We start from the raw sequence: 55,582 nt of genomic DNA, 5'->3' as shown, positions 1-55,582 counted from the left end.
ATGGTGACTGGCGCCGCCTGGACGTGCTGCTTGACGAGCTTTGGCAGGCGGGCGCTCCAGAACAGGCAATCCTTGAAATGCTGAGCGTCTTTGAGCGCTATCCCGAGGACGACGGATACGGAGTGATGTGGAGCCTCGTTCACGGGTTGGAAAAGCTTCCGAACTACGAGTCCGCGCTTCTTTCTTCCTTGGCACGCCAGCCGAGTGAACTCGGGATAGTCATGGTCGGTCGCATGTTGAACTCTGGCGTCACAGCGGTAGATGGCGTTTCGCTGCTATTCACACTGCAGGAAATCGCTGGCGCTGCGACATCTGCGCATATCAAGGAAATAGCGCGCAGCGTGGCATCACGGCCACGTTGATATTCGCGCCGCCTCATCCCCCTCACAACGTCGGTGCGACAGGCTACAGTCGGCCAAGACCGGACATTCGTCACGACCCGAAGAACTCAATGAAGAGCACTGTGGCTCGTTACGCCGCCGCAACTAGAGTCACGTCTAATGAGCTATAGAACCTTGAAGAACCTCGCGGTCATTGCGACGCTGTCGGCTGTTACTGGCTGTACATCGACACCTCAGAACGAACTTGGAAGCGGTCGCTATCTCGTCGTCGCCGAAGAAGGAATTGCGTACGTGCAGATCGCCACCTCGTCTGCGGAAACCTGTGCGCAGTTCAAGAGTTCTCTTCGCGGAAGCATTCAAGGAGGAGTGTCGAAGAAAATCGATTGTTTGGCCGATGACCAAAGCAAGAACTTGCCTTACAGCCTTTTGGTCAGAGACAAGTCGGGCGAGTACCGCGTGGCCACGTTCAATCAGTCCCAGTGTCGCGGTTGGGCCTCTTACGTTGGAGGCACTCCGGGTGCTGTGATCGCGGAGGGTTCATGCGTAGAAACCCCTCTTCGCACTGGCGGAAGGCGCTATTTCCAAGTCAGCGTCGAAGATGGGACTGTGTTTGTACAGACGGACTTCGGTACCGAGGAAAACTGCCTAAAGGTCGCTCAGGCAAGTAAGGCGCCAGCGAACGCGAAAGTTGGATGCTCCAGCGAGACGAAGGCCGGTGAAATGCACTATTCAGCGATTCTTGTGGCCGAGGGGCGACCGCCTTTTCTCGGCATAGATGTACGCGATAAAAACACTTGTGAAATGTTGCTCAAAGGCATGTCGCGCGAAAACCCAAACTACCGTCCCGCCTGTCGGCACAACTGGTAGACGTAGCTATTCCAACGGACAGCAAGCGGCCAACACCGGACCTTCCCGACCGCCCGCCAATTCCCGTCAATGCCTTAGCATGACCATCGAAGCTGACCTCAACATCGCCGAGATTCCCTACGAGTCAGGAGCCATCAAGTTCCGCTATGCGAGGGTGATGGCACCCGACAAGACCCGATGGATTCGGCACGGCCTCTTCGTTGCTTACCACGAGCATGGCACGGTGGCATCCGAAGGGCAGTATGTCGATGGCAAGGAGGATGGGCTTTGGCGCGACTTGCATCCGAACGGGCAGCCTGCGGCCGAGGGCCGCTACCGCGCGGGCCAGGAAGTCGGAGTCTGGCGATTCTGGAAGCCTGACGGAACTGAAGAGCCGAGCACAGACTACGGCGACTGACGGCGGCGGATTCAACCGGTCGATGCAACACATTCGCTACATAAGGAGATCTCGTGTCCTGGGATGTCGGTCTTTTTAAATTCAGCCGTCGCTACACCGATGTCTCAGAGATGCCCCGCGATGAACAACCCAATCCGCTCGGCGCGTTAAGCGTTGTTCAGCAAACCGTAACGGCCGTCTTTCCTGGGACAGACTGGACCGATCCTTCATGGGGAATATTCGGAAGTGAGCTTGGCTCCATCGAATTCAACGTCGGAAAGGACGATCCGGTTACGTCTGTGGCGCTACACGTGCGTGCTGGCGATGCCATCGTAGAAGGCATCTTGCTTCTCTGCGAGAAACTTGACTGTCAAGCGATTGACTACAGCGACGGTGGCTTCCTTGAGCAGTCCGCCCATCCCGCACAGAATCTGCAGAAGTGGCGAAAGTATCGGAATCAAATTGTCGCTGGCGAAAACTGATGCTCGGAGCCGCATCACATACGCCAGGATTCGGCCAAGAGCGGCCGCTCAGGCGAGCGAGGAAACTCGTGCCATCGCCTGTTGAAGCCGCTTTAACATTTCTACAGTCTGGAGGTCAATCGACTCCATTTCGCCTGGCACATGCAGTTCCAACCGAGCTCTCTTGAGAACGTCGTTGAGACTGTTCATCAGTCCAACTTGGCGTGGAGCCAGCCACGCTACATAACCCTTGGTAAGCATCGCGTTCTCGTTCACGATTTCTTGGCGGAGCCTGCGGCCTTGCGATACTGCCTCGCCAGAACGAGTGACTTTGCCGATCAACAAGTCCTTCTGAGCGTTGTGCTCGAGCGTGTTCGGAAGCACGCCAGCCTCCCTTTGCTGGAAGGCCGACAACGCTGCACTGTTTTCCTTCTTCTCTTCCAAGTAGGTCTTGATCTTCTCTTCGTGTTCCTCGATACCGCGAAGGTTGCGGTAGATGGGCATGCAGTGCTCCATACCCAGCAAGAACGTCTCCATAACGTCGGCCAAGAGCTCGCGCGTTTCCAACACAGTCTGCGTGCCGGCGAAAAGCCAGACCTTGTTCACGCTCGCAGTGAGATCTGCTACTGGATCGGACAACTTCTTGTCCTTGGCCGGGTTAGCCTGCGCCAATGCACCAATCACGAGCATCGCCTTCTTGTATGACTCAATCAGTTCCGTGAAGACCTTGGTTCGCTCCTGAGCCAGACGAGCATCGATTTCCTTCAAGCGGGCATGCTCTCTCTCTTCCTGCGCATCTTTGCGAGCCTCTGCAATCTGATTCGCTGCCTGTGCGCGCGCCGCTTCCAGTTGGGCTTGGGTGTTTGTCCACTGCGCATTGATCTGTTTTTCGGCGGCAACCCGCGTGGCCTCTAACTGGCTGTTGAGGTTCCGCTTTGCGTAGTGCAGTTGCAAGAACGTGGCGATGACACTACCCAAAATCGCCAGAGCGGGTACCACAGCCGTGGGGTCTGTCCATCCACCCTGCTTGTCCGCGGGCTTCAACTCCACCTGAATGGCGCTGTAGCCAGCCTGAACCGGCACCGGCCTGCTGGAAGCAGTGGTGGCAGGCGCCACAGGTGAGGAAGCCGACTGTGCTGGCGCAGAGGCGGCGGGAAGAGGTTGTGCTGCAGCAGTCGAGATCATGGCTCCGGCATTGTGCCGTCAGGTCTTCAAATTGCAGGTGGCCGTCATTATTGGGACGCCTCAATGACCACGTCCGCTTTGAAGCAGACAGAACGGCCCCAAAGGGCCCTGTGGAGGCAGCCGCCCTTCGGCTACAGTCGGCCAGAAGCGGAACTACTGACGCATGACAAAGCTCCTTGAAATCGACCTCCGCCGCAGCGTGCCGGGACCGGAGGCGCGGCCACATCAAGCGGATCTGAACCGGCTGTTCGATGACCCTGCATACGGCCTCTGCCGTGGGCAGTCGCAAGAGTCACTTTGGGGGAGGGTTCGGGTTACCTTGGTCGATGACCGCGAAAGTCCTCCGGGATTGACAGACTTCATGATGACCGTCCCGTTCTACGTCGTCTCGCGACGTTTCGTCGAACTCCTTGTGTCACACAACTGCGACTGCGAATACCTGCCGCTAGAGGCAACGTACAAGCGAAAGGTGCTCCTGGGAGAATTCTTTGCGCTAAACGTCTTGAACATCGAGAAGTCGGCTGCCGACCTTGACCACTCGATATTCGACCGGCGACTTCTCGAATTCGGCCTGATGAGGGATGTCGAAAAGTTGGTGCTGAAAGATGATCCGATGGGTAGAGCGCCTATCGCGTACTTCGAGGAGGTGGGCCGAATCGCGGTGAACGAAGCCCTCGCAGAAGACCTTGCCTTGCTTACCGGTGTACGGCTCGTCGAGCCGAAGGCGTTCACTAGCTAGCACTGCTCAAAGCAGCGCGTGCAACGACCGCTTTGTGCAAGCGCGTACGGCAGCTTCGGGCCCAAAGCCGAAGTTCGCTTCGCTCCAAAGCGGACCCAAAACAACCTGCCCGGCTAAGCCGGATGTGCTTGCAGCGCAGCTTTTATTTCTCGGACAAGAACGATGAAGTCTCGGATGAGTGATCGCAATGCCTCAGGGCTAGCCGCATCCGGCCGAGGATAGGGTACAGGTCCCGAAAAGGGGCTTCTAGAGAACGTTGGGTCCTCAAGAACCTTCGCGTCATAGGCAAGCACCGCGAAGTTCGAGCCGATAGTGCCGCTCGACCCGACGGCCGACATCATTAGCTCGGGACCGGAGCGTTGCATCACAAAAAGCGCGCTCCACTCCAGACCCGAAATGACCTCTGCCTCCACCTCGTATGACCGGTCTCGACTGTCGTAGCGCGGGTTGGCATCGACTTCTTGAAAGGCCGACAGGACCTCTGTTTTTTGACCAGGATAGCTCGCTTGGGGATTCCGGGGGTAGCGGTCACAAAGCGCCCAGTACTTCATTGGGAAGTCGATGGACAGCAAAAGTCGAAGAAAGTCCGGTTGGGTCATGTCGTTATTGGGCGACGTTGAAGGTCTGGTTCTGGCCGTCAGCAGGCTTGCCGCTAGATGCACATAAAGAGAAGAAGGCTCTTGCCCTGGCCTATCGCCTGCCGAGCGAATACGCTCATCGCCTCTACGACCGGCTCGATTCCAGGGCCGTCAGCGCCCATGTGTGCCAACTCTTCATGCTTGGCCCAGGACATTGCGACTTCCGCGGTGGCGTCAGACTGCAATGCAGCAAGCCTATGCACGAAATCCTGCGGAAATTCAAAGACCCATCGCTCCTGCGTGTGCGCAAGGAGGTGCTTCTCACCCCTCAAAATCTGCCTCGGTAGTCCCGCCGAGAGCGGACCAAAGTCCGGCTAGCGCCATGTTGTCCAAAGAGTTGAACTGCAAACGAGGCCAGCCACCTGAAGCAGCGGAAAGAATTTCGGGCGCATCGCCAGTCGAGGCAATCAGGATGTCTGTGAGCATGCTTGATAGATCTTGAGCGTTGAAATCGTATGACTGCTCGTGGCCGAGATCGGTAATCGTAGCGACGGCACTTGTGCTCGAAGCGGACCGGCGCATGTTCGTCGACTCCCCTCAGAACGTACCCATTTCAATATGAGTCAGTCCCATCTGATCCAGGGCTTTCAGGAGGTCAACCACTGCCTCCGAGGGAGCAGTACCTAAGTCAATTTCCGTTTGCCATCGGCCTTTCTCCACCGACGGGTAGACCACTGAATGAATGACGGTCTGTTCCTTGCCGGTGGCGACAGCGTTCGCATCGCCAAGGTCGATCCAACGAATGGCCCATGCCGTCAGCGGCTCAATTTGCTTCGGGACGCCGTTCGCTCTGATCTGCACACGATCCCAGACGAAGGGGTGTAAGGCAATTCGCATTCGGTCTGAGAATTTCACTTCGTGGGGCTTGAAGCGACTCGCGGGGGCGGGTTGGTGAAAACGCCCGATTTCAGCCTTTCCATTGAGGTTGGACATGAAGTCCACACGCAATTGATCGTACGGTGGCGGGACAGACATGCTGTTCGGTCGGACAAGCACCTCCGAAGCACATGACTGCTTCTTGCTCATGCACCAACTCTTCAGCGCGCCTTCGAAGCCAGCGATGAAGGCAGTCCGCTCGGCCTTGGCAATCGCAAGAACCTCTCGCTCCTCTTTGCTGCCCGCGTGCGACAAAAGATTCGAACCAAGAGTGAGGACAGCGATCACCAATCCACGGCCGATTAGGAGATGGGGGCGCAACTTCAACATGAGGTAAAGGGAGGGTTGGCTTGGCTTCCAGATGTCCGCTTTGGGCCGCATTGTGCCGGCTCGGCGAACGGCCGGTTCTGGCCGAATCCTGCTACGGGACCGAGACGGATAGTGCGCAAAGCGGCCATCGAGGTCGTCCTAGCAGCGGTAGTTCGCAGTCTCATACGACGGGGGCGTTTGGAAAGCGCCGCCTGTACTTCTCGATCCATTCCAGTGTCGGCTTGTCTTCACGGTTTGTCCCGGTCTCGATCACCGCGCCATCGGGGTCGAAGATGGTCCACTCCAGAGCGCGCCCAAACTCACTCAGACGTTTCTTCACAACGCCCCCATCTTCGTTCCATGTCGTCCCCCAGCCGTGCCCCATACCTGCAAACGCAGTCCATTCTTGACTGAGTTGCCCGTTGTCATGCCACCACTGACAGTGGCCATGCGGAAATCCGTTTAGGCAAGGACGCCGCGATTCAACCTGCCCGTTGCCGTAGTAGGAGATCGCTACCCCGCTGAAAGGCTCGCCTCGGTAGACAAACCCGTAGTCGTCGTCGTCCAACTCGGCGAGATCGACTATGAAATCCGGCGCGGCTTTGTTCCAGTCAAAATCGTCTGCGTCAATCATGAAGGTTCCGGCAATCAATGACCGCTCTGGCGCCGAATTCTGCCTTGCAGCCGAAGGTCTGATAGTGGCCGCGTGCCGCCCTACAAGGAAGCGCCGCCATTCACAATTGTGTTCCTCGCGGGCAATCGACTGTGCGCCTCGTCGACAAGCCATGTCAGGACCTCCACTGGCAACGATGGTTCGAACATCGTCACGGTGAACTCGTGCGTCAAATCGCTGTAGAAAACCTCAGCGCAGTCTTTGCCGCCTATCTCTCGGAGTTCCAGAAACATGCCGTCTCGCTGCACATCCGAACCCATGACCGTTTCGAAATCTCGACCGTGAAAGTTCATCTTTTTTCCCATTCGTGCTTGGACGAATTCTGCTGGCTCTTGAACGGCCATACGCATACCTGACTCGCCGGGGGCTGAACGGCTCCATCGAAGGAGACTGGACAGCCTAGTCGAAAGTCCGGTCCTGGCCGATAGTACCCATTCGCGCGAGGCCGAGGGATGTCGGCAAACGCTGCGTAGGCGCCCTTCGGATACACCCGCTTCAGGCTGGTTGCGGTCGCTCAGATGCAGGGCCCAAGTGGCTGCGTTATGCAACAGGATTGCCACTGGGATCGAGGACCAAGTTCTTGAATCCCAGAATGTCCAGATGCCGGACAAACTTGCCGGACGAATGAGGTCTAGTCATCGAAATGAGGCAGAACAGCCCTGTCCTGACTGACTCGAACGTTGGTGGCGAGGTCAACTGACTTCTAAAGGGCGCAAAAGTCCTGCGGCTTTGCGCCGTATGCGCTGGCGAAGTGTTCTATCACCCAAGCCTCAATTTCCTCCTGCGCTTTTCCGTCGGCCAGCCAAGAGTAGTCGAAAACAAAATCCCCGTCCTTGAGCACCCATTGATGCGTCAGGTCGTGCACGACGCTGTGCGCATAGAACGCATTGAAAGTATCTGCGACGCCGGCGGGATCCTTGCCGCCCAGCTCCCTCGCGAACACCGCCTGACTGTCTTCCTTGTCAGCGAACAAAGTAAGGTGGTTCATGAGCAGTGAGAGGTTATCGTCCCGCACGCGCCGGCCACTCATGTGAATTCCCGGCCAGCAGAAGAATTCCGGCCGTTCAAGTTTGTCTATCGAAAACGAAATGAGTTCCGCAAACAGCAGTCGGATCGGAAGATTGGGCAGTGAGAAGCGAAACGTCTTCCATTCCTCCATGAGCTCAGACACCTTGGGCACCCGCTGCACCCAGCTGGTGACCTCCTGGAGCGCGGCGAGGGGATGGTCATAGCCGCAGGCCTCTGTGAGGGCTTCGGATACCGCGATGTACTCTTCCTGCGAATAGTCCACAACTCCTTCAGCGATGTCAGGCGTCTCCTGGATCGCGAGGCACATGCGGGCAAACCGAATCCCCGGGTCGACATCATCGATGAAGTCCTCAGGGTCTCGCAGCGAGCACGGAAAGCCTGCGGTTGGATTGAGCGCGAGATCGCAAACGAGCAAGAACACGCCGACCGCCGAATCTTCGACGGTTCTGGGCACGGGCAGCCCCGTCAACCGCAAAAACAAGCGAAACGCATCGCCGTACACGCCCTTGAAGTAGCCCAAAGCCTCGAGCACATTCCACTTGCCGTCCAGGACGCCGGCACCCACCAAGAAGTGCAGCTGAGAAAGTCTTGCTTGCCCCTCAAAGATCTCGAGAAGACCCAGCGGCGGCAATCCCACGGGAGATCCACGATAGAACCCTTCCTCCTCACGTTGGGTGAGCTCCGTAAATTTCTGCTCCCAGTCGCGCGTGGCGGGCAAGATGCCGGTACCTCCGTCAAACATCGACCAGATCACATCCAGGGCGTGGTGATAGGCCATGTGATAGCTGTGACCAACGCTGTGAAAGTAGTCGTCGTTGACCAGCTTCGCGAACGTCTTCGGGAAGGCGACCCTGAGCTTGTAAAACTCCACGTCCACCAGGTTGTTGACGATGGCATGCGCATTCCGCAGCGGCGCGTCGTCTCGTCCGCGCTTCTGCTCTTCGAGCGACCATGTTTTGATCGATTTGACCGTTCCTACTTCCCGCACGAATTCGCGGAGGAGGCCGAAGTTCGCGTGGGTCTGCGCAGGGTACGCCATGGAATAAACAAACCCCGCGAACGAACCTTTGTGCTGCCACCAGTGAATGGTCTCGTGGAGGTAGGTGCCATACGCCTTCAGCACCTCAGGACCAAGAGCCCCGCCGCCAAAAACGCCAGCAGGAACATGTTCTAGCAGCTGGTGAATGCGCGGGCTCAATCGCATGACGAACTGCTTGGTGCTGTAGAGGCCGTGCGCATTCAGGCAGGCAGCGAAATCCGACGGAGGCGCGCCAAGCACGGGCGGCGTGTCGAAGAACACGTCGTCATCGGGTGGAATCTGCATGCGTTGACTACTCCTTGCGTCGGCGAGAGGCGAGCTATGTCGCAGCTTCGAGCTTTCCTCCCGTGGCCGAAAACCGGACCATGCCAGCCAGTCTACCGCCGAGTCTCGGCGCCTCGGCGCCACGGCCACGGATCGACCAGCTGCGAGGTCGTCCAGCAGGTCCGCTCAGGCTTGCGCCATCTCGCGCCGCTGGCTCCAGCCCCAAAAGCCGCTCTCAGGTCAGCCTCAACGTTGAGCGACTGCTTTTAGACTTCGATTTCAGCAAATTGAGGGGACTGCGCCCGCTGCGAAGAAGTCGATCAAGCATTGGGCGGAGGGCTGCGTGAATCCGTCACGTAACAGACCGGCTGGCGATTTTCTCGCTCTTCTTCGTGACCTTTGTCGCGATGAATTGAGCCCAGGCATCCATCATTTCGCGGCGCCGTTCAATGGCGTCTCCTCGTCGGTACGCCCCTTCAGTCTTGCTCTCGATGATGTGCGCGAGCGCCATCTCGGCCAAGTCTCGAGGATAGGAGGTTCGATCTCCCACCCAGTCTCGAAATGTCGAGCGAAACCCGTGCGGCACGGCGTCGGCACTCATGCGACGCATCACGGCAGTCAGACTCATGTCTGACAGCGCCTTGTCCTTGGTGCCTGGAAACACAAGCTCCGTTGGAGCTCCCTTGGGCAGTTCCTCGAGCAGACTCATTGCTGCCTTGCACAGCGGGATGCGATGCTCGCGACCAGCTTTCATCCGCTCAGCGGGGATCGTCCAGATCTTCGCCTCCAGATCCAGCTCGCCCCAAGTAGCACCTCGTATTTCTCCGGAGCGCGCTGCGGTCAGAATGGTGAACTCCAGAGCACGCGCCGCCACGCCGGCACGCTGCCGTAGATCAGTCATGAAGGACCACATCCCGTCGATCGGCACCGCGCGGTGATGCTGTACCTTCTGGATTTTCATCGGCGCAGCCAGTACCTTGTCCAAGTGGCCCTTCCAACGCGCCGGATTCTCCCCGGCGCGGTACTTGCGCACCGTGGCCCAGTCAAGCACCGATTCAATGCGCCCGCGCAAGCGGGAAGCCGTCTCATTCTTGGTCTTCCAGATCGGCTCTAGGCAAAGCAACACGTGCTGCAGATCGATGTCTTGTACAAGCAGGTGTCCGAGGTGCGGCGAGGCGTACGCCTTGAGAGTGTTCTCCCACTGCTGACGATGCTTGGGGTTCTTCCATTCGTCCGACTTCGACTTGATGAACTCTGTCGTACACCAGTCGAAGTTTTTTTCGGCAGCTTGGCGGGCCAGCAACGCACCACGCTGCGCGCGCTTGGTGATCAGCGGATCGAGTCCCTGGCCGACGAGCTTGTGCATCTCCCGGGCCTTCTCGCGAGCTTCGGCCAAGCCGACCTCGGGGAAGGGGCCCAAGCCGAAATCCCGGCGCTGCTCACCGACCATGATGCGCAGGACCCAGCCACGGTGTCCAGCCGAAATGCGTAGGTGGAGCCCAGGGGCACCGCCTACGGCATGGCGACCTTCGGACTTGATGGCGGCCACCGCGCGGGCAGAGAGTTCAGGGGCGAGCTTGGGCATGGGACTGATTCCGTCGAACTATTTTGTCCCACATTGTGCCCACATAAAACATCGGCCGTCACCAGATTTGATCGGACTTCGTCGGATCGTTCGGCAAATAAGATTGTTTAAAATCAATAAGTTATGAATCTTATCGGATTTCGTCGGACAAGGGTTCTACGGACACACTCTCCGCCAGAATCAATCTGAGCAACTTTCAAAAAGTCCCGCGCAGTTCATGTGACGGGACTTTTTCATTGGGAGATGCATCCGTTTTGGTCTAGCGGGAGCTGTCGCAGACTGCCACTAGCCAAGCGCCAAACATGGCATCAATCATGGTATTTTCTAGCCGATACCATGACCCTCACTGTTGAGGAAGGTCTGATCAAGAGCACGTTTCTTGCATGAAGGCCTGAACCCTGCACAGGAGCACGAGCGGTGAGCCAGATCAGTTTTGCGGATGCGGAGCAAGCGGGCAAGAGGAAGAAGACGAGGCGCGAAGTCTTCCTTGCCGAGATGGAACTGGTGGTGCCATGGAAGGCGCTGCTCAAGGTCATCGAGCCCCACTATCCAGTGGCAGGCCGAGGCCGTCGGCCCTACCCGCTGCAAGCCATGCTGCGCGTGCACTTGACGCAGAACTGGTTCGCCCTGAGCGACCCGGCGATGGAAGAAGCCCTGTATGAGATCGCCTCGCTGCGCACGTTCGCCGGACTCGGTCTGGAGACGATGCCCGACGAGACGACCATCCTGAACTTCCGCCACCTGCTGGAGGCCAACGATCCGGCCGAGGACATCTTCAAGCAGGTCAACGCCCACCTGACCAGGAAGGGGCTGCTGCTGAAGCGCGGCTCCATCGTGGACGCAACCATCATCGCCGCGCCCAGTTCCACCAAGAACAGCACGGGCGAGCGAGACCCCGAGATGCACCAGACGAAGAAGGGCAACCAATGGCACTTCGGCATGAAGGCGCATATCGCGGTGGATGCCGAGTCGGGACTGGTGCATACCGTGACGGCGACGGCCGCCAACGAAGCGGACGTGGAACAGGTGACTGACTTGCTGCACGGCAAGGAAGAGCAGGTGTGGGCCGACTTGGGCTATCGGGGCGCGCAGGCGCGGGTGACGCGCGATGTGCAGTGGCACATTGCGGGCCGGCCCGGTGACATGGCGAAGATGCCAGAGGGCCGGGTGCGTCCGCACGCGGCCTGAGGGGCGCTACAGGAGCCCTCAAACACATCGAATGCCAGTGCAACGGGCCTGCGAGCGCAGCTGCACAACACCCAGGCTTGTCATCAAATCAATTTACGACTTGATCGACGTTCCTTAATGGGCCCTAAGCGAAGTCACGGTACAACGCGTTCCGTGTCGGTCAGAAATTTCTCGCGTCGTGTGCGCTTCTTCTTCATCGCCTGCTCGGCGGGGCAAAGCTGCGTTGGTTCATCTCGATGGTGCTGTGATTTGCGGTACCTTCGCACATGCACATGCACATGCACATGCACATGCACATGCACATGCACGGGCCGTGCCCGCCGCGATCTATTGATCAGCATTTCTTTGGACTTCCATGCCCATGCTCGACGCAACGTCTACCGCCGTCACCCTGCTGTTGCTGGACGACCACCCTCTATACCGGACCGGTTTCGCTTTCGGCTTGCGCGCGCTGCGACCCGAGGTTCGGGTTCTGTGCGCCGGCACCCTGGACGAGGCCTTGGCACTCGCCGACGCGCAGCAGGTGCAGGGCGTGCTGATCGACATGCATCTCGGTGACCCGCAGGCTGGAGGTCTGGCCGCATTGGACGCCTTTGCCGGTCGTCACCCTCGCGTCGCGCGCATCGTCATCACGGGCGATACGCGGCCGCATCTGCCGCAGACCTGCCGCCAGCACGGCGCCCACGGCTTCCTGCGCAAGAGCGAGGATGCCCGGTCGATGTGGACGGCCATCGACGCGGCGCTCGATGGCCAGGCCCGCTGGCCGGCGCCGGAGGTGTCGGTGCAGGCGCAGGTGGCGCGGTCGGTGCGCCTCACGCCACGCCAGGCCCAGGTGTTGCAGCACCTGAGCGAAGGCATGAGCAACAAGGCCATCGCCGCCACGATCGGGCTGACCGAGCGGGCCATCAAGATGCACATGACCAACATGCTGCAGCTCAGCGGCGCGGCCAACCGCGTCGAGCTATTGCGTGTGGCGCGCGAGGTGGGATGGCTGGCCGGGTGAAGCAAAAGGCCGGCTCCGTTCGACGGAAAGAACCGCGCGAAGGGAGCCGGACCGAGGCACCTTTGAAAGGACGGGCGCAGCCCGGGCTGCGCGTTTTTTTATTTGGGCGTGTATGTCATGTTCACGGATTCGTTGGTCGCCAGCAGCGCTCCCTTGCTGTCACGCGTCTCGCCCTTGAGGACTTGGCCGCGATAGGGACCTTCGGCCGCCATCCAACTGATCGCGGTGCCTTGATCGGTCGTGGTTCCGCTGCTTGTCAAGTACATATGGGCGCTCACCTTGCAGGCGACAAAGGTGCCGAGCGCGGTCTGTACGCTCTCCTGGCCCAGGTAGGTGACCTCGTCCTTCATGGTGCCCTGGTCGACCACCGATGTGCCGCTCGAACCCGTGATCGTCATCTTCGTGTCCCAGGTGCGGACCATCGCCTGGCCCTGGGGCATGTCCATCGGCCAGGCCGATGGCGGATCGTAGACGCCGGTGTTGGTTTGCGTGGCCGTCTTGGCCTCGAAGCCATATTGGATGACGTTGCCACCCGCAAGATCGGTGTACGTCGTGGACACGTCGCCGTTCGGCAGCGGGGTAATCCAGGGGACGGGGTTGGTACCGGCGAAGGATTGACGTGCGCCGGTCGTGCGCACGGTGGTCTCGGAGGTCGTGGTCTGGCCGGAGGCCAGGGTGACGCGAATCTGCTGCGACAGCGTGGTGCCTTCATGCCAGTCGGCCTCGTTGACGCATGCCGCGTAGCCAGATGCAGCAGGCGTGGGTGTTGGTGCCGGCGAAGGCGCTGGCGCCGGGCTCGGCGAGGGTGAAGGATCGGGTGGGGCCGCGGGCGACGGTGCAGGTGCCGGCAGGCCGCCAATCAGGGGCATGCCGCCACCCCCACCCCCGCCCCCACCGCCGCAGGCCGCGAGCGCCGCAGTGGCCAGGAGAGTGACAAGGTGCTTGTATCGTTGGGGCTGGGACATGGTTCCTCCACTTCAATGCTGTCCGGGATCGGTGTGTTGTCCGGACGGCAGGCGTCCGGCGAACGGATCTGCAAGTTAGCCAATGGCAGTGGATCGCACCATGTACCAAAGTACATGCGCTCGAAGTTGGAGACGAAGCGGTGCGGCATATTGCACGCACAGCGGGGTGAGGTTGCGGCGAAATGAATGTGGCCGTGCCCTAGGCGTGCATCCACGCCAGCAACGCGCGGTGCAACGCGTCGGGCTCCACCGGCTTGTGCAGCACGAGGCAGCCGAAGTCGTCGGCCTCGCCGATCTCCGGCGCCGACAGATCGGCACTGATGAGCAGGCAACCCGCGTCGGGGCAACGGGCTGCGAGAGACTGCAGCAGTTGCCAGCCGTTGTCGCCGCCGCGCAGACGCAGGTCGCAGACCAGTGCCTGCGGCCTGAAGCCCTCGTCCAGGTGGCGGTGCGCCATGTCGACGCCGTCGGCGAACCGCGCGGTCGTTCCCCATGCCTCGAACAGCATGCGCCAGGCGCGCACGACGTGGGGTTCGTCGTCGACGACCAGGCAATGCCCGGGCAGGTGGCGCGCTTCGGCCGGGGCACGCTGAGGTGGTCGTGCCGGCGCGGCAGGCGCCTCCGCCAACGGTAGCTGCAGCCAGAAGCATGAGCCGCGGCCGGGCCTCGAGCGCACGCCATACACGGCCCCCATCAGCATGGCGCTGCGCGCCACCACGGCCAGCCCCAGCCCGTGGGCGGCGCCCTGGCCGGGCGCTGCGGTGGCGGGCCCGCGTTCGAACGGCGCAAAGAGGCTGGCCTGCTCCGGGGCGGCGATGCCGACGCCCGTGTCCCACACCTGCAGTTGCAGCGCCGTCCCTCTTCTGCGCGCGGCGACCAGTACACCGCCCCGGGGCGTGTATCGGATGGCGTTCTGCACCAGGTTGAAGAGTGCCTGGCGCAGCAGCGCCGGATCGGTGCGCACATGGAGCGTTTCACGGCGCGGCGCGCGCAGGCGCAGAGCGAGCCCGTTCGCGCGAGCCGGTGCCGAGAACAGCACCGGGACATCGGCCATCAGCGCGTCGACGGACAGTGTCTGTGGCTGCGCCGTGTGGTGGCCGGATTCCGCGCGGGCCAGATCGAGCAGCGACTCGAGCATGAAATGGATGCTCTGTCCGCATTGCTCCAGGTGCTCGAGCAGAGGGATCAGACGAGCGTCCTGTCCGTGTAGCTGCAGGCCGGCTTCCACGGCCATGCGCATCGCGTGGACCGGCTGGCGGAGGTCGTGGCTGGCGGCATTGAGGAAGTGGTTCTTTTCCAGCAAGGCCTGAGCGGCCCTTTCGCTCATCTCCCGGTAGCCCTCTTCCAGCGCGAGCTGCCGCTCGATGAAACGTCGATTCTGCCGCGCATGTCGCACGGTGACGCCCAAGAACAGCAGGAGCGCGGCGACCATAAACGGCCAGTCTTGCGGAAAGATCCAATAGGCACCGGCCAGGGCCACGGCCATCACGCTGCCGGAAAAGCACAGAAACATGGCGGGCAGCAAGCTCAGGTACATCGCGCCCGAAGAGGTGACCGCGCACAGCGACGCGTACAGCACCAGATGGAACAGCGGTAGGCGCTCGTGCAACGTGATGGGCACCGGTGCCGCCCAGCCCAGTCCAACCAGCACGGCCAGCAGCATCAGCCCGGCGCGCCAACGCCGATCGGCCTTGTCGGTGCTGGGCGGATCGACGCGCAGGTGGTGCAGCACGAGCAGCATCGCGCCCGCCAGCAACCACATCAGGGGAACCCACGCATCCATGAGCGGCGCGCCGCTGTAATGCCTATGCAGCCACCACAGCAGGGTCGGCAGGGTCAGCATCGCGAGCACCGATATCGGCGCATGGCTGGCTGCGTCCGCCAGGAGGCGACGCTGCCGTCGGGTGGCCGGGAGCAAGGATGGGGACGTCATGGGCAGAGACCTGTTTCCGAGACGACGTCATTTTCCACAAGCGCACCGGGGCTTTCGCCTTCTGCGCGGTAGCTGCCAGCAAGAACTCGCCTCGGGCGCTGCTGAGGCTCCATAGCCGTACGGCGGTCGAGCTTCATGGCGGCGGCGTGGGCATGGGCTACTCGCAGCACTCGGGCGTGGTGATTGTGTGCGACGGCTCCGACGCGGCCGCCAAGCGCATCGAGCGCGTGCTGTTCAACGACCCGGCCACCGGCGTGATGCGCCACGCCGACGCGGGCTACGACATCGCGGTCGCCACCGCGAAGAAGCAGGGGCTCAAGCTGCCGATGATTTGCAGAACGCCTTGATCGTGAATCTGTGCGCAGTAAGGAATCGCGCTGCATCAATACGCTGATTGTGTACATGAGCTAGCCCCATGAATGACAAGACACGGTCTATCGCCTATCTTTAAAGATAGGAGCAAAACAGTGAGTGCGACTGGGTATACAGATACCGTCGAAGTGATCCCTTGCAGAGAAACTGGCATGAGCGTGCATCGAACACCGCGTCGCGCGCGCTTTGCTCCACGATGCGGCCGTGCTCCATCACGATCACGCGGCCGCCGATCTGCTCGACGGCCGCGAGGTCATGCTGATGAAGAGGCAAGCCAAGTCGCGGTGCGCCTGCAGGTTCTGGAACAGGCGCAGCATGCTCGGAGCGAGCGAGGCGAATGGGTCCTGGTACTTTGCGGCACGAAGCGTGTCAAATCTCACGATCCACCTGAGTCGCCAACTGCGTTCTGTATGTCCCCGCACAGTCCTTGGCGTTCTTGATCTCAGACTGCGCTCTCGTTGGGAATTGTCCCGCGAGGATTGCCTGTCGAAATGAAACCCAAGGAGATCTAACAATGAAGACTCGACACGCTATGTATCGCATCCTGGTTGCCACCGCCATGGCCTTCGCAATTGCTCCTACGATGGCGCAAGGGGTGGCACCAGCGGCAAAGACAGATATGCCTCCTATTTCTGGCAACGTACAGTTGCCAGCTGGACAACAAAATCAGACTGGCGGTCCCATGGGCGAAACCGGTACGACGCTGCAATCCGGAACACCTGCCGCACGCGCGCAACCACCTGTTCGCGCGGTTGCCCCGGCAGCCGCACCGGCTCGTGTCGTGACGGCAGCGCCGGCCCCTGAGCCCGCACCCGCACCGCGTGTACGCCGCGCTCGCGCCGATCGAGGCTGATCACCTGCAGTCCTCAAACGCGGTCGCCACGTCCGCATAGGGCGGCTGCGCATTTTTCTCTTTTCGTTGCTGACTCATCCAGTCGACCTAGCGTTCTCGCCAGACGGTTCCGGCTGCCTATGAAAAATTCGCTGCTCCTGTCCTTCGTCCTGGCTTGTGCTGCGAGCTTCGCTCAAATAGCCGATGCTGGGGAGCCCGCTGGAGGCGTTGCGGTGCCGGTCGAGGTTCGGCGGCTGGCTCGAGCGGCAATCGATGCACGCGATAGCCAGGGTCTTCCTTTTGCGATTGTTGATAAGAAGAGAGCACGCGTTTTCATCTATGGCGTTGAGGGAGGTCTGCGAGGCGCTTCGCCGGTGTTGCTGGGACTCGCGCATGGCGATGAATCGGTGCCGGGGATCGGGGAGCGAAAGATGTCTGAAATACGGCCTGAAGAGCGCACCACACCGGCCGGGCGTTTCGTCTCGGAACCCGGGGTCAACTTGCAGGGCGAAGACGTCGTTTGGGTCGACTACGACGCAGCAGTGTCCATGCATCGAGTGCGGACAAGCAACAAGGCCGAGCGGCGATTGGAGCGACTTGCATCGACGAACGCAGAAGATCACCGTATCTCCTATGGATGCATCAATGTTCCAGCGCTTTTCTACGACACGCATGTGAAGCCGCTGTTTGGCAATGCGCATGGTGTGATTTACGTTTTGCCAGAGCGAAGGCCGATGCGCGAGTACTTCAAGTTCCTGCCGGATGGCGATAGATGACGCGTCGACCCCGGAGCCTGCCTGGCCGCGCTCAACGATCATCTCTCCAGGTCGAGCAACGCGCGCAGTTCCTTTCGGGCGGCGGCGAAATCGCGTTGATACGCGGGATTCTGCTGAATCAGGACGGCGATCATCGTCGCCAGGCGACGACCCGCTTCGGTATCGCTAGGGTAGTGAACGCCACCGAGGACGCGGTTTTCGCCGAACTCGCTGGCACGCTCAAAGATTCGCGTACGCTTTTCCGGAACCATGTCGGCCAGCACAATCCCGGCGAGGTAGGCAAAGGTCGAGTGACCACTCGGGTAGGAGCCGCTGGAAGAATACCGTGCCACCGGTTGAATGCGCTGATCGAACAGCGGAGGCCGCGTGCGCTGCCATTTTTCCTTTCCCTGCTTGTTGAGACTGCTTTCGGTTCTGTACAGGGTCTCGAACAGCTGGGCGGTCCGCGGCAGGTCTTCCTTCCTGAACCGCTCGCCCATCACATCGGAAAAACGAAAAATACTTTGTTCTAGGTCGGCGATGGATCGTTCCGCCTGCGCCGGCGTGCGCAGCTGCTGCAGCACGAGCATCTGCTCAATTTCGCGTCGAGTGAACGTTTCATCGGGAGGTGGTGCCAGGAAGCGCGTGGTGTCTATCTGCGCTGGATCGAGGTAGGTTTCGTCCTTGACCGGCGAGGCGACGGTCTTCTCGTAGACCCGCGGCACGCCGGCCGGCGGCGGCACTTGCGTCGTGCAGCCGGTGAACAAGAAGGCGACAAGGGATAGCCAGCAAAGCTTGCGGGTGATGATGCGCATTGAGTATCTCCGTTCGTTGTGCGGAGCGACCGCGGATCGGGCGTCCGGCATGGGCAGGACGATCGGGTTCACGGTGCGCGCCCGGTGTGATAGCCCTCGTCAACCGTGGTTGGGGCGGCAGGCGACGCAAAAATAGCAGAGCAGGTGGCATCCTTCCAATCACGTCTTCTGATGACGGCCATAAGGCCATCGCGCTCGGTGCGCTCGGGTCGAGATCAAAGACGCATTGGGGGCGCGAATCCGAGACGAAAAGCTAGGCCGCGAATTGCCGGCACCGAGCCAATTCGATTCCGAGCGTGATGTCGGTACCGACAGCCTGGCGCGATGCGCCGCGATGATGCGGCTCGTCCACCAGCACGGCGTGATCGCCTATTCGCACCCGGTAGCGGATGGCCCTGCCCAGGAATTCGACGTTCTCCACCGTGCCTGCGAGCCATGTGTAGCGGGCGTCGTGCACGTCGTCCTGATGGCCGACTTTCACGGCATGCGGGCGGAAGCCGATGGAGAGCCGCGAGGTGGCGGGTGTGTCCGATCGCAGCGGCACGCGCAGTTCGCCGACACCTTCAACGTCGAGCAGCAGCACGCCACCTTGCCGCGAGCGCACCGAGCCGATGAACAGGTTCCATTGACCAACGGCACGGGCAACGGTCGTGTTGGCCGGGTAGTCGTACAGGCTGGTGGGGCTGCCGACCTGCTGGACGGCGCCGTTGTCCAGCACGGCAATTCGATCTGCCGAGCCGAGTGCCTCTTCCTGATCGTGCGTGACGAGCACGGTCGTGATGCCAAGGTGTTGCTGCAATGTGCGCAGCTGTTGCCGCAGTCCCAGTCTCAGCGTCTTGTCCACGTTGGAGAACGGTTCGTCCAACAACAGCAGTCGGGGCTCGGCGGCAAGGGCCCGTGCCCATGCGACACGTTGCTGCTGCCCCCCCGAAAGCTGGTTCGGTTCACGATCTCCTTGGCCTTGCAGGCCGATGGCACTCAGCCACCGGGAGACCGCGATGCGAACGATGGGCGGTTCGACCCGGCGTTCAATCAGGCCGAAGGCGATGTTCTCTGCCACGGACATATGAGGCCAGAGGGCGTGATTCTGGAACACCATGGCGACCTGCCGGGCCCAGGCGGGCTCCTCGGACACGTCGCGGCCGTCCAGAAGCACGCGGCCCAGGTCAGGCGCCTCGAGCCCGGCGATGACCCGCATCAACGTCGATTTTCCTGAGCCCGACGGCCCCAGCAAGGCAAAGAATTCACCCGGTGCGATGTCGAGGCTGACGTCGTTCAATGCCTTTGCCGGGCCGTGAGAGAAGTGAATGTGACGACATTCCACGCGTACCTTCTTCATGAAGATGTCATTTGGCATGAAAGAGTGGTCCGACGGCGAGTGAAGGGCGGTGCGGTTTCGAGGGCCGATGGTGAAGCGGGAAAGAGGGGAGTATGCAAGGCAATGACGGCAAGGGGCCAGATGGTGGCGACCTGTCGCAGCCACTTGCACGGGCAAACCCGAGTGAGGCTCCCGGCAATGCCTCGAATCAAAAACTGTGATTGGAATGCGTTCCGCCTCGGCCATAAGCTCGGGCCCACTATCACCAAGACAACGGAGACTTCCATGCGCATTGACTTTCGGCCCTTGCTGACGCTGGCCGCCCTCGCTGGTTGCGCAGCGCTGCACGCCGGCACCGTGTCGGTCGTGACATCGTTTCCCAAGGAGCTGACACAAGCGTACAAGACGGCGTTCGAGAAAGCCAACCCCTCGATCAAGCTTGAAATCCTGAACAAGAGCACCACCGCAGGCGTCGCCTATGTCCGCGAAATGCCGGCAGGACAGCGCCCCGACGTCTTCTGGGCTTCGGCACCCGATGCCTTCGAGGTCCTGGTCAACGGGAAACTGCTGGAGCCCATTGCGGCGCTGGCGAATCCGTCCGTCCCCAAGACCGTGGGCAGCTACCCCCTCAACGAGGCCTCGGGGATGTACCTCGGCCAGGCGCTCGGCGGGTACGGACTGATGTGGAACACGCGGTACCTGTCGGCCAACAAGCTTCCTGCGCCCGCGGAATGGAGCGACCTCACCAAACCAATCTATTTCAGCCACGTGGCGCTGAGCTCGCCCTCGCGTTCCGGCACGACTCACCTGACCGTGGAGACAATTCTTCAGGGAGAGGGGTGGGACAAGGGATGGTCGGAACTGCTTCAGATCACGGGCAACAGCGCGGCCATCACGGAGCGCAGTTTCGGCGTTCCCGACGGTGTCAACAACGGGCAGTTCGGCATCGGCATGGTGATCGATTTCTTCGGCCTCGCAGGCAAGTACTCGGGCTTTCCGGTGGAGTTCGCCTACCCGAGCGTCACGGCCATGGTGCCAGCCAACATTGCATTGATCGCCGGTGCCAAAAACGCCGAGGAAGCCAGGAAGTTCATTGTGTTCTCGCTGTCGAAGGAAGGGCAACAACTGCTCGTTGCTCCGCAGATCTCCCGTCTTCCGGTGTTGCCACCCGAGCAACTGAAAATGCCAGCCGGCTTTCCGAACGCCTATGAGGTTGCCAGGCGCACCAAGGTCAAATTCGACGCGGATCTCTCCGCCACGCGCTACAACGTCGTCTCGTCTCTCTTCGACCAGACCATCACCTTTCGGCACAAGGAGCTGAAGGCCGCGACCAAGGCCATTCATGGGGCCGAGGCGGCGCTGGCCCGCAAACCTCATGCGGAGGCGGCCGCGCTGATCAAAAGGGCTCGCAGCCTCGCGTTCACGCCGTTGGTGAGTGCGTCGATGGTTGCCGACAAGGCCTTCTTGACGATGTTTGCGGCCAACAAGAAGGATGCCGAGGCGAACAAGCGGATCACCGGCCTCGAGGGCGACTGGAGCGGCAAGGCGCTGGAAAACTACAACCAGGCGCGGAGCCTGGCCGAGCAGGCCGAGGCCCTCCTCAAGTAACCACAATGTCGTGCAGCGCGGCAATGCCGGGCTGCCATGGAGATCTTCATGCTCGGTCTTTTTCCATCGGATGTGCGGTCAGGCGCGTGGTGCGCTGCAGGTCTGGTTGCCGTCTTCCTGTTGCTGTTCCTCGTCATGCCCGTGGCGTGGGTTTTCTACACCGCGTTCGTGAATGCAGACGGGAGTCCGACGATCGGGCACTTCGTCGCATTCTTTTCCCAGCCGCTGATGCAGGAGGCGTTCTTCAACAGCCTCTATGTGGCCGTGATGTCGACCGTGTTCGCTTCGCTGATCGCGGTGCCGCTGGCCTATTTCACGGTTCGCTTCCAGTTCCGCGGCGCCGCCCTGATCCAGACGCTCGGCGTCCTCCCGCTGATCATGCCGCCCTTCGTCGGTGCGGTGGCGCTGCAACTGATCTTCGGGCGCTCGGGCAGCATCAACCTGCTGCTCAACGAGTACCTCGGGTTCTCGATTCCTCTGATGGATGGGCTGAGCGGCGTGATCTTCGTCGAGTCCATCCACTACTTTCCCTTCGTGCTGATGAACCTCACGCTCGCGCTGCGCAACATAGACGGGGCGATGGAGGAGGCTGCAATGAACCTCGGCTGCCGCGGCTGGCGTCTCTTCTGGCGCGTTATTTTCCCGCTGGCGCTGCCGGGGTTCGTGGCGGGGGCGTCGCTGGTGTTCGTCAAGGTCTTCGACGACCTGGGCACACCGTTGGTGCTGGGCACGACCAACATGCTCGCCCCGCAGGCCTACCTGCGCATCACCCAGGTGGGGCTGGAAGATCCGCTAGGCTACGTGACCAGCGTGATCATGATCGCGTTTTCCATCGCCGCCATGTCGCTGTCTGCACGGATGCTCAAGGGCAAGGACTTCTCGACGATCCAGAAGGGTGGCGGGGCCATTCAGCGGCGCGTGCTGTCACCCGCCGGATCGCTTCTGGCCTATGGGTGGATCGGGCTGGTCATGCTGCTGGTTCTGTCGCCCCACATCGGCGTGCTGCTGCTATCGTTCGGGAACGTGTGGAGCTTCTCTCCCTTGCCGGACGCCTACACCCTCGCGCACTACGCGACGGTATTCCAGGATGCCGGCAGCATGATTGGCAACACGATGCTGTACTGCGGGCTCGCCGCCGGCCTCGACGTGGTGCTCGGCACGACCATCGCCTACCTGCTGCTGCGCACGCGGCTGCCGGTACGCCATTGGCTGGACGTGATAGCAACGGCGTCGCTGGCTGTCCCCGGCCTGGTCCTTGCCATCGGCTATCTGCGCTTTTTCAAGGGTGTGTTGGTCCCTGGTACGGAGGTGCTTCTCACCAGCACCTGGGTCATGATCATGCTGGCTTACGCCGTGCGACGCCTGCCGTATGCGCTGCGGTCGTGCGTGGCGGCATTGCAGCAGATTCACGTCTCGCTCGAGGAGGCTGCCGAAAGCGTGGGGGCGACCAAGGCACGAACCATCCGGCGCGTCGTGGTGCCGTTGATGGCGGGAGGGATTCTGGCGGGCTTCGTCACCAGTTTCATCACGGCTGCCGTCGAGCTGTCTGCCACCATCATGCTGACCACCAGCCAGTCGCAGGCGCCGATGAGCTATGGCATCTACCTGTACATGCAGAGTGTCGCGGGCCGCGGCCCCGGTGCGGCCCTGGGCGTGCTGGCCATCGTCGTTGTTGCGCTGGGTACCTACATATCGCACGTTGTCGTCGAGCGAACCAGCAGCCGGTTCGTCGCGCGACCTGTGGAAGAGGAAGCACCGCTGCCGTTCGGGGCGGTTCCCGCGAAGATCTGAGGAGACATCATGAAAAAAGTAAGTGTCGAGTGCCGCAATCTCCGGCTCGCGTACGGAGCGACGGAAGTCCTGCGGGACGTCAACCTGCTCATCGAGCCTGGCGAGTTCTTTGCGCTGTTGGGACCTTCGGGGTCCGGAAAATCCACTTTGCTGCGGCTCATCGCCGGCTTCAACCAGCATCAGCACGGCGAGCTTCTCGTGGATGGCAAGGACGTCAGCGGCATGCCCCCATGGAAACGCAACATCGGCATGGTGTTCCAGAGCTATGCGCTGTGGCCCCATCTGAACGTGTGGGACAACGTTGCATTCGGACTGGTGGAACGCCGGGTCGGACGGTCGGAAATCAAGCGCAAGGTGGCGGCCGCGCTCGAGACCGTGGACCTGCTGCGCTATGCCAAGCGCAAGCCGAGCCAGCTCTCCGGCGGCCAGCAGCAGCGTGTTGCGCTGGCGCGCACCATCGTCATCGAGCCACAGGTGCTCTTGCTGGACGAGCCGCTCTCCAATCTGGACAAGTCGCTGCGCGTACAGATGCGCCAGGAGCTCCTGGCGTTGCAGAGGCGGCTCGGCATTACCACCATTTTCGTCACTCATGACCAGGAAGAGGCCATGACGACGGCAGACCGCATGGCAATCCTGGATCGCGGCGTGCTGCAGCAAGTAGGCAGTCCCGCGATGCTCTACGACTATCCCGTCAACCCGTTCGTGGCGAATTTCGTGGGGACGATGAACTGCCTCGCCGGCCGCGTCAGCAGCCGCCAGGGCAACACCGTGACGCTCGACATCGACGGCGTGGGAGGTCTGCCGTTCCAGCTCCCGTCGGACGCTCCGGCCTCTGACCGCGTACTGGCAACGTTCAGGCCGCATTCGCTGCGAGTGGATGTCGTCGACGCGGCGCGCGATGCGCGCTTCGTATGGATGCCGGGAACGGTGGAAGCGAGCGAGTTCCTCGGGGAGTTTTCCCGCTATCGCGTGCGGGTCGGAAACCAGGCCGTCGAAGTGGATCAACCGCACTACGCGGGTCTTTCCAAGTTCCCCGCCGGATGCGCGGTGAGTCTCGGGTTAGAGCCCTCCCAAGTGCGTCTTTTCGCAGCCTGACGCGCTTGTTCGTGAACCATGGAGCTCTACCAGATCCGTGCATTCGTCTCTGTGGCCCGGCTGGGCAACGTGACCAAGGCGGCTGATGCACTCCACGTCACCCAGCCGGCCGTGACGGCGCAGATCAAAGGGCTGGAACAGGACCTCGGCATCGCCCTGTTCGTTCGCGCCGGCGGCCGGCTGAGCCTGACCCGGGCGGGGGAGCGCCTGCTTCCCTGTGCGGAGGCCCTGCTGCAGTCCTCGGCCGAGATGCAAGCAACGGCGCAGCGCCTGAAGGGTGAACTCTCAGGGAGCATCGAGTTGGGGGTGCCGGGCGAGACGCCCGAGTTTCTTCGGCTCGGCGCGTTGCTGGGAGGCATGCAGCAGGGGCTGCCTCTGGTAGAGCTTCGTACGCGCAGCCTGCCTTTGCTGCACCTTCTGGATCAGGTGCGGGGCGGTGGATTGTCCTGCGCACTCATCGTGGCACCGAATCCGCCACGCGACGTGCAGTGGCATCCTCTGCGATCGCTCAGCTATCGCGTGGCGATTCCCAATCGGCTGAAGCCCGAGATGCACAGCTGGGGCTGGCGCTTTCTGGCGAGCCTTCCATGGATCGACGGCGCGATCGAATCACATGTCCATCAGATGCTGCGCTCCTTGTTCGAGCAGCAGGGGCTCGATCCCAATGTGGTCCTGCGAAGCGAGGACACCAGCGGACTGGATGATTTTGTTCGCTCAGGCAGCGGCTGCGCGCTCTTGCGGGAGGAGGTTGCCGTGCTGGGTGCCGAGCGGGAAGACTGGATGGTCTGGAGCGCGGCCAGGATCGACGCGCAGTTGTTCTTTGTCACTTCGGCTGAGCGTGCGAGCGATCCGCTGATCGTGGCGATGTCTTCGGTGATCCAGGCAGTCTGGGCTCAATGAAGACGGCGGCCCACCAATATGCACGTGGAGAAGTATGCGCCACTACCTCTGGATGCTCGTTGTCGGAATCAACGTCGCCGCGATCGCACGGCTCTTCATGCCGGGCTCTGAGCACATTGGCAATTTGACGATCGGGACGCTGGGGATCGCTGGATCCCTTGTCGGAGGCGTCATTGCCAATCTGTTCAGCAGGCCTGCCGACGGGGGCCTGGTTCATCCGGAGAATCTGCTCTTTTCAGCGATCGCGCATTGATCTTTCTGTTCGCCTGGAATCACGTCATCCGCTGACCATGCGCAGGGCACTTCGGCTCTTCGTCCGGCACCGGTGGCCGACGGACCCTCTGCATGTGACGAGCCGTTGCATGCGAGACCGGCACTGCGGTGGTGTGGCGTACGGTCGAGCGGCCGATGCGGCGCTGCTAGGCGTGATGCGTGACAAGAGGGTGAAGACCACGATCGGAGGGGCGAGAGCACCATGCCCGCTGGATCGGGTCAACCGGCAGTTCTGAGCGCAGCGCCAAAAACCAGCTGTCGGACAGGGACTTAACCTGAGTGTCCACGTGGCGGGGCTGGTTGTACTTGGCCATCGCGATCGATGTGTGCGCCCGGTGCTTCGTGGGCTGGCTCATCGTCTGAGTAGTCGCACGCTGTTCTTTAAGGTGAAACGCCGGCCCAGCTGTACCAAGGTACCACCTATTATGTTTGCGCGCATCGGAGGTACAAGTGAGCTGAACAGAACAGTGCATGGGAGTGCAGACATGTGAGCCCTGAGTTTCTAGCTCGGCTGGCGCTTGGACCATGGCGCTCCCCGTGCGGCCGGCGCTATGTGGCCATGAAGGAAGGCGATCCCCGAATTTTCTTACTGCTTCAGCCAGGCCCAGCACTGCCTCAATCCGCCGCCACAGGTTGCGCAGAGACAGCATATCCAGCAATTCGTGAGTTTGTTTAGCGATTGCCTGATCTCGTCTAAAGGATTAGTTGCATTAGCCGACCCCGTACGAATCGGCAGCCTTACGCTGACGTCCTGGCACGACGTTGAAATCAGGTCCACGGTGCGAACTTAGCGAGATCCCCACACGCCGAAATGTCGCGGCGCTGCGACAGTGACGCGTTCTTTTTTTCGTGATCGTACGGACTGTCGTGATAAGAATTAATTAAATAGTGCTCAATAACTGATGTGCATCTTTTACTTAAGTGCACAGTCGAGAAATAGCCTGGAAACATTTGTTCTTCCTTGTAAGCCGAAGGTGTATCCTTCGCGTAGGAGAAGGACTACGAAGCTTTTCGCGTCAAACGCGGGTTTCGCCGGATAGTTGACAAGCCATCACGCTTTTGATCGGCAAGATCTCTGCAAAACAGCAGCCCTCCCAAGTTTCATGTAGCAAAAATTCAGAAGTGTTTCGGGCGAGGCCACGCCGGAACAAGGCTGCGATCAAGCGATTGCGGTCCAGCGGAGAGACTGAGATGCATGCGGATTTAGCGTTGAAGATGATGTCGGACCTGTTTTGGACCGGCCTGCTCATATGCGTGCCGCTGCTCGGCTTAACAATGCTCGTCGGCGTCCTAATCAGCGTGGTCCAGGTGGTTACGCAAGTGCAGGAAATGTCGCTGACATTCGTGCCGAAGCTTTTCACGGCAGCCGCGGTGATGATCGTGGCGGGCCCGTGGATGCTGCGCAAGCTGACCCAATTCACTGTGCAGCTGTGGAGCGGAATTCCCGCTCTGTTCTGAACACCGCGGCGGCCGTGAACATCGCAACATTGCCCGGGGGCATCGATCCCTCGTGGATCATTCTTGTCGGGCTGCTCGCGCTGCGTGTGGCGGCGACTTTCGTCATGACGCCTGTGCTTTATGCCGTGCCGCTCCCTGCAACGGTGCGAATGCTCTTGGTCGTGGGCCTCTCCGTGGCCCTGGCATCTGGCATCGCAGCGCCAACCAAGTTGCCATCGGAATGGAGCGCACTCCTGCCGGCCGCCTTGAGTGAGCTTGCTCTGGGCGCTGTGCTGGGGTTGGGCATCTTGCTCGCCTTCGGCGCCTTTTCAGTCGCCGGACAAGTACTCGACGCTCAGCTTGGATACAGCATGGCGCAGATCGTCGACCCGGTCACCCGCAGGCCTGTGCCGATCCTCACGACCGCCTTCGCCTATATCTCGGTTGTGGTGTTCTTTCTGGTCAATGGACATCACGCGTTGTTGCGCGGCATCGCGTACAGCGTGGATCGTTTCCCGGTCGGTGCGCCGTGGTCGATTGCGCACGCTGTAGCGCCTGTGCTCAAGCAGGCGGCCGGGTTGTTCAGCCTGGGATTTGCTCTCGCCGCTCCCGTGGTGTTCTGCATCCTGCTGGTGGAGTTCGCTCTGGGGGTGATCGGGCGGAACCTTCCGCAAATGAACATGTTTGCGATGGGCATCCCCGTCAAGATCATCGTTGGACTTGTGGCGCTGTCGCTCTGGTTTACGGGTGTTGGTAGCGTGATGACGCGGGTGTACGCCAGCATCGCAACGAGCTGGGACGAGATCTTCACCTCGGCGCCACAGCGGGGAGTACGTTGATGGCCGAACAGGATTTGGATCGCAACGAGGCGGCAACGCCTTATAAGCTTCAGCGCGCACGTGAGCGTGGGCAGGCGGCGAAGAGCGCTGATGTTGTCAGCGCGCTGGTCTTTGCCGTAGCTGCTGTGTATCTGACATGGCGCGGGTTGGGCTCCGTCACAGCGCAGTTTCGATTTGATCAAGCTGTGTTGATTCAGGCGGGGCGCATGGACCCTTCGGGCGCAGGGCTGTGGCCCCTGATTGAGCGCGCCCTGCGTGCGGCCGTCGTGCTGTCTGCACCATTCTTTGCTGCAATGATGTTGGCCGCAGTCGTCGCCAACATGATGCAGACCGGGCCAATCATGTCTTTCGACCCCGTCAAGATCGACTTCGACCGCATCAATCCCGTCAACGGATTGAAAAAGCTGTTCTCAATGCGCGTGCTGTTTGACGCTGCTCGCGCGCTGATCAAGCTCTTCCTCTTGGGCTTCGTGGCTATCTTGGCTCTCAAAGCGCTCTTGGGGCAGTTTTACGCGCTGGCGTCTCTTTCCCCCGTGGGCTATCTGCGCACGCTGCTGGACGATCTGTCGAGTGTGGCGCTGAAGATGGCCCTTGTGCTTGGGCTGATCGCGCTGCTGGACCTGATATACACGCGACGCGAGTTCGCCAAGAAGATGCGCATGAGCCAGCGCGAGAGAAAAGAAGAGGTAAAGCAGCGCGAAGGCGATCCTCGCATTCGCGCCCGCTTGCGCGAGCTTCGCCGAGAAACCTTCAAGCGCAGCATGGCGCTGAGGCAGACGCGCAATGCAGATGTCGTGATCACAAACCCGACTCACATCGCTGTGGCGCTCAAGTACGAACACGGCCGCATGGTGTCTCCGCAGCTGCTCGCCAAGGGCGCCGGCCACATGGCGGCGGCAATGCGCGAGATCGCTGCGCGTCATCAGATTCCTGTCGTTCAGAACCCGCCGCTGGCGCGACGGCTTTACAAGGAGCTGGCCGTAGATCATGTGGTGCCGCCCGATCTGTACGCCCAAGTGGCCCGAATCATCGTCTGGGTTTTTGCCATGCGCGAGCAGCGGCAAGGACGCAGTGTCAACGCAACGGTGAGGAGCGCGTCGTGAACGCCATCGGCCGCGTGCTGGGAAAGCACAGCGATATTGGGCTCGTCGTGCTCGTCCTTGGCGTGCTCGTCGTGTTGTTCGCGCCCATCCCTAGCGGGCTGCTCGACTTCCTGATTCTGAGCAATTTTGGATTTGCGTTCCTGGTGTTGCTGCTGACGTTTTACATGGCGCGGCCCGTGGAGTTCTCGACCTTCCCGTCGCTGTTGCTGATCGCGACATTGTTCCGTCTGTCCCTCAACGTTGCTGCCACTCGACTGATCCTCTCGGACGGCGACGCAGGCCGGGTCATCGGTGCCATCGGTGCCTTCGTGGTGGGCGGAAACTACGTCATCGGCCTCATCGTCTTCTTGATCCTCATCGTGGTGCAGTACGTGGTCGTGACCAGCGGTGCACAGCGCGTGTCGGAAGTTGCGGCGCGGTTCACGCTCGACAGCATGCCTGGTCAGCAGATGAGCATCGATGCGGATCTCAACATGGGCTTCATCGATCAGGCAGAGGCTCAGCGACGTCGCAAAAACATCGAGAAGGAAGCTGGCTTCTATGGCGCGATGGACGGCGCCAGCAAGTTCGTCAAGGGAGACGCGATTGCCGGCATCATCATCTTGCTGATCAACATCATCGGCGGACTGGTGATCGGTGTGATGCAGCATGGCCTTCCCTGGGCTCAGGCGCTGCAGACCTATACCTTGCTGACCATTGGCGACGGCATCGTCACCCAGGTGCCCGCTCTGGTGATCGCGGTGGGCACCGGCATCATCGTCACGCGCTCATCATCGGATGTCAATTTGAGCCGTGAAGCACTGCGTCAGGTGAGCTCGTTTCCGAAGACTTTGCTTCTGGTCGCCATGGCATTGGGCGGGCTGATCCTGTTGCCAGGCATCCCAGCCGTGCCCACGCTTGTGCTGTCTCTGTGCTTCTTGTTTGCCGCGATCATGCTCTACCGCAGCGCGCGTCTGAAGGCCTCTGAAAGCGAGCCGACCTCAGATGTCGATGGCGAGATCGCATCTGAAGGAATTGATGGAGTCGCGAACGTCAAGGGCGACGACCCGTACGCCCAACTGCACGTCGAGCCGATCGAAGTCCACCTAGGCAGCAACTGGGTGCCCGTGGTCAACCAGCCGGGCAGTGTCTTCATGGAGCGGGTTTCTACCTTCCGTAAGCAGCATGCTCAGGAATTCGGCCTTGTACTGCCGCGTGTGCGTTTCAAGGACTCCGCGCGCTTGTCCTTCGACCGATACGAGATCCATCTGGATGGCGTCATGGTGGGCAAAGGAGAGGCGCGCGCGGACAGGCTGCTCGCAATTCATCCGTCCGGCGATACCAAGTCCGTGCCCGGAGAACCAACGCGAGATCCCACGTATGGCCTGCCAGCGCTGTGGATCGAGGAGAACCAACGGGAAGCGGCGACCCTGGCGCGCTACACGCTCGTGGACGCCCCCACGGTCTTTATGACGCACCTCACCGAGATGCTGCGTCGGGAATCCGCCACGCTGCTCACCCGCGCGGAGGTTGACCGACTCCTTGCGCGCGTGCGTCAAAGCCAGCCCGGTTTGGTTGAGGAACTGATTCCAACAGTCCTGTCATCAAGCGATGTGCAAAAGGTCCTGCAGAACCTGCTGCGTGAAAAAGTGTCGATCCGCCACATCGATGCAATCCTTGAAACGCTTGCAGACGCCGGTCGTACCACGCGCGAGGCGGGGCATTTGACGGAGATTGTCCGCCAGCGGCTTGGGCACGCGATTTGTCAAGGCCTGCTGGGCGAGGCTACTGCGCTGCAGGTCTTGACGCTCGACCCCTCTATCGAAAGCCAGTTCTTGCAGAGCATTCATGTCGCCACCGCTGATGGCGGGGCACAACCGTTCGTGCTTGATCCACGTATGTCGGAGCAGCTCATGAAGCGTCTGGTGCAGCAAGCCGAACGCATGATGAAAAGCAACCTCTTGCCGGTGCTGCTTTGCGCGCCCGAGTTGCGACGGCATGTCCGGGCCCTCGCTGAACGCGTGATGCCGCACCTCAGGGTGCTCTCGATGGCCGAAGTGCCCCACACAGTCGAGCTGAAGTCGTTCGGCATCGTTCAACTTTAAAGATTATGAGAGACAAGCGATGAGCGACGTACTCGCGATCACTCTGAACGGAATGCAACAGGACATGGCGCGCGTGGAGCGTGTCAGCATGAACATGGCCAACGCCACAACGCCGGGCTACAAGCGTGAGGTCGCTAGCAGCCTGCCTGTGGGTGCTACAGCGTTCGCCGACGCAATGCGCGGTGTCGATGCTGCACGAGGTGCCGCGCGCTCGACATCCCCGGGGTTGCCGTCTGCGAGCTTGGCTGCAGCTGGCAGCTTGCTGATCCAGACGGATGATCGGGCGGGTACGCTGAAGACCACAGGCCAGAACTTGGACGTCGCGCTGGCCACACCGGGCTTCTTCGAAGTCTCCACCGACGCGGGTTTGGGATACACACGGCTCGGTAGTTGGCAGCTCGACGGGCGCGGCAGGCTCGTTACTGCGCAAGGTAACCCTGTGATGGGCATCGGCGGCGAAATCGTGCTGACCCGACCCAATCCGGTGATCGACGCGTCGGGGCAAGTTTTCGAAAGCAAGCCCGGCGGCGGGACCGAAGCGACGCCGGTCGGGCAACTGAAGGTGGTTCGCTTTGACAAGGGCTCGAACCTCGAACACCTCGGCAACGGCCTATTGCGCACCGACGCAGCGCCGCTGCAGCTGACTGACGCTGAGATTCAGCTGCGCCAGGGGTTCATCGAAAACTCGAACGTCAACTCCATGCAGGAGATGACGCAGTTGATCCAGTCCATGCGCCACTTCGAGTCGATGCAGCGCGTTGCACTCGGCTACGACGAAATGATTGGTGGTGCGGTGCGCAAGCTCGGCGATCTCTCATGAACTGCTGCCCGACAAACGTCCAATCTCTAAAGGCTTTTTCTCATGTTTGATGCTCTCTACATCAGTGCGACTGGCATGCAGGCGCAGCAACTCAACGTCGACACCATCGCGAACAATCTGGCCAACGTCAACACAGCAGGGTTCAAGAAGGGCAAAGTGGGTTTTTCAGACCTGATGGTTCGTGAAGCCGGCCGGCTGCTTCCCTCCCAGGAAGATGCCGGCATCCTGGCTGCAGAGAACCGATTGGGTGCGGGCGTTGGGATTGCAGCTGTCTCCAAGCTCTTCGACATGGGCGAGTTGAAGAAGACCGAGTCTGCCTATGACCTGGCGATCCAGGGTGAAGGTTTTCTCGAGGTGACCATGCCTGATGGATCCAGTGCCTATACCCGGGGTGGCACCTTCAAGATCAACAAAGATGGATTACTGGCCACGTCCGGCGGTTTCCCGCTGAAGGCCAACGTGGCCGTTCCCGACAACGCGCAGAACCTGCAGATTGATGGCGATGGGCGTGTGCGCGTCCAGGTGGCGGGGCAGAGCGCACCCGTGGAGGTGGGGCAGCTCGATCTGGTGCGGTTCACGAGCCCTTCGGCGCTGTCGCCTCAGGGCGATGGTCTTTACCGGTCAAGTACCGGATCGGGCGATGCAATTGCCGGCAAGGCGAGCGAGGATGGCATGGGCAGCTTCGCGCAAGGCTTTCTCGAGGGGTCGAACGTCAAGCTCAACGAAGAGATGGTCAATCTCATGGTGGCTCAGCGTGTGTACGAGGCCAACGTGAAAGTCATGCAGGCGTCGGATGAAATGCTCGGGATGATCAATGGCCTGCGCAAGTAGTCTGCGGCGAATCTGCGGAGGCCTCCTCGGCATGGCGACGGTCACAGTGGTCGCCGCTGCCGGCGCACCGTCTGTCCCTGCCTCATCGATCCGCGATGTGCCGGTGTCGATTGAACTACGGCCGCGGGTCCAGGTAGAGGGGGCCAGCGTCCGGCTCGGAGATATTGCGTTCCTTACAACGCGGGATCTTGGCACTCTGCGCAAGCTCATGGCAGTCCCTATTGGCGCGGCCCCACGTGCGGGCGCGCCCATTGCCGTAGATCGCAATACTGTCATGCGCTGGGTGGAATCTCGGAGCGCCGTCCAAGCGGGAGATGCAGTCTCGTCGCTCCGTTGGAGCGGCGCCGGCGAAACATTGATCGAAACCGCCGCGCAGGATTTGGCGGGCGAAACCGTGGTTGATGCTGCGCGCTCAGCACTGTTGAAGTGGCTGCAGCTGCGCAGCTTGCATGCGGACGTGCAATCGGTTTCAACGGTTCGTGACCTTGTCCTCCCGGCGGGTCAACCGGTGCTGCGCGTTCGTCCTATTGCTGACCAGGCTCAGCCTGCGCGGCGGATGCTGGTCTGGGTCGATGCCTGGGTGGGCGACAGATTCGTTCGCACGACGGCTGTGGCGTTCGAAGTCAACGCCTGGGCACAAGCCACGGTCGCGACGTCGCCGATGACCGCCGGTGCTCAAGTGGACGGTGTGGTACTCCGTGGCGCAACTGAAACCCGCGAAGTGGACCTGACGGCGCTTCCAAGCGGACGCCCAGCTCGCCTCGAAATCGCCGACGGCGGCTCACAACGGCTTCGCAAGCCGCTTAAGCCTGGTGAGGTGCTTACCGACGCGCATCTTCAATCGACCCCGTCGGTGACTCGTGGAAACTGGGCGCAGCTTCTGGCCCGCAGTGGTGACGTGTCAGTGGAGAGCCGCGTGGAGGTGCTCCAGGACGGGCGTCCTGGGCAGTTCGTGCGCGTGAAGGTGCCGGGTTCAAGTGGTGAAGTGCTGGCACGGGTGACGGGTCCTGGGCAAGTCGAGGTGCAACCATGAAGTTGTCGCCACTGCTTCGGCGATCGCAATGCACGCTTCTTGCCGTGCTTTGCATCGCCAGCGCATGTGCTGCGGTGCCGGCATTCGCTGAGAGCTTGTACCAAGAGGGCAGCTTCAGGCCCCTGACGGCGGACAACAAGGCCTTCCGCGTCGGCGATTCACTGACCATTCAGGTCTTTGAGAACTCGTCAGCCACCACCAGCGCAAATACCGGAACGCGCCGTGCGAATGACATCGCAGGTTCGGTCACGCAGACGGGAAACCGCATCGTCGGCCAGCTCGGTATTGGCGTGAGCGGCGATTTCGATGGAGGAGGGCGCACGCAGCGAACCAACAAGTTGCTCGCGACGCTGACGGTGACTGTGAAGGACGTGCTCCCGAACGGTGAGCTGCGTGTGGCCGGAGAGCAGTTGCTCACGGTCAATGACGAACTGCAGAAGGTGAACCTGGAGGGACGCGTGCGGCCTCAGGACATCTCTGACGGGAACGTCGTGCTTTCCACAAGGCTGGCGGACGCGCACATCACCTATGTGGGTGAGGGCGACGTCTCCGACCGCGCACGCCGCAGCGCGTGGCGAAAGATTTTCGATTGGCTGGGACTGTGATGCATCGTTCAACTTCCTGGTTCCCAGCGCGTTTGCTGTGCGGCCTATTTGCAGTTGCACTTGGCCTTGGCCCTGCGGTAGCGCAGGCCGCAGCACCCGACACGGTCCGGGTGAAGGACCTGGGCAAGCTCAAGGGGTGGCGCGACAACGCGCTCTTCGGCACCGGCATCGTGACGGGCTTGGCGGGTACGGGAGATTCGCCATCGAACCGGACGACCCGCCAGTCGCTGGCCAATGTGTTGTCGCAGTTCAACCTGACCATCGCGCCGGAGGCCGTCCAAAGCCGCAACGTCGCAGTCGTCATGGTGAGTGCTTCGCTGCCGACATTTGCACGCGAAGGTGACACGCTCGATGTCACCGTGAGCTCGGCTGGCGACGCGCGAAGCCTCGTTGGTGGCACCTTGCTAGTGACGGCACTGAAGGGTGCGAACGGACGTGTCTACGCGTTGGCGCAAGGCGGCCTGTCGGTCGGCGGCTACCGTTACGACGCCAACGGCAATGTCGTTCAGAAGAACCACCCGACCAGTGGAGCGATTCCCAACGGTGCAACCGTGGAGGTCGGCGTGAACGCTTCGATGCTCGATGAGCGCCAGAACGTGACTTTTGTGCTCTCCGAGCCGGACTACACCACGGCAAGTCGCGTGGCGGATGCGATCAACAGGCAGCTGGGCACCGGCATGGCGAAGGCCCGCGACGCCTCCGGCATCGAGATCGCTGTGCCGCCCGCACAGCGTGACGAGCTCGTGACCTTGTTCACGCGCATCGAGAACGTCACGGTCGAGCCGGATCGACGCGCCAAGGTGGTCATCAACGAGCGCACAGGAACGGTTGTCTCAGGCGGCGATGTGCGCATCTCGCGCGTCGCGATCTCGCACGGTGACATCAAGATCGCGATCTCGAGCCAGAACTCGGCCTCTCAGCCCTACAACGTGATCAACGGCGGGCCGGACATTCGAACGGCCATCGTGACCAACACGCGGGTCGATGTCGACGAATCCAACGGCACAGGGTTCGTGACCGGAAGCAACACCGTGTCCGATCTTGTTCGGTCGTTGGCTCGGATGAAGACGAGCACACGGGATGTGATCTCGATTCTGCGTGCTGTCAAAGCGGCGGGTGCCTTGCACGGCGAGCTCGTCGTGCAGTAGCCGCGACAACGCCAGATCCTGCTTAGACGTTCAACGCATTTTCCAAGCATGTGGAGAAAAGAATGACGGATGGAATTGAGGCCGTGACCCGATCGGCGCTGGCCCTGGCGCTCGATGCAGCCAGCATGCGCCAGCAAGCGATCGCGGCGAACATTGCCAACGCAAACGTCGTGGGCTATGTGCCCCAGAGAATCAGCTTCGAGGCCCAGATGGTCGAGGTGCAGCGCAGCATGGAGCAGTCCGGACGCATCGACGCATTTGCACTCGCGCAAGTGCGTCCAAATATCGAGCCGGCGGTTGACGATGCTGGCGTGCCCAGACAGGTTCAGCTCGACGTCGAGGCTGCCGACATGGCACGCAACGCCGTGCACTACCAAGCCCTGGTCAAGGGCCTCTCGCGTCATTTTTCACTACTCTCAATGGCTGCCAGCGACGGCAGGAAATAAGGCCATGGACTATTCCCGATCCTTTGCCATCAGCGCCATCGGCATGAACATCGAGCGCACCCGCGTCGACGTGGCGGCGTTGAACTTGGCCAACGCCAACACCGTACAGGGTGTTGGTGGAGTGAACTACCAACCGCTGCGCGTCATCGCCGAGTCACGTGCCGCTTCAGCCGCTGCGACAGGCTCGCGTGACAGCGCGGCCTTTGGCGCGCTGGTCTCCCAGGGACTTGGCGTGCAGGACCTGGCAGCCAGTGGTGCGCCTTTTGTGCAGGTCGTGCCAACCAACGCACCACCGCGGCTGGTCTACGAGCCCGGTCACCCGCTGGCGAACGACAAAGGCTATGTTTCGTATGTCGCCGTTGATACCGCAACCGAGATGGTCAGCATGATGAGCGCGACGCGAGCCTACGAGGCCAACGTGTCGGCGATGAATACGACGCGCATGCTGGCTCTGCGCGCGCTTGATATCGGGAGCAATGCATGAGCGCGTTTCTGCCGGTTGAAGCCCTTTCGGCACTGTCACCGCAGGCGCAATCCATGGTCGCCATTGCGCAAGCCGGCTCGTCCATGCAAGCCGCGGGCGCGACCGACCCTGCGCATTTGGCGAACGCGGCGGACGTATCCGCGACGGGATCTTTTGGAAACATGGTCTCCGAAGGACTCTCGCAGATCAACAGCAAGCTGGTGGACAGCGAAGTCGGACTGCAGAAACTTGCGATCGGGGACGCGCAGAACCTGCACCAACTCATGATCAACCTTGAGGAAAGTCGCTTGTCCTTCCAGGTGATGATGCAAGTGCGCAGCCGGCTGCTTGAGGCCTATCAAGACATCATGAAGATGCCGATATGAAATTTTGGCAAGGATTGACACAGCGCGCCCGCGCCGGATTGATTGGTGGCGTTCTGATCATTGTGTTGGGCGTCGCGCTGGCTGCATGGTGGGTGTTCCGCACTGAGTACCAGGTTCTCTTTTCGGAGCTCAAGCCGCAGGACGCGCAAGCGATGACGACCGAGCTGGAGCGTCTGAAGATTCCTTACCGTCTCGGCGACAACGGCACCGCGATTCTGGTGGACAAGACCACCGTGCACGCGACGCGCATCAAACTGATGGGCAAGGAGTTGCCGCTGCAGGGCGCGGTGGGTCTGGAGCTGTTCAACAACACGGACTTCGGCATGACCGAGTTCGCTCAGAAGATCAACTACCAGCGCGCGCTTCAAGGCGAGCTTACGCGCACCATTCAGTCGCTGGCAGAAGTGCGCGAGGTCCGTGTGCTGCTGGCATTGCCCGAGCAGGGGTTGTTTAAGCAGGCGACTGCGAAAGCGAAAGCCTCGATCACATTGACGATGCGCCAAGGGCAAATGCTGCGCCCGGAGCAGGTGGCCGGCGTTCAGCGCCTGGTCGCTGCGGCGGTACCGGGCATGGCGACGCAGGACGTCACCATCGTGGATGGTCACGGCGTCGCACTCACACGCGCGGATGCAGGCAACGGCGACGTCGACGCCAATGCTGCGCGGCTGGATCTGAAACGCGACACCGAGGCATATCTGGTGCGTAAGGTGTCGGCAGTACTGGATCGCAGCTTCGGCCAAGGACAGGCGCTTGCCAGCGTTGATGTAACGCTAAACATGGATCAGATACGCACGACAACGGAGGATGTGCTGCCTGCGGCCTCACGCTCAGGCCTGCAGGCAACGGGTGTGGTCGTGCGCGAGCGCGAGGTGCTTCGTGATGGCGGCGGCGCCGACACGCGTGCGATCGATACTGCCGCACCGCGCGCAGGCAGCGCGCAGCGCGACGTGGAGTACGCGGTGGGTCGGCGCGTCGAGCAGGTGGTCAGCCAGCCGGGCTCCATTCGTCGTGTGCAAGTCGTCGCGGTGGTCCGAAAAGCATTGGACGTCGCGCAGGAAGAACAACTGCGAAAGGTGCTCGCGGCGGCCGTTGGAGCTTCGATAGAGCGCGGCGACACCGTGGTCGTCCAATCGCTTTCGTCGCAGGCGATCGCGCTACCGGAGTCTGGCGTGCCCGCAGCTGGTGGCAACCCCGAATCGCCGGCAACGGAGGGAGCGAGTACGGCCACAACCGTCTCACAAGCGCCGGATACAGGCGAGCTGGGCTGGCTTCGGTGGCTTCTGGCCGTTGCGTTGGCCGTTGCGGCAATCGCCTGGATTGTGCGCGCTGCGTGGCGCGACCGGCTGCATGTTGCCGTTGGTGGAGCAGGAGCACCGAGTGCGGCGCTCAGCGACGCCGAACGTGCTGCAGCATTGAGCCGCGTGCGTGATTGGCTGAATGAACCAAGTCCTGCATCCGCCAGCACTGCGGGCAACACGCGAAGGAACGGCTGATGGCTTCGCTGGTTGGTGGCTCGGTCGTTGGAGCGGATATGCCTGCCGGGATATCGGGCTATGGGGCCGCTATGGCGTCGTTGCCTCAGGAAACCGGCGGCGCGCGCCATGCGGCGCTGCTGCTGCACGCGATGACGCCCTTGGACCGCGGATGGATGTTGAATGCGCTTCCGGTTGGCGAGCGCGAAGAAATGCGCAGGCTGCTCGCGGAATTGGAGGCGTTGGGCATCGAGCGGGACGCTACGCTTATCGCGGAGGCCACAGCGCACGTACAGGCAGGCTCTGCCGTGTCTGACGAATCCATGCTCATGACGCTCGACGAGTCGGGGGTTCAACGTGCCGTCGAGTATCTTCGCGCAGAGCCCGTGGGGCTCATTGCCCATTGGCTGCAGATAGCAGCCTGGCCTTGGCGCGATGCGCTTCTGTTCGCAATGGAGCCTGTTCAGCGCCGACGCTTGGAGGGCGCAATGGCGGAACAGTCGTCTGCAGTGGACGGTTTTGCAGTTCCGTCGGGCTTGCGAGCGGCGCTGATCGAGGGCGTGGCCCAGCATGTCCGTTCAGCACCAGCGGCTGCAAAGTTGCCCCCAGCGCCGTGGAAAAGAATCAGACAGTCGTTCTCGCGCCTTTGGGGCCACGGCGCGTCCGCAAGGAGCACTCGGAAATGACGGCAGTACTACCTCAGCGGGAGGGACTGCCAAGCGGCAGCGAAGAGCTGTCGTCAGTGCGAGTCCTTCGCGATGTTGTATTGCAGGGCCAGGTCTCGCCGGGGCGCCCACGCCCTGCCATCACGCAACCACCTCGCGCGACTACGGAGGCTCCGGTGCGTTTGGCCGCACAGCGAGCACCAGTTGCCGGCGAGGCGGCAGCGTCCGTCCCTGTGTCGGTCTCAGTCGCCGCTAACGCAGTGCCCGCGAGAGACCAAGAGGCCGGATACCGGCGTGGTCACGAAGAAGGGCTCGCCAAGGGGCTGGCCGAAGGAAGAGAGCGAGCGGCAGACGAGGCCCGACAAGCCGGTGAATTGGCCACTCGCAAGGCACAGCGCGAATTGGCCGAGCGCACTGAAAGCCTCAACCGGGAGCTCACGCAGCAAGCACAGGTCGCTTATCAGGCGCGGGTCAAGGTCCTCGCCCAACTGATCGAGGCGCTGCCTCAGCAAGTCGAGGCACGGCTCGCGGCCGCCGAGGAAGACATGCTTGCGTTGTCCTTCGAGGCAGTCTGTCGGGTGCTCGGCGACCACGTCGTCACAGCCAACGGTCTTCGCGCGCAACTGTTGCAGTCGGTGCGCGCGATGCGCGGGCGCCGGCTGGTGGCTGTGCACCTTCATCCCGACGACTTGGCGACCTTGGAAAGAGAACCCGATGCGGCAGCTGACCTCCTGGCGAACGAGGCCATCGAATGGGTGGCGGATGCAGAGATGACGCTGGGTGGGTGCATCGTGCGCTCTCCGGAAGGCGGCCTTGACGCGCGCCTTGACACGCAGCTGGGCGCTCTGCGCGATCTGTTGCTGCGGTCAAGGGCCGCACCGCCTAGCACTCCTTCGAGCGGGACGGCCTGACATGGATGCACTTGCTGCCAGTCGCCTAGCGCTTCGGGACGCCGATCTGCGTCGTCGGGTCGGCTGGGTGCGTGAGATGCAGGGTCTGGCCATCGATGCGCTGGGTCCGGACGCGTCCGTTGGCGAGCTTTGCCGCATCATGGTCAGGCCGAGCGGGCAAGACCGGATGAATGGTACGCCCGGGCGTGACAGCACCACGGCGCCCAGTGTGCTGGCCGAAGTTGTCGGCTTGAAGCCGGGTCGCGTGACGCTGATGCCTTACGGTTCTGTGGAGGGAATCGCCGCAGGGTGCGAGGTTCATGCGCTCGGCGCCGATTCGCAAATCGGTGTCGGCGACGCGCTGCTCGGGCGCGTAATCGACGGATTTGGCGAGCCGTTCGATGGCAGGCCCAAGCCGGTGGTTGCCGCCCGCCGGTCGTTGAAGGCCTCGCCGATCAATCCGATGCGCCGTCCGCCCATCAATCGGGTGCTGGAGACGGGCATCCGCAGTATCGACGGCCTTCTCACGCTGGGCCTTGGTCAGCGCGTGGGAATATTCGCGGGCAGCGGCGTTGGAAAAAGCACGTTGCTCGGCCTGCTGGCTTGCCATGTCAAGGCACAGGGTGACGCAGAGCAGGGCGGTATCAACGTGATCGCCTTGATCGGCGAACGCGGGCGCGAAGTTCGCGAGTTCATTGAAAAGCAACTTGGACCCGAAGGCCTTGCAAGGTCGGTGGTCGTCGTGGCCACCTCGGATCAGCCGGCATTGGCAAGGTTGCGCGCAGCCTACGCTGCGCTGTCGATCGCAGAACACTTCAGGGATGAAGGTCGTCATGTCCTGCTGACGATGGATTCGATCACGCGCTTTGCGATGGCGCGTCGCGAAGTTGGTCTTTCTGCGGGTGAACCACCCACGGCACGTGGCTATACGCCATCGGTCTTCGCCGAGTTGCCCGAACTGTGCGAGCGCTGCGGCATGGCGCCCGGAGGTGGTTCGATCACGGCGTTGCTCACCGTCTTGGTGGAAGGCGACGACTTCAATGAGCCGGTATCGGACGCCTTGCGCGCGATCCTGGACGGCCACATTGTGCTGTCGCGACAGCTTGCCCACCGCGGCCACTACCCCGCAATCGATGTTCTTAAAAGTGTGAGCCGCCTGATGCCTGACCTGGCCGATGCGGACCAGCGAGCGCTGGCGGTCGCTGCTGTGCAGCAGTTGGCATTGCTGGAGCGCAACCGGCAGATGATCGACATCGGCGCGTACGAGCGAGGCTCCAACGCCGAGCTTGACCGCGCATTGGACATCGAACCCGCGCTGCAGGCCTGGTTGCGTCAGAGCACTGGTGGCGCGAGCCGTGTCGAAGCCATACGGGCCCTGCGCGGTGCTTTGGCGTCAACCGCCAAGTCGGGCGGGGCGGCTGCATGATGAGTTCGACGGCAACATCATCGACCTCAGGTGCTCGGGATTTCGACGCGCGGGGTTTTGTCTATGCGCTCGAGCCCGTTCGTCAGCGTCAGCAGTGGAATCTGGACAAGGCCATGGCCGCGTTGGCTCAGGCGCAAAAGCAACTGTCGGAGACCGAAGCGAGGCTGGTGCAGCTGATGGCATCGCATGATGAACAGGCTGAGCTGCTTGGCAAAGCTTTGCAGCAACGCCTCGACCCGGTTGCGCACCGTCGCAATCTGGCGTACCTGGCGAACCTTCGCGATCAATGGCACGTGCTGGATCGAGCGCGCGAAGAGCAACGCAATCATCGCGACTCACTGCGCGATCAATGCATTCGCCAACAGGTGAAGCTGGATGGTCTCGCGCAACACAAAGAGGACGCGCTTGCGCAGTACGGCGATGAGATGCGCAAGCGCGATCTCAACGAGCAGGACCGTGATTGGCTTGCTCGTTCGGTCACCGCGCGCACGCCTGCCAACGTACAGGAGCAGACTCTATGAGTGCGACGAACCCCGCAGGTGCGGCACCAGGCTTGCCGAGTCCGGTCAGCCGATCATCACAGAACGGCTCCCATCAAGGCGACAACGCCGAGCGTCAACTCGCATGGGCGCGTGAGATGGAACGGGCTCAAATGAACAGTTGGTTCAAGCCCGTGAATACAGCGCGAAGTGACTCCGGCTCCGGCGGGACTGCCCACGGGCAGCAGCGCACCGAAGACGCTGTTGCAACAGCGCGCGCCCCTCAACTTGGGAAGACGCGCCAAGCGACGTCCATTGCGAAATCCGGGCCGCCCAAGGGGCCAGTTCCGGAGCGTGAGATCTCCGATCGCGGGCAGGGCGCAGAGCAGCTCCTCGCCGATCAATCGGCCGAAGCTGGGGTGGCCGGTGTGCCGAATGGTGTTCGGGCCACAACCGGCGTTGTCACTGGCACTGTGCTCTCTGCACTGCAGGCGACCAACAGCATCTCTTCCCAGGTGCTGCTCACCGCAGGCATGCAAGCATTGATGCCGTCTGCTTCTGCTGCTGTGACGCTCGTATCCACCCCGGTGGGTTTGCGGTCGTCGGACGACGCTGCATCGACGGCCGCGTCTGAGCAGACGGGAGGAGATGAGGCGCAGAGTCAGATGGATTCTGTCGGCGCAGGGACAGAGCCAGGTGCCGGGGCAGGGCGGCCTGTGGCCGGCACCGAAGCACCGGTCAGGCTGTATGAGGAAAGCACTCCGCGCGGACAGGCGGTCTGGATCGCGATGCGAGCCGACGATGCCACGCTTGCTGCAATGTTGCCGCAGTGGGTCGCCGATTTGCAGCGCGGCATGCGCATACGAGGGGAGCGTCTGCATCAGGTCGTTTGCAATGGCCAGGTTGTCTGGCGTGACGACGTAGCGACCTCGTCGCACATCGCTTCTGCCGCGGGTGGCGATGCCAACTCAAACATGTTCGATTCAATTGATTCCAAGGAGGCGTGATGGCCATTGATGCAGTGAGCGGTTCGGGCGCGACCAACCTACAGGCCAACAGCCTGGGTATGGAAGACTTTCTCAAGATTCTTCTGACGCAACTGACGTATCAGGATCCGCTGAAGCCCATGGACAACCAGCAGTTCATGGCGCAAATGGCGCAGTTCACCAGTCTCGAACAAACGCAGCAGCTCAACACCAAGATCGAAACCCTGATCACGAATCAGGCAGCGCTTCAGTCGGTTGGCCTGATCGGCAAGACGGTCGATGTGAACACGGCAACGGGCCTTGTGACAGGCACGGTCAGTGCCCTGTCGCTCTCGGGCGACGCTCCGCTGCTGACGGTGCAGACACTCGCGGGCGGGACGATGAACAGGGTGTCGCTCAGCCAACTTGCTGCGGTGCGCTGAGCGCGATATCGCTTCGAAGGAAATCCAATGCTTGATTCAATTTACGTTGGCATGACTGGTTTGCTGGGTTACTCGCAGGGGTTGCGCGTCATCGCGAACAACACTGCGAACCTGAATACGCCCGGTTTCAAGAGCTCAAGCTTGCAGTTTGCAGACATGTTCTACACCGGAGGAAATCTCAGCGGTGGCAACGCCGATCATCGCGAGCAGATGGGCTTCGGGCTTAACACTGCAGGAACGTCGATCTCGTTCAAACAGGGCGAGCTTCGCCAGACTGGCAACGATTTGGACATGGCCATCGACGGTCAGGGGCTCTTCGTTCTGCAGGACGAGCAGGGAAAGCTGGCCTACACGCGAGCTGGGCAGTTCAAGTTCGACAACGATGGCATCCTGGTCAGTCGGACCAACGGCGAAAAGGTCATGTCCATGGACGAGAACGGGGGCTTCGTGCCTGTCTCTCTGGCCGGCAAGATGATGAACCTTGGCAAGCCGACATCGCGCGTGGAATTTTCGGGCAACTTGTCCAACACCGTCGCGGAGCAAACAATCGGTGGCATCACAGTCATCGATGCTGGAGGGGCCAGTCACGCACTCACGATGAAATTCTCGGTCAAGTCCGCGGGCGAGTCGGGCACGACCATGAAGCTCGAGTTGATGGACGGCACCACTGTCGTCAACACGAGTGAGATGGTGTTCGTCAACGGCAAGCCGACGCCCGCCACGTCAACGGTCCAGGTCGCCTACACCCCGAGCGGCAAACCGGCGATGGCGCTGTCTTTGGACTTCAGTTCCGATGTCGTGCTTTTCGCCGGACAGACGACGCTCAAGGTCGACTCCCAGAACGGTGTGGGGCCCGGTGCACTCAGTGCCACTGCGTTCGACACGACGGGCACGCTGGTCATGAGCTATTCGAACGGACAGACCCTTAAAGGAGCGAGGCTGGCGCTGGCGCGATTCGATTCGCCTGGCGCAGTGGCTTCGATTGGCAACAACCAGTTCGAAGCACTGGACCAGAACGCCTGGCACTACGGCGGCGCGACCGAGGGCGCCTTCGGCACGGTGCAATCCGGCCGGGTGGAGATCTCCAACGTCGACCTGTCGCAGGAGTTCAGCGATCTGGTCATCATGCAGCGCGGCTACCAGGCCAGTTCGCAGGTCATCTCGACCGCCAACGACATGCTGCAGGAACTCTTTTCGATGAAAAGCAGATGACAGCTGCCGTTTCTCACGAAGGGGAGCCTTCGATGCTGTTGGATGGCAGCGCGTCCGAGCGAAAAGCTCGCGCCTTGCGCAGCTGGTCGCTTGCACAGCGGAACGCGCTGGCACTGCGATTCGTCAATGTTGTTGCGGCATGGCGGGATGAGTGGCTTCCTGCACAGGTCGGTGAAGTCTCCAAGCCCAACGTCGAGGTTTTCGAGCCCAACGGCATGTGGCGGCTTGCATCCGAAGCTTCCGCTTGCTGGTCGTTTGAAGAGCCGCGCCGTGCCTCTTCCGGGGTGCTGCCAGCGCTTGATGGCGCGTCGGCGATCAGCGTCGATGAAAGGGCGCCTGCGATGCGCGCGATTGCTGATCGCATGTTTGCGATCGACACGGGGTCTGGTTCGAGCGTCCAAGCAAAAGCTGGCTCGCTCAGCCAGAGCTTGGCGGGGGCATCGGCACGCAAGGCCTGGGACGACTGGATGCGCCGCATCGACATCTTTCTTGATGGCTTTGACCTTGACGCGCGATCCGGTGCGGGCGTTCGGAATCAAGCACCGCCTGCAGCTGCCTGGTCGGGTGCGCTGTGTGTCCGTGCTGCCTGGTGTGGCGGTGAATGGACGCTTGCACTGCCTTGGGAGGCCGTGGTCGCAGCAATCGGACCCGACGCCAAGAGTGCATCCCGGGTGGACACAGGTGAGCCTTCAACGCCGCAGGCGAAGACACGCCTGGATCACGCGCTTGCTGACCGGCGCGCGACTTTGCGCGTGATGCTGGAGGGCGCACAACTCAACCTCGGCCAGATTCAGGCGCTGCGTGTTGGTGATGTCGTCCCGCTATCTCATCGTCTTGACGCGCCCACGTTGGTGGTGGGCTCTGATGGCCACCAAGTGTGCGATGGCTGGCTCGGACAAAGTGAGGGCCATCTGGCAGTGGAACTCTCAGCCACCTTGTCGTCGGCTCAGGCTGCAACTCTCGCATCGCCAGCAATTGGCAACGGCAGCAAACCAAACATTCATTCATCTAAGGGAAGTTTCAAATGACACAGGCCGTGGAAGGGATCGTGACCGACAACCGCATCGGTGCGACAGAAAGCAGAACTCGTGCAGGACTGGGGCAGGCCGTTTACCCAACCGCCCAGATCATCGCGTTACCGGATCTGCACGCGGGGTCTGATGGCGACACGCTTCAGTCTGATGGCGGCAGTCCCGTTCTCAAGGACTGGAATCCGCTTCACCAGATCAAGGCCAAACTGCAGGTGATGGTTGGCGAGGCCAGCATTTCTGTGGGCGAGCTCCTCGGGGCCAAAGAGCATCAGGTGCTGCGGCTAGACCGGGAAATCGACCAGGCCGTTGATCTCACGATCGAAGGAAAGGTTGTTGCGCGTGGACAGCTGGTGGCAGTGGACGGGCACTTTGCAGTACGAATCACGGAACTGCCCATTGCGTTGGGGCTGACAGCAGGAAACTGACGGATGTACGACGTGGTGCAGCGGATGCAAGTGGAAGATCGAAAGCGTGCCGGGAGCATCTTTGGGCGATGCGATGCGGGACGCATGGCGTTGGCTGCAATCGCATTTGTCGGCGTGACTTTCACCGTCACGGCATGGCCGCAGTCCGTCCTGCCCGCGGCTGATCCGGCGTCCCAGCCTGCTGCGCCTCACGCTGGCGGTGCTCCGCTTCCGTCGAGCATCCCGGTACGGCGTGATGCTCCGAGCAGCGAAGGTGAAGGTGCTGGCGACCGCTGGTGGGTGGCCATTCTGTTTGTGGGTGGGCTGTTGGCGTGTGGCGTCATCGCAGCACGTCGTAAGCAAGCAAAAGCCGATGCAGGCGCCAGATCTGTCATGTCGTGGATTCGGCTAGGTGGTTTGATCGACACAGTGTCTTCGCGCGAGATCGAGCGCGTCTCGAGTATCCGCCTGTCGCCGCGCCATAGCCTTCATGTGGTGGTCTGGAACGGCAAGCGGTTGCTGCTAGGCTGCACGGATCAATCGATCCAGGTGCTGTCGGAGGCGCTGGCGCCTGAGTCAGTGGCCCCGAAGTCCGAGCAGGGGCAAGAATGAAGCGGCACGGAACTGCAGGCCCACAGCAGGCGTGGCTTTTCGCATTGATTCAGATCGTCGTCCTTGTGGCGCTCTCAGCTTTCTTCGGCAAGGCGCAGGCCCAAGAAGCCGAGGGGGCGGGTGCACCTGCCATGACGCCACCGAATACCGAACGGGTACGTGACGCAGAGCCAGCATCGGAGGTTGCGCCCCTGCTCAAGCGCGAAGCTGGACCGCAACTGGCGCCGTCGGCAGCGCCTACCGCCGCGGCTGCGTCTGCGCAAGCGCAACCTTCAACCAGCGCGCAAAGCCGATCGGCAGTGGCTCATCAGTCAACGACCGCGAGCTCTTTGCGTGCGAAACCTGCGAATCTTGGCACGTCCACAAGTGGAACGAACACTGCTATCACTCCCGCTACCGAGACAGCCCAAGCGCTTCGGATTGTCCTTGGGCTCACCGTGCTGGCTGTGTTGCCTGCGTTGCTGGTGTGCTTGACGAGCTTCTTGCGCATCATCGTCGTGCTGTCGATGTTGAGGCATGCGATCGGCATGAACGAGACGCCACCCAACACGGTGTTGATCGGCTTGGCGTTGTTCCTGACGCTTTTCACGATGTCACCCGTGCTCCAGAAGGTCAACCAGGACGCGTTCGAGCCTTTCATGGCAGGCAAGCTGACCATGGAAGACGGGTACGGCAAAGGCGTGGCGCCGCTACGGGAATTCATGGTGCGGCAAACGCGAGAGGCGGACCTGGCGCTCATGGTCGAGTTGTCGAAAGCGCCGACGCCGAAGTCGATGGACGACATCAGCAACGTTCAGCTCATTCCGTCGTTCATGCTTTCGGAGCTGCGTGCCGCATTTCAGATCGGCTTTGTCATCTTCTTGCCGTTCCTGCTGATCGACCTGATCGTCTCGAGCATTCTCATGGCTCTGGGCATGATGATGATGCCGCCGACGACGATCGCCTTGCCACTGAAGATCCTGATGTTCATCCTCGTAGATGGCTGGAGCCTCGTGCTCAAGGCGCTGGTAGGCAGCTTTCACTGAGTCATGGCCCTCATTTCGCATTGAGACACTCATGGCACGCTTGAGCTCCGCATTGACTTCCACGCTCGTTCGGTTTTCGGGCGCTGCGGTGGATGTTGCTGCGCCGCGTGATGTCCCGGACGCTTCATCGGAGAGTCTGGACCTTGTTGCGCCACTCTGGGCTCGCTGGCGCGCCGACAGCGACGAGGCAGCGCGCGACCTGCTGATCCGGCACTATCTGCCCTATGCGCGGATGATGGCCGCCACCGTCTATGGCCGCCGCACGCATGACGACGTCGAGTTTGAGGACTACCTGCAGCTTGCGAGGATTGGGCTGGTAGAGGCCGTGGATCGTTTCGATCCGTCCCAAGGCGCTCAATTCAAGACCTTCGCATCCAAGCGGGTGCAAGGCTCGATCCTGAACGGTCTCGTTCGCTTGACGGAGAAGAATCAGCAGATCAGCGTGCGCACTCGGCTCCAGCAAGAGCGGATGGTGGCCATCAAGGAAGCCGCAGCTCAAGGCAGCATCGAAGGATCCGAGGGAGAACGGCACTCAGCCGCATCTGATGCGCGTAGCGCCGACAAATTGTTCAAGTACCTTGCCGAGGTTGGTATCGGCATCGCGCTAGGCGTGTTGTTGGAGGATACCGGCATGGTCGATGCGGAAGCCTTCGACAGCGAAGCTGGCGCGCATGCAATCTCGCCTGAGGTGAGCTACTTCCGCAAGACGGAGATTCGCCAGTTGGGTGCTGTCTTGCGGGGCCTGGTGGATCAGCTGAGTGACCAGCAAAAGACGGTGATCCGTCACCATTACCTGCAAGAGATTCCGTTTGACGAGATCGCCGCGCGAATGAACGTCACGCGCGGTCGCATTTCTCAGTTGCATCGCCAGGGGCTCCTGCGCCTGCGCGAACTTCTGGACAAGGACTCCAGGCTCGATGTGTCTCTATGACACGCGAGTCACTCATCCACTTCTTGACATCGCATTGCTGCCATGACCGATACCTCTGAAACCCAAGCCAACACCACGGCCGAACCTTCGCAGCGCGACGATCCGCGCGTGGTCGCCTCACTGCAGCGCCTCGACCGTATGGAGGGATTTCTTCGTGAGGATCCCTCGAACAACTCACTGCTCATCACCGCCTTCGAGGCGGCGCTGTCGTGTGGCGAGTGGGAGCGAGCAGAGCTGCATCTGCGCCGAGCCCACTCACTGTCCGAAGATGTGCTGGGTTGGCGGCTGCGAGAGGGTGATTTTTGGCTGGCGCAACAGCGCTACGACGAAGCACTGTCGGTGCTTGATGCGCTCACTGACACGCAGGATCCGCCTCCCGGCTTCCTCGATGTCTTGATGCACAACATCGCCTTCATCGAACTGCGACGCGGTCGCCATGCAGAATGCGTGGCACGACTGGCGTCAGTGCTCGAAGCGGGTAGCGCAGCATCCGCGTCCCAGACGGTGACGGGTCAGCCGCCGGTCGCTGCACGTGCGTTGCAGCAGCTCTGGCTGCGCGCGCTGCACCACGACAGACAGCTCGACCGGGCGATGGAGTGGACCCTTGGTGCAGAGCAGCAACGAACGCTTGACCCACAAGCTGCCGGTGTTGCCAGCCTGATCGCGATCGACGCATCGAATTTCGAGGCGGCACAGCGTTGGTGCGTGCTGAGCTTGAGCAACGGCACGCCGCCCGAGCAACCGGTTGAAGCGTTCGTGACGCGCGCGACCTTGGCTTTGGCGCAACGTGACGCGGCTGCGGCAGGTCAATTTGCGGATGCAGCGCTTCAACGTCACCCTGGAGATGGCCGAGCCTGGTCGACGCGTGGCTTCGCGTCTCTGCTGGCGGGCGATCTGGGGAACGCATTCAGAGCGTTTCGACAGGCCCTCTCGGTCATGGGGCAGCACATTGGTACGTGGCATGGCCTCGGGTGGACGCAGATCCTTCAAGGCGACCTCGCGGGCGCGCATGAAAGCTTCGAAACAGCGCTCGCGTTGGATCGGAACTTTGCCGAGAGCCACGGTGGCTTGGCTGTGGTTTTGGCGATGCAGGGACGTCCGGGCGAAGCGGGCGAACACGCGGAACTGGCCTTGAGGCTCGACCGGGCCAACATGTCCGGTCGCTATGCGCAAGCGCTGCTGACGGGGGATGTGAAGGATGCCAGCGACGTGCAACGTTTCGCGCGCCGAATTCTGGGTGGCATCGCCGCGCCACTCGGGGGCGATCTTGCCGATCTGGTTGTTGCGCCAGGCGCGAAAGCCAACGGCTGAAACGCGTCAGCGCTTGGCGGCAATGGTCGGCTGCGAGTCGGCCAGCAGGAGGTCGCCGGCTTCGCGCAGCGCTGCGTGGAGTTCCTCGTCACCTTCCATGCGCTGCATCACGGCATCGACCATCTGATCGAAGGCGATGCCGTCGATGCGCTCGCGGCCGAAGGTCTGCATGAGCACCGACTCGAGGAACAGGCGGAAAGCTTTTCGTTGGCGCTGCGGATCATCAGGCGATAGTGCCCGCACACGCAATGCGACCATCTGCTGGATTTGAGCATCCGTGCTGCCGGCGACATGGGCGTCAGGCTCACCCTTTGGTTTGGCGAGTCGGCCATCGCTTGGTGTTTCACGCGCTGCCAGGCCGCGGGCTTTGGCCTGCGCCTGAAATTGCGCGCTGAACTGCGCGCGAATCATGGCGGCGAGCTGCGTGGTCGAATCGATCATGAAGGCGGCGGTATCTGGATATCAGGCGAGTTCGGGCCTCGGGTCAGTGCGCATGGCCCTGTTGCTGATAGTTTGCCAACAGGATGTGTGCTGACGAGTCCTCAGGCACGTCCTCGGCGATGTCGGGTGGCACCGTGGAGTGCCTCAACGAGCGAATACCGTCGATCACCCTTTGGATGTCGCCTGAAAGGGCGGCGTTCGTCGTATTTAGCGTGAGGCCGTGTTCGTAGTGGGCCAGTGCCTCGTCGAACTGATCCTGTGCGAGCGCCGCGAACCCCTGGATGAAGTGGGGCAGGGGATCCGTCTGTGGGAGTTCCAGAAGCGGTTGCCAGGTCAACAAAGCTACAGCTGCGCGCCCTGAGCTGAACTGCAGCAGTCCCAGTTGGTAGCGTGCCATCGGGAAATCAGGTGCCAGGCGCGTGGCGTTCGCAAATGCAGTCTCGGCTTGGCTCATGTCGCCCAACGCGGCGAACTCGGCGCCGAGCATGAACTGGGGCAGTGCTGCATTGGGCTGGACGGCACTGGCTCGCTGAAAGCCCTCGATTGCGCGGTTTGCCTCGTCGGCCTGGCTGGCGGCCATGGCAACGGCCATGAGCGCATCAAACGAATCGGAATCGGAGGTTGGCATGGTTTGCTTTCAAGCGCGTGGCTCTGTGAGCGATGTTGAGCAGAGTCGACATTGTCGTTGGCTGGAGTCGGTGCGGAAATAGGCGTCCTTGTGCGCCCGTGGGACATGAGGGAACCGTGCTAAACGGATCAGTACTCGGCCGGATATGTTGCCAAAGGCATTTATCTTGGCGAGACGAGAACGATTTCCCAATGCCCCAAGCAATCAACGGCGTCGCGCTGCTCCGTCTACAAAAGGGCCTGTGAGATTCTTGGTGTGCTGCTTCTACAAGCCATGCACTCGCATCCTAAAAAGATCTTGAGTACCACACCTGTCCACCAACCTCAGGCAATCCCAGAAGCCCTCAGGTCTTCGAGCCACTGATCCCCCATGAATTCAGCGGCATCTTTCCCAAAGACCAGTCTTGTAAAAAAATCATCAATGTTTCTCGCCTTTTCCTCCACTTCCCCCGAACTGGAGTCAATCGATAAGACCTCCCCATTTTGAGCTTCAGCATAGAGAAATCCCGTAGGATCATCTGCAAACACAATGGCGTCAGGCGCGGGAGAAAATGACTGCGATGTAATTATTTTTTTTACGCCCAAAACATTGGACGTCACCCCATAAATCCTGATTACATCAAGATTAATTCCATCCCATTTTTTGAGAATTTGCTCATGCATCATCGATAGAGATCGATTTAATCGCGCAGACAGCTCCTTCAGAGCATCATTATCAGCGCCCACTGTAGGCAGGTGAACTAACGCCTTGGTTAAAACACCAGATGCAAGAACGTTTTCTATTACCTCCACCGAAGTCATCGATTTTTCACCTCAAGGTTTGTGATTGGGATTTTAGCATTTCTTGGGATTTGCCGCGAGAATTGGCGGCCAAGCTCCTGATTTACATCAGAGTCCAATGATTTAAAGTTTCGCCGCACATTCTTCCCGCTCAATTGAAGGTCTCGAATATGGTCCATGTCCGTGGTGGCCAGCCTATTGAGAGCATTGGCCTTTGCCTCGGGATTGTTTTCGTACATGCGCTCAATACGCTCAACTACTGCTTTTCTGTATGCGCGCGTTTCTGCCCTGCGAGCAGCATCGCTTACTCCATGTGGGATATTGCTCGTCAACTCGCCATTGTTGATGGCATTTTTTATGCGATTCACCTTTCGATCAAATTCTTTTGTATTCAATCCTTCTTTGTACTCGGCCGTCAAGGATTGAGTACTCTCAAGATTTGAGCCAATCACCGGCGTAGTGACCTTGCGCGAACGGCCTGCCATCCCCATCGCGTTTCCGAGCCCATCGCCGATGCGCTTGCCAATCCCCCGCACAAGGGCTGACCCAACATCAGCGTGAGCGGCCGGGGTGTTTGCCTCTATCCCGACACCTGCAACCTGATCCCAGATCCCACGATTGTTATTACCAGCCTCGATGTCAAGCTGAGCACCCTTGGTCCACAGCCCGTTGTAGACGCTGTCACGCGAGAACCCGGTCCCCATGTACTTCTTGAAGTTGCTCGCCTCGCTCTTCCATTGCTCGGCGGTGTATGCCCCTGCCGGCTGGTTCGACATGTCGATCCATCGCGACATGGGCGAAGTCGCGTAGTTCGACAACCTTCTCGCCTCGTTAGCGTAGTCGTCGGCCTGCGCGGCTTGCTCCGCGGCATTCGAGCGATCACCCGCGAACGCCCCCGGCATCGCGCCGTTGTTGCTCAGGTTGAAGCCGATATCTGCCCGAACGACGCCAGTATTGGCATCCCAGCTCGTGCGCGCACTCCACGGACTTGCGCTTTCCGCAGCAGCCTGCGTTGCCAGACGTTGCGCACGCGCAAGGTTGTCCTCGCGCATCGATTCAATCTCCGTGCCGCTAAAGCCATCCGTACCCTGCGAATCGAAGGGCGACTTGGAAGCCTCTACGACGAATTCCCCTCCCCTGCTGTAGCTGCGCTCATAGTCAAAACCGCCGTTATCCGCCCCAGCGGCGCCGGCATCCGTCATCACGCCGGTGCGCAGCACCTGTGCATTTGCGTACTGCGCGCCCCCGCCGTAGACGGGCTGGTCACCCATACCGAGATCCGACAAGAGTTGGTCTGCCGTGGTCGCCGAAATGTCCGGACGGAAGGCGGCGGAGCCATAGTCCGACCCATCGGCAAACATCCCTAGGATGCTGGCCCGCTCGTCTGCGCCAACCGGCCCCGGAACGTTGCCGAAGCCACTACCCTGCCCATTGGCTGCTGCGACGGAATCCCCCAATGCATTGCCAAACGCGTTGCATGCGTGCTTCGCATCGGTTTTTGCATCCTCGATATTGAAGTATCGATGAGTTACTCCAAGGAATTCATGAGCTTATATGATTTAACACTCCGCCAGATTATCGCGAACTCTCAAGTGTTAAACAACTTCAGCTTCCACTCATCCAAAAACCTCATTAGCAACTCTTTGTCTGGCCTTGAAAATGGGCAAGCCTGAATTGATTTTTTTACTATCTCAAAAATCAATTCCTTCGCCTTCTCATCCGAAAAATCCCCAGACATTCCCGCCAAAATCTGAAAATATCCTTCACGATTTTTGATTTCCTCAAAATAGTCCACTGATTGCGAATCGGTTACGCCAATCAATATTGAATCGTAAATTGGATTAGTCAGCTTTATATTTGAAAAATCATCGAACAATAGCTCAAAAGCCGGCCGAATGCGGCGCATCTTTTTTGAAAATTGTGGAGTTTGAGCTGCCACGCCCAGGTTTATTTTCATGACTCAATGATTAACTGGATTGTAAGGAGGACGTTTTCCAAACACTTTAATGTAAGTTTCAATGTACCTCAACTCTACATCTTTAGCCGCTGATTTTCCCTCTTTTGTCCCTAGAAGATTGACTTCAATATTATTTATTCCTTTGCCAGCAAAGTAGCGCTGTTGCTCTGCGAATCGAGTTAAGTACCCTCTCCCAGTTTCCCCAAAGTGGAGAAGTTCACCATTATCCGCATTGCGTACAACATAAATATCGTGAGGTCCCTTCGCCAGCAAGCTATTGCCATGAACTCCATCGATGCCACGTGACCAATCCGCAAAGCCGCTCTGGTAGCCGCCAGACACCCCTCCGTACTGACGTTGGGTCGCGCTCACCCATCGTTGCAATGACATTTCACCGCCGTTAGCCTGATAGGCTTTCCAAGCGGCAAGTCGTTCAGTTAACCTCGCGTTGCCCACTGCTGTGTTACTAGACCCCGACGGCACATTTGCACCAATCGCTGGCGTCACCACGCTGCGCCCGCGCTGTGCCATACCCATGATGCTGCCGAGTCCATCACCAATACGATTACCGATTCCACGACCAAGATTCGTGCCGATATCCGCGTGCGCGTTGGCCTCTATCCCGACACCGGCAACCTGATCCCAAATCTTGCGGCCGTTATTGCCTGCCGCAATGTCCAGTAGCGCGCCCTTTGTCCACAACCCGTTGTAGACACTGTCGCGCGCAAACTGGGGCCCCATGTACTTCTTGAAATTGCTCGCCTCGGTCTTCCACTCTTCAGCCGAGTGTGCTCCTGCCGGCTGATTCGACATATCGATCCATCGTGACATGGGCGAAGTCGTAAAGCTTGCCCGTCTCGCCTCGTTGGAGTAATCCTCGTCTTGCACAGCCCGCTCCGCAGCACTCTCATCCGGGTCATTCGCACTCACCGAGATCGGAGGCAATGATGGGGTGCCAAGCACCGCAGTCTCAACAGTCCCGTCGTGATAGACGTTGAAATAGGCTCCGCTCTTATCGCGATAGCCAAGAGCGGTTCCGTTGACAGGCAATTCACTTGACGGGAATTGACCGTCAATGCTCGGGTCACGCCGGGAGCTCTCACTATCCACGATTCGATCGGAAGGCGTGGTGCCGGCCAGATGGCCGTCCGCTGTTGGCCAACTCGTCGGCACCAACCGCGCGCCGCCGTCGCCTTCCGAGAAACCAGTGTTGTAGTCGCCAGTCTGAAGCCCATAGGCCTGACGCACACTGCTCTCGAAGGACTTGCGGTCATAGGGATTGACCGGCGTGCCGTCGTCCCACATCGGCCCCTCCGTATCAGGCGACTTCCATCTCATCGCATCGGCCAGGGCGTCATCGCGCATGTCCTCCTGTCTGGAGAAGGCCTTCTCGCTATAGCTAGATTGCCCGTTGGCCGCTGCGATGGAGTCCCCCAGTGCATTGCCAAAGGCATCAGTCGCGACCTGGGTCGCACTGATGCGCCCCCCTCGCATCGCGGCTGTCGCGGCTCCGGCGGCTAGCCCAGTCACGAGACGCCTGCCGAACTGCTCCCCGAAACTTAGATCGTTGAAGCTCGGGGCATTCATGCCCATGGCGTTGCCAACGACGGAACCGACTCCCGCTCCTACAGCCGCAGCTGCAACTCCCTTCCAACTGAATTTGTCTTGAAGCCCAACGGCAACGCCGATTCCTTGACTCAATGCGTTGCCAATTGCTCCGCGAGCAATGGCGGCACCCGTGCCGGACCCTGCCAAGCTCTCCAAGCCGCTGACGCCATTTGCAAGGCCTGCCATTCCTCCAGAGACGGCACCACCGAGCGCGGCCAAGGCGACTCCCTTCCAACTGAAACTGTCTTGCGCGCCTATCGCAACGCCGACAGCCTGACTCGCGATGGATCCTGCCGCTGCACCCGCGGCACTGGCCGCTACGGCAACGCCGTATGCTCCTTGCGATACAGCGGTTCCGACGCTGGCATAGCCCATCGCGCCTGCGGCGGCACCTGCCGTATAGATCGTCACTACGATGGCCACCACCACCATGATGATCTGACCAAGCGCACCGCACCCCCCGGCCTTGTCCTGCGGCATCGCCATCATGGTCGCCGAGTCATTGGCGATCTTGCTCGGGTCGTAGGGCTTGAAGGAGTTGACGTTGTTCGCGCTGCTGGTCGCCGCCGGAATGCGCAGCACCTGACCCGCACGCAGGTCCGCATTGCCGCTCAGCCCGTTGGCATCCGCGATCAGGTACCACAGGCTCGAGTCGCCATAGGCCCCCTTGGCGATGGTCTGCAGCGTGTCGTTCACGCCCACCGAGTAGCTGCCCGGCGTGCCGGCAGGGTAGTTGCCGTTGATCGGCTGATACCCGAAGCTGAAATCGCTCTGAGCGGTGAAGATCGGCCCGTTCTGCGCCAGCGGTGTGCCGTCGAAGCGGGTGTCCGATAGCAGCCCGTAGCGTCCGAGCACCTCGCCGTTGACCACCATCTGGC

Annotated in this window: 57 protein-coding genes and 4 pseudogenes (1 of these 61 cut by a window edge); 41 read left to right on the top strand and 20 right to left on the bottom strand. The window is 60.9% G+C overall.

Translation table 11 applies throughout. From position 1 onward, the window contains the following. The 4 genes from PMI12_RS19175 to PMI12_RS28835 all read left to right on the top strand — a co-directional run. Nucleotides 1-362 carry the 3' portion of a hypothetical protein gene (locus tag PMI12_RS19175; RefSeq protein WP_042673752.1) on the top strand. It extends 58 nt beyond the left edge of the window, so 362 of the gene's 420 nt are visible here — the last part of the coding sequence; its start codon lies beyond the left edge, outside the window; the stop codon is at nt 360-362. A 153-nt stretch (nt 363-515) separates the two neighbouring features. Continuing rightward, entirely contained in the window at nt 516-1,208 is a 693-nt protein-coding gene (locus tag PMI12_RS28840) for a hypothetical protein (protein ID WP_162130822.1), read from the top strand. 79 nt (nt 1,209-1,287) lie between these two features. Beyond that, entirely contained in the window at nt 1,288-1,605 is a 318-nt protein-coding gene (locus tag PMI12_RS19170) for a toxin-antitoxin system YwqK family antitoxin (RefSeq protein WP_007835772.1), read from the top strand. A gap of 53 nt (nt 1,606-1,658) precedes the next feature. Continuing rightward, nucleotides 1,659-2,066: a hypothetical protein gene (locus tag PMI12_RS28835; RefSeq protein WP_157632229.1), complete on the top strand. Its 408-nt coding sequence runs from the start codon at nt 1,659-1,661 to the stop codon at nt 2,064-2,066. Between the two features lie 48 nt (nt 2,067-2,114). Here the strand turns inward: PMI12_RS28835 and PMI12_RS19165 are convergent, their stop codons facing one another. Beyond that, entirely contained in the window at nt 2,115-3,230 is a 1,116-nt protein-coding gene (locus tag PMI12_RS19165; protein ID WP_157632228.1) for a hypothetical protein, read from the bottom strand. Between the two features lie 163 nt (nt 3,231-3,393). Here PMI12_RS19165 and PMI12_RS19160 point away from each other — a divergent pair, with 163 nt between their 5' ends. Beyond that, entirely contained in the window at nt 3,394-3,969 is a 576-nt protein-coding gene (locus PMI12_RS19160; RefSeq protein WP_042673749.1) for a hypothetical protein, read from the top strand. Nucleotides 3,970-4,082: 113 nt separating this feature from the next. On the opposite strand, the gene PMI12_RS28830 is transcribed toward PMI12_RS19160, so the two are convergent. The 7 genes from PMI12_RS28830 to PMI12_RS19130 all read right to left on the bottom strand — a co-directional run bounded on the left by PMI12_RS28830 (nt 4,083) and on the right by PMI12_RS19130 (nt 10,382). After that, on the bottom strand, nt 4,083-4,568 hold the full coding sequence (locus tag PMI12_RS28830) for a hypothetical protein (RefSeq protein ID WP_157632227.1): 486 nt from the start codon (nt 4,566-4,568) through the stop codon (nt 4,083-4,085). A gap of 300 nt (nt 4,569-4,868) precedes the next feature. Beyond that, nucleotides 4,869-5,033 (bottom strand): hypothetical protein, encoded by a 165-nt coding sequence (locus tag PMI12_RS28825; protein ID WP_157632226.1) that lies wholly within the window; start codon nt 5,031-5,033, stop codon nt 4,869-4,871. A 111-nt stretch (nt 5,034-5,144) separates the two neighbouring features. After that, nucleotides 5,145-5,813 carry a hypothetical protein gene (locus PMI12_RS19150; protein ID WP_042673746.1) on the bottom strand — a complete coding sequence of 223 codons (669 nt, stop codon included), beginning with the start codon at nt 5,811-5,813 and terminating at the stop codon, nt 5,145-5,147. Nucleotides 5,814-5,973: 160 nt separating this feature from the next. Next, a complete protein-coding gene (locus tag PMI12_RS19145; RefSeq protein ID WP_042673744.1) occupies nt 5,974-6,426 on the bottom strand; it encodes a toxin-antitoxin system YwqK family antitoxin in 453 nt (150 codons plus the stop codon). Between the two features lie 80 nt (nt 6,427-6,506). Beyond that, nucleotides 6,507-6,809, bottom strand: coding sequence for a hypothetical protein (locus PMI12_RS19140; protein WP_202801687.1), 303 nt, complete (start codon nt 6,807-6,809; stop codon nt 6,507-6,509). 359 nt (nt 6,810-7,168) lie between these two features. After that, nucleotides 7,169-8,818 (bottom strand): hypothetical protein, encoded by a 1,650-nt coding sequence (locus PMI12_RS19135; RefSeq protein ID WP_007835766.1) that lies wholly within the window; start codon nt 8,816-8,818, stop codon nt 7,169-7,171. A gap of 331 nt (nt 8,819-9,149) precedes the next feature. Beyond that, nucleotides 9,150-10,382, bottom strand: coding sequence for a tyrosine-type recombinase/integrase (locus tag PMI12_RS19130; protein ID WP_007835764.1), 1,233 nt, complete (start codon nt 10,380-10,382; stop codon nt 9,150-9,152). A gap of 417 nt (nt 10,383-10,799) precedes the next feature. On the opposite strand from PMI12_RS19130, the pseudogene PMI12_RS19125 reads away from it, so the two are divergent. Then, nucleotides 10,800-11,537 (top strand): annotated as a pseudogene (locus PMI12_RS19125) (IS5 family transposase); the annotation flags it as partial. Nucleotides 11,538-11,707: 170 nt separating this feature from the next. On the opposite strand, the pseudogene PMI12_RS29250 reads toward PMI12_RS19125, so the two are convergent. Then, nucleotides 11,708-11,802, bottom strand: a pseudogene (locus tag PMI12_RS29250) (IS5/IS1182 family transposase); the annotation flags it as partial. A gap of 123 nt (nt 11,803-11,925) precedes the next feature. Here PMI12_RS29250 and PMI12_RS19120 point away from each other — a divergent pair. Continuing rightward, the gene (locus PMI12_RS19120) at nt 11,926-12,573 is read left to right on the top strand and encodes a response regulator transcription factor (RefSeq protein ID WP_007835757.1); all 648 of its coding nucleotides are present in this window, start codon (nt 11,926-11,928) and stop codon (nt 12,571-12,573) included. A gap of 98 nt (nt 12,574-12,671) precedes the next feature. On the opposite strand, the gene PMI12_RS29575 is transcribed toward PMI12_RS19120, so the two are convergent. Next, complete coding sequence (locus PMI12_RS29575; RefSeq protein ID WP_007835755.1) at nt 12,672-13,538, bottom strand: hypothetical protein; 867 nt, start codon at nt 13,536-13,538, stop codon at nt 12,672-12,674. A 199-nt stretch (nt 13,539-13,737) separates the two neighbouring features. After that, complete coding sequence (locus PMI12_RS19110; protein WP_007835754.1) at nt 13,738-15,471, bottom strand: hybrid sensor histidine kinase/response regulator; 1,734 nt, start codon at nt 15,469-15,471, stop codon at nt 13,738-13,740. A gap of 134 nt (nt 15,472-15,605) precedes the next feature. Here PMI12_RS19110 and PMI12_RS19105 point away from each other — a divergent pair. After that, a pseudogene (locus PMI12_RS19105) lies at nt 15,606-15,818 on the top strand (urocanate hydratase); the annotation flags it as partial. Nucleotides 15,819-16,061: 243 nt separating this feature from the next. Here the strand turns inward: PMI12_RS19105 and PMI12_RS29110 are convergent. After that, a complete protein-coding gene (locus tag PMI12_RS29110; protein WP_162130820.1) occupies nt 16,062-16,223 on the bottom strand; it encodes a hypothetical protein in 162 nt (53 codons plus the stop codon). Nucleotides 16,224-16,815: 592 nt separating this feature from the next. On the opposite strand from PMI12_RS29110, the gene PMI12_RS28295 reads away from it, so the two are divergent. Beyond that, the gene (locus tag PMI12_RS28295) at nt 16,816-17,451 is read left to right on the top strand and encodes a L,D-transpeptidase (protein ID WP_237726120.1); all 636 of its coding nucleotides are present in this window, start codon (nt 16,816-16,818) and stop codon (nt 17,449-17,451) included. 38 nt (nt 17,452-17,489) lie between these two features. On the opposite strand, the gene PMI12_RS19100 is transcribed toward PMI12_RS28295, so the two are convergent. Together PMI12_RS19100 and PMI12_RS19095 are read right to left on the bottom strand one after the other, a co-directional pair. Next, nucleotides 17,490-18,245: a phosphatase PAP2 family protein gene (locus PMI12_RS19100; RefSeq protein ID WP_007835751.1), complete on the bottom strand. Its 756-nt coding sequence runs from the start codon at nt 18,243-18,245 to the stop codon at nt 17,490-17,492. 253 nt (nt 18,246-18,498) lie between these two features. After that, entirely contained in the window at nt 18,499-19,584 is a 1,086-nt protein-coding gene (locus tag PMI12_RS19095) for an ABC transporter ATP-binding protein (protein WP_042673743.1), read from the bottom strand. Nucleotides 19,585-19,848: 264 nt separating this feature from the next. On the opposite strand from PMI12_RS19095, the gene PMI12_RS19090 reads away from it, so the two are divergent. The 32 genes and pseudogenes from PMI12_RS19090 (at nt 19,849) to PMI12_RS18940 (ending at nt 49,291) form a co-directional block, all read left to right on the top strand. Next, on the top strand, nt 19,849-21,171 hold the full coding sequence (locus PMI12_RS19090) for an ABC transporter substrate-binding protein (protein WP_007835749.1): 1,323 nt from the start codon (nt 19,849-19,851) through the stop codon (nt 21,169-21,171). Nucleotides 21,172-21,219: 48 nt separating this feature from the next. Then, the gene (locus PMI12_RS19085) at nt 21,220-22,962 is read left to right on the top strand and encodes an ABC transporter permease (protein ID WP_007835748.1); all 1,743 of its coding nucleotides are present in this window, start codon (nt 21,220-21,222) and stop codon (nt 22,960-22,962) included. Nucleotides 22,963-22,971: 9 nt separating this feature from the next. Then, nucleotides 22,972-24,057, top strand: coding sequence for an ABC transporter ATP-binding protein (locus PMI12_RS19080; RefSeq protein WP_007835747.1), 1,086 nt, complete (start codon nt 22,972-22,974; stop codon nt 24,055-24,057). 18 nt (nt 24,058-24,075) lie between these two features. Beyond that, complete coding sequence (locus tag PMI12_RS19075; RefSeq protein ID WP_007835746.1) at nt 24,076-24,957, top strand: LysR family transcriptional regulator; 882 nt, start codon at nt 24,076-24,078, stop codon at nt 24,955-24,957. A 34-nt stretch (nt 24,958-24,991) separates the two neighbouring features. Beyond that, nucleotides 24,992-25,210, top strand: coding sequence for a GlsB/YeaQ/YmgE family stress response membrane protein (locus PMI12_RS19070; RefSeq protein ID WP_007835745.1), 219 nt, complete (start codon nt 24,992-24,994; stop codon nt 25,208-25,210). Nucleotides 25,211-25,329: 119 nt separating this feature from the next. Next, a pseudogene (locus tag PMI12_RS29470) lies at nt 25,330-25,587 on the top strand (IS3 family transposase); the annotation flags it as partial. An 834-nt stretch (nt 25,588-26,421) separates the two neighbouring features. Further along, nucleotides 26,422-26,688, top strand: a complete 267-nt coding sequence (locus PMI12_RS19060; protein ID WP_007835744.1) for a flagellar biosynthetic protein FliQ — start codon at nt 26,422-26,424, stop codon at nt 26,686-26,688. A 14-nt stretch (nt 26,689-26,702) separates the two neighbouring features. Beyond that, nucleotides 26,703-27,506 carry a flagellar biosynthetic protein FliR gene (locus tag PMI12_RS19055; RefSeq protein WP_007835743.1) on the top strand — a complete coding sequence of 268 codons (804 nt, stop codon included), beginning with the start codon at nt 26,703-26,705 and terminating at the stop codon, nt 27,504-27,506. Continuing rightward, nucleotides 27,506-28,609, top strand: coding sequence for an EscU/YscU/HrcU family type III secretion system export apparatus switch protein (locus tag PMI12_RS19050; RefSeq protein WP_007835742.1), 1,104 nt, complete (start codon nt 27,506-27,508; stop codon nt 28,607-28,609). Before PMI12_RS19055 ends, PMI12_RS19050 begins: the two co-directional genes overlap by 1 nt. Continuing rightward, the gene (gene flhA, locus PMI12_RS19045; protein ID WP_007835741.1) at nt 28,606-30,693 is read left to right on the top strand and encodes a flagellar biosynthesis protein FlhA; all 2,088 of its coding nucleotides are present in this window, start codon (nt 28,606-28,608) and stop codon (nt 30,691-30,693) included. The genes PMI12_RS19050 and flhA overlap by 4 nt, the downstream gene beginning before the upstream one ends. A gap of 19 nt (nt 30,694-30,712) precedes the next feature. Further along, entirely contained in the window at nt 30,713-31,513 is an 801-nt protein-coding gene (locus PMI12_RS19040) for a flagellar hook-basal body protein (RefSeq protein ID WP_007835740.1), read from the top strand. 42 nt (nt 31,514-31,555) lie between these two features. After that, nucleotides 31,556-32,344 (top strand): flagellar basal-body rod protein FlgG, encoded by a 789-nt coding sequence (gene flgG, locus PMI12_RS19035; protein WP_007835738.1) that lies wholly within the window; start codon nt 31,556-31,558, stop codon nt 32,342-32,344. 355 nt (nt 32,345-32,699) lie between these two features. Further along, nucleotides 32,700-33,377 carry a flagellar basal body P-ring formation chaperone FlgA gene (gene flgA, locus PMI12_RS29465; protein WP_237726119.1) on the top strand — a complete coding sequence of 226 codons (678 nt, stop codon included), beginning with the start codon at nt 32,700-32,702 and terminating at the stop codon, nt 33,375-33,377. Continuing rightward, a complete protein-coding gene (locus PMI12_RS19025; protein ID WP_007835734.1) occupies nt 33,374-33,982 on the top strand; it encodes a flagellar basal body L-ring protein FlgH in 609 nt (202 codons plus the stop codon). Before flgA ends, PMI12_RS19025 begins: the two co-directional genes overlap by 4 nt. Beyond that, nucleotides 33,982-35,130 (top strand): flagellar basal body P-ring protein FlgI, encoded by a 1,149-nt coding sequence (locus tag PMI12_RS19020; RefSeq protein ID WP_007835732.1) that lies wholly within the window; start codon nt 33,982-33,984, stop codon nt 35,128-35,130. Before PMI12_RS19025 ends, PMI12_RS19020 begins: the two co-directional genes overlap by 1 nt. Before the next feature lie 62 nt (nt 35,131-35,192). Further along, nucleotides 35,193-35,576: a flagellar basal body protein gene (locus PMI12_RS19015; protein WP_007835730.1), complete on the top strand. Its 384-nt coding sequence runs from the start codon at nt 35,193-35,195 to the stop codon at nt 35,574-35,576. 4 nt (nt 35,577-35,580) lie between these two features. Further along, nucleotides 35,581-36,060 carry a flagellar basal body rod protein FlgC gene (gene flgC / locus PMI12_RS19010; RefSeq protein WP_007835728.1) on the top strand — a complete coding sequence of 160 codons (480 nt, stop codon included), beginning with the start codon at nt 35,581-35,583 and terminating at the stop codon, nt 36,058-36,060. Continuing rightward, nucleotides 36,057-36,425, top strand: a complete 369-nt coding sequence (fliE, locus tag PMI12_RS19005; protein WP_007835727.1) for a flagellar hook-basal body complex protein FliE — start codon at nt 36,057-36,059, stop codon at nt 36,423-36,425. Before flgC ends, fliE begins: the two co-directional genes overlap by 4 nt. Then, nucleotides 36,422-37,918 (top strand): flagellar basal-body MS-ring/collar protein FliF, encoded by a 1,497-nt coding sequence (fliF, locus tag PMI12_RS19000; RefSeq protein ID WP_007835726.1) that lies wholly within the window; start codon nt 36,422-36,424, stop codon nt 37,916-37,918. The genes fliE and fliF overlap by 4 nt, the downstream gene beginning before the upstream one ends. Further along, complete coding sequence (locus tag PMI12_RS18995; protein ID WP_007835725.1) at nt 37,918-38,583, top strand: hypothetical protein; 666 nt, start codon at nt 37,918-37,920, stop codon at nt 38,581-38,583. The genes fliF and PMI12_RS18995 overlap by 1 nt, the downstream gene beginning before the upstream one ends. Before the next feature lie 353 nt (nt 38,584-38,936). Further along, nucleotides 38,937-39,473: a FliH/SctL family protein gene (locus PMI12_RS28820; RefSeq protein WP_157632224.1), complete on the top strand. Its 537-nt coding sequence runs from the start codon at nt 38,937-38,939 to the stop codon at nt 39,471-39,473. A gap of 1 nt (nt 39,474) precedes the next feature. After that, nucleotides 39,475-40,878, top strand: a complete 1,404-nt coding sequence (locus PMI12_RS18985) for a FliI/YscN family ATPase (RefSeq protein ID WP_007835723.1) — start codon at nt 39,475-39,477, stop codon at nt 40,876-40,878. Next, the gene (locus PMI12_RS28815; RefSeq protein WP_157632223.1) at nt 40,875-41,399 is read left to right on the top strand and encodes a hypothetical protein; all 525 of its coding nucleotides are present in this window, start codon (nt 40,875-40,877) and stop codon (nt 41,397-41,399) included. The genes PMI12_RS18985 and PMI12_RS28815 overlap by 4 nt, the downstream gene beginning before the upstream one ends. Before the next feature lie 131 nt (nt 41,400-41,530). Next, entirely contained in the window at nt 41,531-42,364 is an 834-nt protein-coding gene (locus PMI12_RS18975) for a hypothetical protein (RefSeq protein ID WP_042673737.1), read from the top strand. After that, on the top strand, nt 42,364-42,765 hold the full coding sequence (locus tag PMI12_RS18970) for a flagellar hook capping FlgD N-terminal domain-containing protein (RefSeq protein WP_007835712.1): 402 nt from the start codon (nt 42,364-42,366) through the stop codon (nt 42,763-42,765). Before PMI12_RS18975 ends, PMI12_RS18970 begins: the two co-directional genes overlap by 1 nt. Before the next feature lie 27 nt (nt 42,766-42,792). After that, on the top strand, nt 42,793-43,977 hold the full coding sequence (gene flgF / locus PMI12_RS18965; protein ID WP_007835711.1) for a flagellar basal-body rod protein FlgF: 1,185 nt from the start codon (nt 42,793-42,795) through the stop codon (nt 43,975-43,977). Nucleotides 43,978-44,009: 32 nt separating this feature from the next. Next, nucleotides 44,010-45,005 carry a FliM/FliN family flagellar motor switch protein gene (locus PMI12_RS28285; RefSeq protein ID WP_007835710.1) on the top strand — a complete coding sequence of 332 codons (996 nt, stop codon included), beginning with the start codon at nt 44,010-44,012 and terminating at the stop codon, nt 45,003-45,005. After that, on the top strand, nt 45,002-45,433 hold the full coding sequence (locus PMI12_RS18960) for a FliM/FliN family flagellar motor switch protein (RefSeq protein WP_007835704.1): 432 nt from the start codon (nt 45,002-45,004) through the stop codon (nt 45,431-45,433). The genes PMI12_RS28285 and PMI12_RS18960 overlap by 4 nt, the downstream gene beginning before the upstream one ends. A 3-nt stretch (nt 45,434-45,436) precedes the next feature. Next, nucleotides 45,437-46,024, top strand: a complete 588-nt coding sequence (locus PMI12_RS28280) for a flagellar biosynthetic protein FliO (RefSeq protein ID WP_081502675.1) — start codon at nt 45,437-45,439, stop codon at nt 46,022-46,024. Continuing rightward, complete coding sequence (fliP, locus tag PMI12_RS29460; protein WP_237726118.1) at nt 46,021-47,049, top strand: flagellar type III secretion system pore protein FliP; 1,029 nt, start codon at nt 46,021-46,023, stop codon at nt 47,047-47,049. Before PMI12_RS28280 ends, fliP begins: the two co-directional genes overlap by 4 nt. Nucleotides 47,050-47,101: 52 nt before the next feature. Continuing rightward, complete coding sequence (locus PMI12_RS18945; RefSeq protein ID WP_237726117.1) at nt 47,102-47,980, top strand: sigma-70 family RNA polymerase sigma factor; 879 nt, start codon at nt 47,102-47,104, stop codon at nt 47,978-47,980. Between the two features lie 42 nt (nt 47,981-48,022). After that, entirely contained in the window at nt 48,023-49,291 is a 1,269-nt protein-coding gene (locus PMI12_RS18940; RefSeq protein ID WP_007835699.1) for a tetratricopeptide repeat protein, read from the top strand. A 6-nt stretch (nt 49,292-49,297) separates the two neighbouring features. Here the strand turns inward: PMI12_RS18940 and PMI12_RS18935 are convergent, their stop codons facing one another. The 6 genes from PMI12_RS18935 to PMI12_RS18920 all read right to left on the bottom strand — a co-directional run. Beyond that, nucleotides 49,298-49,732, bottom strand: coding sequence for a hypothetical protein (locus PMI12_RS18935; protein ID WP_007835697.1), 435 nt, complete (start codon nt 49,730-49,732; stop codon nt 49,298-49,300). A 43-nt stretch (nt 49,733-49,775) separates the two neighbouring features. Then, nucleotides 49,776-50,360 (bottom strand): hypothetical protein, encoded by a 585-nt coding sequence (locus tag PMI12_RS18930; protein ID WP_007835695.1) that lies wholly within the window; start codon nt 50,358-50,360, stop codon nt 49,776-49,778. 323 nt (nt 50,361-50,683) lie between these two features. Further along, the gene (locus tag PMI12_RS28810; protein ID WP_157632222.1) at nt 50,684-51,160 is read right to left on the bottom strand and encodes an SMI1/KNR4 family protein; all 477 of its coding nucleotides are present in this window, start codon (nt 51,158-51,160) and stop codon (nt 50,684-50,686) included. Next, nucleotides 51,157-52,500 carry a hypothetical protein gene (locus PMI12_RS18925; protein ID WP_042673734.1) on the bottom strand — a complete coding sequence of 448 codons (1,344 nt, stop codon included), beginning with the start codon at nt 52,498-52,500 and terminating at the stop codon, nt 51,157-51,159. Before PMI12_RS18925 ends, PMI12_RS28810 begins: the two co-directional genes overlap by 4 nt. 227 nt (nt 52,501-52,727) lie before the next feature. After that, nucleotides 52,728-53,096, bottom strand: coding sequence for a hypothetical protein (locus tag PMI12_RS28805; RefSeq protein ID WP_157632221.1), 369 nt, complete (start codon nt 53,094-53,096; stop codon nt 52,728-52,730). A 3-nt stretch (nt 53,097-53,099) separates the two neighbouring features. Next, the coding region (locus tag PMI12_RS18920) for a LysM peptidoglycan-binding domain-containing protein (protein WP_007835689.1) at nt 53,100-55,582 on the bottom strand (2,483 nt) is incomplete at its 5' end.

Source organism: Variovorax sp. CF313 (assembly GCF_000282635.1).
Taxonomy (GTDB): Bacteria; Pseudomonadota; Gammaproteobacteria; order Burkholderiales; family Burkholderiaceae_C; genus Variovorax.
Note: the sequence above shows the minus strand (reverse complement) of the source record. Positions and strands in the feature narration are given on the sequence as shown.

Excerpts from the sequence above, each read along its gene's own strand:
- fliE (WP_007835727.1), top strand. The coding sequence starts at position 36,057 with ATGAGCGCGTTTCTGCCGGTTGAAGCCCTTTCGGCACTGTCACCGCAG.
- PMI12_RS18940 (WP_007835699.1), top strand. The coding sequence starts at position 48,023 with ATGACCGATACCTCTGAAACCCAAGCCAACACCACGGCCGAACCTTCG.
- PMI12_RS19060 (WP_007835744.1), top strand. The coding sequence starts at position 26,422 with ATGCATGCGGATTTAGCGTTGAAGATGATGTCGGACCTGTTTTGGACC.
- PMI12_RS19135 (WP_007835766.1), bottom strand. The coding sequence starts at position 8,818 with ATGCAGATTCCACCCGATGACGACGTGTTCTTCGACACGCCGCCCGTG.
- PMI12_RS19095 (WP_042673743.1), bottom strand. The coding sequence starts at position 19,584 with ATGAAGAAGGTACGCGTGGAATGTCGTCACATTCACTTCTCTCACGGC.
- PMI12_RS28815 (WP_157632223.1), top strand. The coding sequence starts at position 40,875 with ATGATGAGTTCGACGGCAACATCATCGACCTCAGGTGCTCGGGATTTC.
- PMI12_RS28295 (WP_237726120.1), top strand. The coding sequence starts at position 16,816 with ATGAAAAATTCGCTGCTCCTGTCCTTCGTCCTGGCTTGTGCTGCGAGC.
- PMI12_RS19130 (WP_007835764.1), bottom strand. The coding sequence starts at position 10,382 with ATGCCCAAGCTCGCCCCTGAACTCTCTGCCCGCGCGGTGGCCGCCATC.
- flgG (WP_007835738.1), top strand. The coding sequence starts at position 31,556 with ATGTTTGATGCTCTCTACATCAGTGCGACTGGCATGCAGGCGCAGCAA.
- PMI12_RS18960 (WP_007835704.1), top strand. The coding sequence starts at position 45,002 with ATGACACAGGCCGTGGAAGGGATCGTGACCGACAACCGCATCGGTGCG.
- PMI12_RS19140 (WP_202801687.1), bottom strand. The coding sequence starts at position 6,809 with ATGGCCGTTCAAGAGCCAGCAGAATTCGTCCAAGCACGAATGGGAAAA.
- PMI12_RS19040 (WP_007835740.1), top strand. The coding sequence starts at position 30,713 with ATGAGCGACGTACTCGCGATCACTCTGAACGGAATGCAACAGGACATG.
- PMI12_RS28810 (WP_157632222.1), bottom strand. The coding sequence starts at position 51,160 with ATGACTTCGGTGGAGGTAATAGAAAACGTTCTTGCATCTGGTGTTTTA.
- PMI12_RS28825 (WP_157632226.1), bottom strand. The coding sequence starts at position 5,033 with ATGCTCACAGACATCCTGATTGCCTCGACTGGCGATGCGCCCGAAATT.
- PMI12_RS19120 (WP_007835757.1), top strand. The coding sequence starts at position 11,926 with ATGCCCATGCTCGACGCAACGTCTACCGCCGTCACCCTGCTGTTGCTG.
- PMI12_RS19090 (WP_007835749.1), top strand. The coding sequence starts at position 19,849 with ATGCGCATTGACTTTCGGCCCTTGCTGACGCTGGCCGCCCTCGCTGGT.
- PMI12_RS19075 (WP_007835746.1), top strand. The coding sequence starts at position 24,076 with ATGGAGCTCTACCAGATCCGTGCATTCGTCTCTGTGGCCCGGCTGGGC.
- PMI12_RS19110 (WP_007835754.1), bottom strand. The coding sequence starts at position 15,471 with ATGACGTCCCCATCCTTGCTCCCGGCCACCCGACGGCAGCGTCGCCTC.
- PMI12_RS28830 (WP_157632227.1), bottom strand. The coding sequence starts at position 4,568 with ATGACCCAACCGGACTTTCTTCGACTTTTGCTGTCCATCGACTTCCCA.
- PMI12_RS28805 (WP_157632221.1), bottom strand. The coding sequence starts at position 53,096 with ATGAAAATAAACCTGGGCGTGGCAGCTCAAACTCCACAATTTTCAAAA.
- fliP (WP_237726118.1), top strand. The coding sequence starts at position 46,021 with ATGAAGCGGCACGGAACTGCAGGCCCACAGCAGGCGTGGCTTTTCGCA.
- PMI12_RS19165 (WP_157632228.1), bottom strand. The coding sequence starts at position 3,230 with ATGATCTCGACTGCTGCAGCACAACCTCTTCCCGCCGCCTCTGCGCCA.
- PMI12_RS19160 (WP_042673749.1), top strand. The coding sequence starts at position 3,394 with ATGACAAAGCTCCTTGAAATCGACCTCCGCCGCAGCGTGCCGGGACCG.
- flgF (WP_007835711.1), top strand. The coding sequence starts at position 42,793 with ATGCTTGATTCAATTTACGTTGGCATGACTGGTTTGCTGGGTTACTCG.
- PMI12_RS18985 (WP_007835723.1), top strand. The coding sequence starts at position 39,475 with ATGGATGCACTTGCTGCCAGTCGCCTAGCGCTTCGGGACGCCGATCTG.
- PMI12_RS19145 (WP_042673744.1), bottom strand. The coding sequence starts at position 6,426 with ATGATTGACGCAGACGATTTTGACTGGAACAAAGCCGCGCCGGATTTC.
- PMI12_RS19015 (WP_007835730.1), top strand. The coding sequence starts at position 35,193 with ATGACGGATGGAATTGAGGCCGTGACCCGATCGGCGCTGGCCCTGGCG.
- PMI12_RS19070 (WP_007835745.1), top strand. The coding sequence starts at position 24,992 with ATGCGCCACTACCTCTGGATGCTCGTTGTCGGAATCAACGTCGCCGCG.
- PMI12_RS19025 (WP_007835734.1), top strand. The coding sequence starts at position 33,374 with ATGAAGTTGTCGCCACTGCTTCGGCGATCGCAATGCACGCTTCTTGCC.
- PMI12_RS19100 (WP_007835751.1), bottom strand. The coding sequence starts at position 18,245 with ATGCGCATCATCACCCGCAAGCTTTGCTGGCTATCCCTTGTCGCCTTC.
- PMI12_RS19085 (WP_007835748.1), top strand. The coding sequence starts at position 21,220 with ATGCTCGGTCTTTTTCCATCGGATGTGCGGTCAGGCGCGTGGTGCGCT.
- PMI12_RS19170 (WP_007835772.1), top strand. The coding sequence starts at position 1,288 with ATGACCATCGAAGCTGACCTCAACATCGCCGAGATTCCCTACGAGTCA.
- PMI12_RS18925 (WP_042673734.1), bottom strand. The coding sequence starts at position 52,500 with ATGTTTGCCGATGGGTCGGACTATGGCTCCGCCGCCTTCCGTCCGGAC.
- flgC (WP_007835728.1), top strand. The coding sequence starts at position 35,581 with ATGGACTATTCCCGATCCTTTGCCATCAGCGCCATCGGCATGAACATC.
- fliF (WP_007835726.1), top strand. The coding sequence starts at position 36,422 with ATGAAATTTTGGCAAGGATTGACACAGCGCGCCCGCGCCGGATTGATT.
- PMI12_RS19050 (WP_007835742.1), top strand. The coding sequence starts at position 27,506 with ATGGCCGAACAGGATTTGGATCGCAACGAGGCGGCAACGCCTTATAAG.
- PMI12_RS18995 (WP_007835725.1), top strand. The coding sequence starts at position 37,918 with ATGGCTTCGCTGGTTGGTGGCTCGGTCGTTGGAGCGGATATGCCTGCC.
- PMI12_RS18930 (WP_007835695.1), bottom strand. The coding sequence starts at position 50,360 with ATGCCAACCTCCGATTCCGATTCGTTTGATGCGCTCATGGCCGTTGCC.
- PMI12_RS18935 (WP_007835697.1), bottom strand. The coding sequence starts at position 49,732 with ATGATCGATTCGACCACGCAGCTCGCCGCCATGATTCGCGCGCAGTTC.
- PMI12_RS19080 (WP_007835747.1), top strand. The coding sequence starts at position 22,972 with ATGAAAAAAGTAAGTGTCGAGTGCCGCAATCTCCGGCTCGCGTACGGA.
- PMI12_RS29575 (WP_007835755.1), bottom strand. The coding sequence starts at position 13,538 with ATGTCCCAGCCCCAACGATACAAGCACCTTGTCACTCTCCTGGCCACT.
- PMI12_RS18970 (WP_007835712.1), top strand. The coding sequence starts at position 42,364 with ATGGCCATTGATGCAGTGAGCGGTTCGGGCGCGACCAACCTACAGGCC.
- PMI12_RS28280 (WP_081502675.1), top strand. The coding sequence starts at position 45,437 with ATGTACGACGTGGTGCAGCGGATGCAAGTGGAAGATCGAAAGCGTGCC.
- PMI12_RS19150 (WP_042673746.1), bottom strand. The coding sequence starts at position 5,813 with ATGTTGAAGTTGCGCCCCCATCTCCTAATCGGCCGTGGATTGGTGATC.
- PMI12_RS28285 (WP_007835710.1), top strand. The coding sequence starts at position 44,010 with ATGCTGTTGGATGGCAGCGCGTCCGAGCGAAAAGCTCGCGCCTTGCGC.
- PMI12_RS19020 (WP_007835732.1), top strand. The coding sequence starts at position 33,982 with ATGCATCGTTCAACTTCCTGGTTCCCAGCGCGTTTGCTGTGCGGCCTA.
- PMI12_RS18975 (WP_042673737.1), top strand. The coding sequence starts at position 41,531 with ATGAACAGTTGGTTCAAGCCCGTGAATACAGCGCGAAGTGACTCCGGC.